Source organism: Solibacillus sp. FSL R7-0668, from assembly GCF_038006205.1.
In the GTDB taxonomy this organism is placed as follows: Bacteria; Bacillota; Bacilli; order Bacillales_A; family Planococcaceae; genus Solibacillus.
In genome coordinates, this window is record NZ_JBBOUU010000001.1 from 2,783,468 (window position 1) to 2,841,138 (window position 57,671).

Below are 57,671 nucleotides of genomic sequence, written 5' to 3' on the forward strand. Positions count from 1 at the left end.
TTTTCCAACCACTCAACCCAAATAGCATTCGTTCATTCCAATGCTTTTAATCTAGAATGTAGTCCTTTTTTCAAGCTGAAGGCAAAGTCATCTATTACTTTGCTTTTGGCTTTTGTTTGTTCAAAAGGAGAAATAATGCCCCAAGCAATAGTTATTGAGTTAAATACCGGTAAATGAAACAATTGTAATTAAACTGTAATGAATGCGTATCGCCCTAGTTATAGCAACAGGTTCGCGCCTTATCAAAATGCACTACCAACATTTCCCTCCAAGAATCATGTATTTCTCATGATAAAGTCGTTAGTGTACTAAACTTGGAGGTAATTATTATGAAAAAACGTTTCGTCACAACTGTTGCATTAGCGATTGGGATTAGTTCATTTTCTACGATGCCCGTAATCAGTGAACCAGCTCCTGTTCATGCTGCAAATATCCAAAATAATGATCAAGCTGTTGCGAATAAAGCCAATCAGTTAATCAATACAGCAAAAAGTTTAATAGGAAAAGCAACTTACAGCAATACCGTATATAAACCTACTGCACCCTATCAATTTTCATGTGCCACTTTCTTAATGTATGTTTTCGAGAAAAATGGCGTTGATTTAGCAACCTATAATGAAAACTATATGATGCAACAAGGAAGCTATGTACCACGTAGCCAGCTTCAAAAAGGGGATTTACTCTTCTTTAAAAGCAAAAAAACAGGAACAGACCCCGATCATGTTGGAATGTACATCGGGAATAATAAAATTATCCATATGGCCGACTCCAAACAAAACATTGTTATTTCGGATTTAAATAGTAAGCCATACTATAAAGATAATTATGTCACAGCTCGTCGTGTACTACCGACATTAATGAGTGCAAACCCTGCAACAACTGGCGATAAAATTGTTGCAAAAGCATACGCTACGAAAGACCAAGCGAAAATGGGTTCAGTCAACAGTGATGCTTCATTACGATTTACTTCAGGCGGTTTTATTGAATATACATACCGTAAAAATGGTGTGTTACTGAAAACAAAATCAATTAGCGAGCAAATGAAGCTAGGGACAGCAGTTTCTAAAGCAAACTTAAAAAAAGGGGATTTAGTATTCTTCAATAGTACGAAGGGATCTAAAAAGCCAACACAAGTTGCAATTTATGCGGGTGACCACCGCTTAATCATCCCTACGAGTAAGGGCGTCATTACACGTGTATTACTAGTAGATTATTATAAGGATCATTATATTACCGCTAGACGCGTAACGAAATAATCCAATTGAAAATAGCTCTATCAGCTGTATTATAGACAGCGATAGAGCTGTTTTTTTATGATTCCTTCCTTTTTAATTGCTCAGCGAATTGAATCATCGCGCGACTCGACATCGGGCCTTTAATGAGCAATAGGGATTTCCTATCTAACTGTTGCTTTAACAGCTCATAAACGCCTTGAGTATCCTTATACATATAGACGTTTGCTGTTGTCCCGTCTTCTATTGCTTGTTTGGCAATATACTCCGCTTTTGACCCAATGGTAATTAACGTGTGAATCGGATAAGTTGCGACTAAGCTACCTAAATCCATATGATATTTTTTTTCGAATTGACCCAATCTTTTAATATCCCCTAATACTAAATAACGCTTCTTCCCTTTTCCGATCGAATCTAACACTTTTAATGCGGCTTCTAGCGAGGTAGGGTTATTGGTCCACGTATCATCGATAATCGTGCTTCCGCCAACTCCCTCTGAAAATTGCAAATGCCTTTCCATTTGTTCAAAGGTTCTCAATCGTAAAATAGCCTTTTGTACAGACAAACCAAGCTCATGAATGACAGCAAGCACCGCTAGCACATTATATACTTGATGCTCCCCGTAGCCAGGTATATACGCCTGATACGTTTTATGATTAATGTGAACCTGAAATTTCATGCCTTTTGCTGCAAATTGAACGGCTGTGGCATAAATATCTGCTTTATTTTTGATGCCGAATGTAAATACTTTATTCGGATATGTTGATAAAGGAATTTTTTTTGTATTTTCATCATCACTATTAATGATTAATGTTCCACCCGCGCGTATTCCATCGAGTATTTCAGATTTTGCTTTAATGTAGCCCTCTAAATTTTTACAGCCATCTAAATGATGTACACCAATGTTTGTAATGACACCAATTGTTGGCTGGTAAACCTGACATTGATAGCTGATATTTCCCGTATTCCCTAAGCCCAATTCAAATACCGCTGCTTTTGTATTATCATCAATCCCTAATAGATACGGTAAGGATTGACGCGGTTCATTTTTACTGCTTACGGATGTTTGAACATTCATGTCAGTACTTAATATATGTTTAAGTATTTCTTTCGTAGTCGTCTTTCCACAAGTGCCTGTAATGGCCACAACAGGAAGATCAAACAAATTCCGATAATATGTGCAAAATGCAAAGTATGCTTGTAAAATATTCCGAACATATATAATCGTTATAGAAGTAGCTGCTCGATTTTGCAGTTTTTCCGTTGCATCACAAACAATTAATAGATGCTTTATTTTATTCAATTCTTTCCAATTCACTTCATCACTTTTGCGGACAAATAGCATTGTATTCGGTGCGATTAATTGCTGTGGATCATAGTTCATCACCTGTTTCACATACCAATCTTCCGCACCGTGTACTAATTGCCCTCCTAGCAATTGCCGAATCGTTTTTACATGTAAAGCTCGGATAAAATCGCCCCCCTTTAATTAGGTTATGAAAGTTTATCCCTCTTCATTGGGTAATCTATACATTCGTTTATAGTCCATGATTGTGTTGTACATCGCTGGATCTTCAAGTTTTATAAATAGTGACACATCTGGTGCATAATTCCCTTCAATAACCCATATCTGCCCATAATCGGTTACTGCTATATCAAAGCCAATGATCCTTCTTTCTGCTGATTGGTCAAGCAAATAGGATGCGGCTAAGCAAATAGCATCAATCCGACTTTCGAGTTGCCGATGAAACTTTGGATGTATAGTGGAATGTCGTAGTGCTTGTTGCCAAGTCAAAATCGCTTGAGCAGCATTTGTCACAAAAAAATGAGGACCAGCAACTTTTACTAATTTTCCTGTAATACGCCAATCCTTTGCTGTTTTTTGCGTCATAACTCTGATATCAGAAAATCGATTATCGATTGTTGCCAATGCAATACCACGTTGAATAATATAGAAATCTTCCATTGGAGCCATTTCACAAATATGTGCATATACTTGCTTGATACCCGCTATCACCCATTTTTGTCTTCCTTTATGAATTTCATAATGACACATTCTTCTTTTGTGAATTTTAATAATCCCTTTTCCTTGTTGCCCATTACATGGCTTTAAAAACACAAGTGGATAGTCATTCAAATAGGAATAAAACGTTGCCATCGTCAGTAAATCTGTTTTGGGCATGACATGTGCAAGGCTTTGATATTGATTCCATTTGCTAATAGAAAAATGGAGAAATGAATCGGTAATGGCGATATCCCCCACAATATTAAATAGCACCTCAATCACAATGGATTCACAATGAGGATAAAATAGTCCCAACTGCTCAGCCGCTATGAGCGCAATGTTTTGTATTTGAACCTGATGCTTATAATAAGCTACTATTTCAATATTACTACTCATTTGTCTGGATGAATGCGTAACATGCCAGCATCCATTGCGCCTTTGTACAGTAATAAAACGGCGATAGCTTCTTTTAGTGAGAAGTGTCGAATGAGAGTGCAATTGCATGATAAAATTTCGTTCACCAATAATTTGTTGAATAGATTCATAAAGATCTGCTTCTAAAACCTCAACAGTAGCAACATTCGTTTTTATCTGATACGTTTCTTGATTTTTTGTCACAGTTATAAAATCCAAGCCCAGAATTGGTTTTAAAAAGATTTGCTTTGCCTCTTTCAACATTGTATTCAAAGCGGTTTTTGAAAAACGTTCATTCGAAACTAAATACGGTTGCAAATGCTCATGTTGTTCAAGTATTTGATTTTGTACGATTCTCCCCCTAATCGCATGCATAATAGCTCCCCCGATACATTGTATAAAAGCCCCCTCAATTGATCATTGAAGGGACTGCATTCGCATTAATGCACCGCTAACTTTGACAGCCTAAAGCAACAATCGATCCTTGTGCAACGGGTACAGCCCCCCCTTGATTAAAGAATCCTTTAATGACAAAGCTTTGAACTAAGTCATGATTAGCAGATGCTACTTGATCTCTAAATACCGCTTCAAATGGGTATTCTGTCACTCCAATAAGCCCTGTACCGTGAACCGTTACAACACAGTTCTGCCCCTCTTTTTTACATGTTACATCTGTAATTTCATTTGCTGTAAATAAAAAATTAAAATGATTTGGTGTTTCAGTGTCTTCAAATCGTAATGATAGCGTAGAAGCACTTAGCGTTGTAATACATACATTGGCAAGGTACGTTAAATTTCCACGAATATTTCCATTAACACCATCAAACTTAACATTGACGCATTTTGCAAAAGCATCGACACGTACACCACACGGACAAACTCCTCCCATAGGTTCCCCCCCTTTCTCGTAAGATTAATACACTATATTCATATAACATTAACGATACTTGTGTATTTGCCATTGATAGCTTTATCGCCTAGATATATGTCCCGTATAAATTTTTTTCAATTAAGCCTCCGATCATGTGCTTATGTTTTTTTCTTCAATTTTGTCGCTAAGTCAAACATTGTTTTGCTATACATATCCCCTTTTATTAAAATTATCGTATTGGAATCAATGCGATTTTTTAATAGTTCATAGGCTAATACACTATTATTAAAACAATATACTTGCGCCTGTATCCCTAATGCTAGTGCATGATTAGCAATGATTTTGGCATGCTCCCCAACCGTTATGAGTACATCCACGCCCTTGTCTAGTACAATTTCTGCTGCCTTTTTATGAATAAATGTCCCCCATGGGCCGACATCCGTAATGGTTCCGATAATGGCAATCCTTTTTTTTGTACCGGCAAGTTCATTTAATACAATTAAGGCTGCTTCAAGTGATGTGGTTGTAATGCTCCACGTATCATCCAGTAGGAGCACACCGTTCATCCCTTCGAATAATTGAAGCTGTTTATTCAACGGACGAAACGTTTGTAGCTGTTCTGCTGCTTGAGGTATCGTTAAACCCATTTCAACTACTGCCACAATAGCAGCTAACGCATTCATTACTTGATGTTTTCCAAAGCCTGTGACGCCTATTTTATGGTACTCTCCCTTATGAACGATGACAAACTCCATACCCGTTGTACTGTAGCGAATATTAGTCGCTATATAATCAGCAGAATTTTTCGTACCAATTTTTATGAGTCGCCCTTTGAATTTTTCGAAATCTATTTTACTTGTATTTGGATCATCAGCATTAATGATCAACACACCATTCGCATCTACTATTTCTAACATTTCTGCCTTTGCGTCGATATAGCCCTCCAATGTTTTACAGTAATTTAAATGGTGTTCACCAATATTCGTAATAATGCCTATCGTTGGCTTGAAGTACTTTCCAGCCCTTCGTAAATCTCCCGGTGCCCCTACAGCCGTTTCAAAGACGGCTGCCTCCGTATCACTTTCAATGCTTAATAAATAATGAAAAAAGGCGGTCCTTGAGTTCGTGCTAAGTTGTGTTGCCGTCACTTTTTTATAACGCATTAAAATATGTTTAATCATTTCCTTCGTTGTTGTTTTACCTGCTGTTCCTGTAATAGCCACAACCGGTAACTGAAACTGCCCGCGATAAAAATTAATAAATTTCCATAATGCTTCCTCTGTATGCTGTACATGAATGATTGCCACTTCACTTGGTAGCTCTTGTGTGCGATAATGCGATTCTGTCACAAGTACAAGTGGATAATAAGGCGCTAATTTTGCCCAATTCATAATATGTTTTTCAATAAATAACACCGTATTGCGCTGTTTTACCTGTTTTAATCGATAAGCCCCAAAATGAATAGCAATGGATGGTCCATGTATGTGTGTGCCATTAATAATGGTACATAATGTTTCAACAGAAATTGGTTTCATCCTACGTTCCCCCCCTTCACTCTTAGCATATGTACGATGAATTTTTGGAGGTAGATATTTGAATTACATAGGATGGATAACCAGACAAAAAAGATCTACAACCATACATTTAAGAGTAGGTATATTCAACAATTCGAATGGAGGTGAATGACATGAAGACGATTATTTTTATTGGCACTAATAAATCTGGCTCAAGCAGGGAGGCAACAAAAGCAGCTGAAAAGCTAGGTTATTTTACAGTGCTATTGACTAATAATGAAAGACAATTTGAACAACGTGAACAATACGTAGATATCCATAAAATGATTTTTGTGGATACTTCAAATATGGAGGCAATGAAAGCTGAAATTATGAAACTTCAAAGCATCGGATTAGATATTAAAACGATTATTAGCTTTGTGGATCCCTATGTACATGTAGCTTCTATGCTTTGTGATATATTTTGTCAAAATCTCACCTCTTCAAAAGCAATTGAAATGATGGAGGATAAAGAGGCGACACGCAAGCTTTTACAAAACACATTATACTCCCCACAATTTACAGTGATTGCACCAAGCGAAAAACCATCTGGCAAATTAACCTTTCCTATTATTATAAAATCTCCTAAATCAACGGGCTCAAAGGACGTATTATTAGCAAAGGACATCAAGGAATTCAATAAGCATCTTGCAGCACTTCAATATAAATATCCGAGTGAATCCATTATTTCAGAAGAATACTTAAAAGGAGAACAATATTTAGTAGAAGTCATTGTACAAGAACATCACCCCCATATTATCGCCGTTATGAGACAAGACATTACAAAAGGAAAACGCTTCATCATTACTGGCTATCAGCTTTTCGCCAACATACCGTCCAATTTAGTAACAGGCCTTGAAACACTATGCCAATCCATTGTAGACATATTCGATATAAAAACAGGCGCTTTTCATTTAGAATTGCGACTTACGGGCAATGGCTGGAAGCTGATTGAAATCAATCCCCGTATATCAGGTGGGGCAATGAATCGAATGATTGAGGCTGCATTTGGATACAATTTAGTAGAGCAAACATTAAAACTCTTTCTCGGAGACAAAGCTGATTTCACACCTAAACACTACCATTTTGTCTACACGAAATATTTAATTGTTCACAAAAAAGGAAGATTAGAAAAAGTAACAGGCAAGCTACGTGCCTTAAAATCCCCTGGCATATTCGATGTCTATATCAAACCAAAAAAAGGCACAATCCTCATCCCGCCTTTATCTATGGGACATCGATATGCCTACATCATTGCACAAGGCAGTTCTATTAGTGAGGCGGTATCACGTGCTAATCGAGCAGCTCACGAAATAAAATTCCACATGAAAAGTATATAAGTAAAAGGCTTTACGAAAAGAGAACACTTCCGTAAAGCCTTTTATTGTGTAATCTATGCTTTAAATTGGTTATCTAAAAATTGGATTGTTTCAAACATATTGGTTTTACTTGCACCCTTCACTAAAATCGTATCGCCTCTTCTTACCAAGCCTTTTAGAAACAAATGCAATTGGTCCTTGTTAATAAAATGGTGAATGTTCTTTGCCGGTATCCCACTCTTTTGCGCGGCTATTCCGATTTCCTCTGTCCGGAATCCGTACGTAATTAATTGATCTATTTTTTTATCCCCAATATAGGCACCAAGCTTGCGGTATTCTTCTTCTCGTAAGTCCCCTAATTCACGCATTTGCCCGATAATCGCAACTGTTCGCCCTTTAGCAATCTCACCTAATACATCCAGTGCAGCACGAACGCCTTGGGGATGAGAATGTACCGTGTCATCAATTAATACAATATCATTGCGGCAATGGTAAAGCGTTAATCGTCGCGGTGGCTTTTTGAATACTAAGCCTGCCTGAATCTCCTCGGCTGAAAAGCCTAATTGATCTGCTACTGCAATCGCATTTAATGCATTATATACATGGTGCTCCCCTAAAATCGGAATAAACATCGCCATTTCCTTGTTTCCTAGCTGGATGTGGAAAGTCATGCCATCATCCTTATAGGACACATCATAGGCCATATAGTCTGCCTGTTTATGAATACCAACTGTTTTAATTTGTCCTTTAAACGCATCCGTTAAGAGCCATTTCGAATTATCATCGTCTTCATTTACTATGAGTAATCCTTGCTGGTCCATCCCTTGTATGAGCTCGGATTTGGCTTTTGCCACGCCTTTAATATCCCCATCAAAATTTCCTACATGCGCTAATCCGATATTTGTTACTACGCTAATATTCGGCTGAATAATTTCACAATGACTGGCGATAACACCCGGATAAGCCATGCCGTATTCTAGTACAACCGCCTTATGGGATTCGTTAATAAGCTCCTTATGCTTTTTCGTATGCTCCGTCGTATTCCAATAATCCTTTGATTCAAAAATAGACCATTTTTTAGATAAGATGGAGGCAATGAATGCCTTGGTCGTTGTTTTTCCTGCACTTCCTGTAATCGCAATGATTGGTTTTTCATTTGTTTCCCCTGTACTTTCAGTCATTGGTGCTATTGGCTTTTCAGTTGTTTTAATCTCTACACGCTCTGTAACGGGAGAAATGGGTTGTTTTGCTGGAGTACGGTTTATGGCAGCTTGAATTTGCGCTGTTATTTCCTGCTGATGATGGGCTAAATAATGCGCATATTGAATGGTATGTTTGACTACGTCTAGTTCCAAGTAAAAGGCAGGGGGACATCCCGGTCGCCAATTTACTTCATAAATCCAAAGCTTGCCGTTTTCATCTAAGCCGACATCAATGCCGATTTCATCAATGACCTCCTGAAATTTAACCATTTGAATATCATCTAAATGGCGTGCCAAAGACAAGCCAAAATGCTCTAGCATCCGCTTAATATTAAATGCTTCATCAGGAAATTGTAATTGTAAAAAGGGTTCTAAGTAATTTGTAAAACCACCATTATTAATATTTGGAATAATCGAACCTTGGGGCGCAACACGAGGATAGACGGTCGTAATGATCCATTCCCCTTGACCATTTTTTTGAACATGAATTCGAAAATCAAATACTTGCCCGCTTTTCAAGGTGGATTGAATATAGGGCTGTAAAATAAACGTTTCTACGGCTAAATGCTGTTGTAAAAATAGGTCGAGCTGTTCCTTAGTGAATCGTTCCTTCCCTGTATCCTTTTGTACTTCATAACCATTTGCTAGCTTTGAAATAAAGTAGATTCCCTTCCCCTTACGACCTTCCACTGGTTTAAAAACAACCTTTTTATAAATTTGAATATGCTGATAAAATTGTGCTTCATTTTTTACACTTATTGTAGGAATGAGGTAGCTCGCAAACTCCTTCCCTTCTTGCAAGCGTTTAGTAATATTCAATTTATTGCCGATTGAATTTGTCGTGAAGGGGATTTCTTTGCGTAATAGCCTTAAAATATTTTTGGAGATGGCTAATTTTTCTGGACTTCCTGCGTTATAAATCACATCAGGAAAGGGAACCGTTTTTTCCTGCCAAACCCCTTCTTCTAAAACTTTTGCTTGAATTGTTCGTGTCGTAAAATTAACCGCTCTCGGAGTAAAATAATAAAATTGCATTCCTTCAGCCTTAGCAACTGCTGCAAAGGCGTATGATTTCAACACGGTTTCGGGATCTTTCCGATGATGCAACATGCCAATTATTGTCACAAATTTACACTCCTTTTTATCCTTCTACCATTTCGATTCAATATAATACTTTTTACTTAACAGTGCTGGCTCTAAAAGTTGGATTGCCAGCATGGAACTAAAATCCAGAGTTATCTGTGTATCCGTTTTTTCTAGCCGAATAACATCCTTTATGGCATTTGTAGGCTGCTCCTCTAGATCAAATGCGTCTAAAAGCGTTAATATCACGCGGGATGCTTCTATTGCCTCTAAGCGAAAGAAGCTTGTTGCTGTATGCTTTTTTGGATTTATCGTTGTGTACAATCTACATTCCTTTGTCGTAAAGCAAAATGGTATAGTATCGCTCCCTACAAGCTTTTCAAAAAAATGACCGTAATACTTTGACCAAGAATTCGCGAGCAAGTCTTGCATTTGTTTTAAATCGTTTAGTGCTCCATATAATACAGGTTGCTTATGATTTTCATTATTCACAAAACCTCTCCCCCTTCTTTTGTCGCGTATCTAGTCACTTTTGCAAATAGCCCTTCTTACAAAGTGCTTCCTTATACGATATGACTGTGTGTGAATGATTGGTGATAGGTTATGCCTAATTATTGCAATTTCAATTTTGTTTTTCTCGCTTTCTACGTTTCGTGGCTGTGCCTGTAGATTTTAAATAAACCCCAACTGACCACTACTGTTTTATGTTTATTGGCACTTTTAGCCGTGTCAAATTTTTGATAAGGTATCAATAATCGCGAAACAACAATTAATCAGCTGAACGACAACATCTTGGAGGGCTTATTTTATGGCAAAAACATCAACGCTCACGAAATCATCTAGTAAAACTTTCGATATCATTTTATCGGCTATGCTTATTACGCTCGTATTTGTGGCGACCTTATTTTTAAATATTCGATTACCAATAGCAGCGAATGGCGGATTGGTTCATTTAGGGACGGCTATGCTTTTCATCATTTCCATTGTCTTTGGACCTAAAAAAGGGGCACTTGCGGGGGCATTCGGAATGGCTTTATTTGATTTATTTTCGGGCTGGACACTTTGGGCACCCTTTACATTCATTGCTCGTGGCTTACAGGGATATGTAGTCGGCAAAATTGCCTGGTCTTCCAATCGTCAAGGGAAGAATGTAGGCTTCAATATTTTAGCCATTATTGTTTCTGTACCTGTAATGTTGGCAGGGTATTATGTTTGCGAAGCCATTTTATTTAAAAGTTTAGTAATTCCATTTGCTTCAATTCCTGGTAATCTTGTTCAAAATGCAGTAGGGATTGTCATTGCAATACCTGTAGCGATTGCGCTAAAAAAATTACCTATTTTCAAATAATAAAAGAGGATCGCACGGATGAATTCCACGCGATCCTCTTTTTATTTCACGATTTTACTAATAGCTTTAAAGGTATCCCCTTGCGCAATTTGCTGCATTTCAAAAAGTGCCATTTCCACACTTGTGATGTTCGCACCAAGCTGCAGCATTTTTTGTATACCGACTTCTCGGTTACCTGCTGTTCGGGAAGACACACAGTCGGCTATCACTTCCACCTCATAGCCATTCGCTAGTAAGTGCGCGGCTGTTTGATAGACGCAAATATGTGTTTCAATCCCCGCTAATAGCACTTTTTTACGTCCCGTTTGCTCCAATGCTTGTACAAATTCTGGCGTATCGTACGCACTAAATGTAATCTTTTCGATTGGCTTTTGATCTGTTAAATGCATGGCAATACGCTCATCAGTTGGACCAAGCCCTTTTGGATATTGCTCTAGCCATAAAATCGGTAATTGTAATACCTTTGCCCCTTGTACAATATTGGAAATGTTCTCTAAGACAAAGTCACTTTCATCGACAATTTGTGCTAATTTCCCCTGAATATCAATCAATACTAAAACGGTTTCTTGTTTTTGTAGCATAAAATCTCTCCCCCTCTGTTTTATTCTTCTCTATTATACGAATTGTACCTAAAAAAGATAAAGTGTTTTCTATTATTGAAACACGTCGTTTGACCCTGTATAGTGAAAGGAGAAATGGAGGATTTAAGATGCTACGTCTTAGTTGGCTCATTAGTATGGGCATTAGTTTATTTGGGGTCATGATTATTCAGCATTTTTTCACAATGAAACCAGATAAAACGGCAAATGCAGGTAACTTAGGGGCATTAGGCATTGCGCTTGTAGCTCCGTTTATTTTGCTTAGCCTCTTTATTACATATCGCTTTTTTGTTGAAAACTCGCGACATGCGCGTGATCATATGATGCGCATGATTTATTTCGTATTTGGGATAGCGCTGCTTGTTGTACTCGTTTTTTATGCAAATGGGTATAAAGACGATGTATTGACTCAATTAGGCGGTGGCCCAAACACACCCGGCTCTCAAATTTACGGCTTTCCAGTACTAAATGAATATACAAATAATATTTTCATCAATTTTTATACATTCGGTATAATCCATACAATTAGCGCTCTTCTCGGTGCCATTATCGGAATTGTGCGCCCTGCCAAGCAAGCAGAAGTTGAGGAGCAATAATAAAACCCCGAACGTCGTTTTCATGCGACATTCGGGGTTTTAAAATACAATTAATTTATCGTACTTCCGCGCCAGCTGCTGCTAATGCTTTTAGTACTTTATTATGCGCTGCTACGACTTCTTCATCTGTTAACGTACGCTCTGGATCGAAATAAGTTAAGGAGAACGCTACTGATTTTTTACCTGAAGCCATTTTCTCACCTGCGTATACGTCAAATACTTTTACGTCTTTCAGTAAGCTTGTGCCTGCACCTTTAATGATTGCTACGATTTCACCCGCTGGCGTTGTAACATCTAGCTCTAACGCGATGTCACGGCTCATTGCTGGGAAACGAGGAATGATGCTGTACACTAACTCCTCTTTTGCTGATGCTAAAATGGCACGTAAATTTAATTCCGCTACATATGTTTCTTTTACGTCAAATGCCTTTTGTTCTTGTGGGTGAAGCTGCGCAATCACCCCAACTTTTTCGCCATCTAACAATATTTCTGCTGTACGACCTGGGTGTAAGCCGTCTAATTGCGCTTTTGCATAAGAAACACGAGCTGTTAAACCTAATTTTTCAAATACAGTCTCGATAATACCCTTTGCTACGAAGAAATCTACGTTTTTCTTTTCGCCTTGCCATGTGTTGTCAATCCATTTACCTGTTAATACAAGCGCTAAATGCTCTTCCTCAAATGGAAGCTCTTCAGCCGTTTGACCAAGGAATACAGAGCCAATTTCATACATCGCCACTGTTTCTGCTTGGCGCGCCACATTATACGCTGCTGCTTCTACTAAATGTGGAATTAAGCTTTGACGTAAAGTAGAGCGTTCTTCAGACATCGGCATTAATAATTTCGTCGTTTCTTCTGCTTGTAATGCAAATTTTTGAGAAAGTGCTGCCGATGTTAATGAATACGTTACCGCTTGATAAAGACCTGCGCCTTCCATCACACTACGTACAATACGACGACCTGCTTGATACGGTGTTAAGCTTCCGATTTGTTCACTTGCTGGTAAGCTGATTGGAATTTCATCGTAGCCATACATACGTGCGATTTCTTCCACAATATCTTCAGGAATTTTAATATCCTGGCGTCGTGTTGGCGCATCGATAATTAACTTACCATTCGCTGCCTCTACGTCGAATTTTAGGCGTTCTAAAATAGACAGCATATCTTCTAATGAAATCTTCATCCCTAAACGACCATTTACGAAGTCTGGAGATACAACAACACGAGCGGGTGCTTTGTCTAGCTCGTCAACTAATACAGTACCTTCTAGCACGTCACCGCCCGCAAGCTCAGCTAAAAGTTGTGCTGCACGCTCTGCTGCTGGTAAAACGCGGTTCGGGTCGACACCTTTTTCGAAACGAGCCGATGAATCTGAGCGTAAGCCGATATCTTTTGATGTACGACGCACGCTTGCTGGGTTGAAGTAAGCTGATTCAATTACTACTGTTGTTGTCGCATCTGATACCTCTGATTTCGCACCACCCATTACACCAGCAATTGCCTCAGCCTCTTTACCATTCGTAATCACTAAGTTATGTGACGCTAATGTACGCTCTTGATCATCTAAAGTGGTCATCACTTCGCCGTCTTTTGCCAAACGCGTTACGATTTCGCCTGTTGCAAGCTTGTCGTAGTCAAAGGCATGTAGTGGTTGACCGTATTCCATTAATACGTAGTTTGTAATATCAACCACGTTATTATGTGGACGTACACCTGCTGCCATTAGCGCATGTTGTAACCAAAGAGGCGATTCCTTCACCTCAATGTTTTTCACAACTTTTGCTGCGTACATTGGATTGGCTTCTTTATCTTCTACAGATAATGTTAAAACGTCTGCTGCTTTTTCTGAAGAAGATGTATATGAAATTTCAGGAAGCTTCACATCTTGTTCTAAAATCGCCGCTACTTCATAAGCAACTCCTAGCATGCTCATTGCGTCAGAACGATTTGGTGTTAAGCCAAGCTCTAACACGATGTCACGTAAGCCTAAAACTTCTAAAGCATCTGTACCTGGAACAGCATCTGCCGGTAATACGTAAATCCCTTCCGCATATGCTTTTGGCACAAGACGGCCCTCAATCCCTAACTCTTGTAACGAGCAAATCATACCGTTTGATTCTTGACCACGTAATTTCGCTTTTTTGATTTTGATGCCGCCTGGTAATTTTGCGCCTGGACGTGCTACGATTACTTTTTGGCCTGCATCGACATTCGGTGCACCACATACGATTTGTTGTAATTCTTCTTCGCCAACATCTACTTGGCACACATTTAATTTATCTGCTTCTGGGTGCTTTTCTTTCGATACAACATGACCAACAACTACATTGGTCATGCCAGATGCACGATCGATTACTGAATCTACCTCAATACCTGCGCGCGTAATTTTTTCTGCTAATTCGTTTGCCTCTAATGCTGAAATATCAACGTATTGGCTTAACCATTTTAAAGATACTAACATTTTTTTGTCCCCCTTACACTTCTGCCTGGTGGAATTGTGATAAGAAGCGTGTGTCATTTGTATAGAAATGACGAATATCATCCACACCGTATTTTAACATTGCGATACGTTCTGCTCCGATACCAAACGCAAATCCAGAAAGCTTAGTTGAATCATAACCAGCCATTTCAAGAACATTTGGGTGAACCATACCAGCACCTAAAATTTCAATCCAGCCCGTTTGCTTACATACGTTACAGCCTTTACCTGAGCATTTATGACAAGAAACGTCTACTTCTACAGATGGCTCTGTGAATGGGAAGAAGGATGGACGTAGGCGAATTTCACGCTCTGCACCGAACATTTTCTTTGCTAGTGCATCAAGTGTCCCTTTAAGGTCAGACATACGAATGTTTTCGCCAATAACAAGTCCTTCAATTTGCATGAATTGATGAGAGTGTGTTGCATCGTCTGTATCACGGCGGAATACTTTACCTGGGCAAATAACACGAATTGGCTCGCCTTTTTTGGCTTCCATTGTACGTGCTTGTACTGGTGAAGTATGTGTACGTAATAATGTTTCTTCAGAGATGTAGAATGAATCCTGCATATCACGTGCTGGGTGACCTTTAGGTAAGTTCATCGCTTCGAAGTTGTAGTAGTCTTTTTCTACTTCTGGCCCTTCTACGATTTCGTAGCCCATGCCTAAAAATAAGTCTTCAATTTCTTCGATTACGCGTGTTAAGGGATGACGGTTGCCGACACGTACTTTTGCGCCTGGTAATGTTACGTCAATTGATTCGCTTTCAAGCTGTGCTATAATGGCTGCTTCTTCTAAAATGGCTACCTTTTTCTCAAGCTCTGCTGTTACGTTTTCGCGCACTGTATTCACTAGTGCCCCCATTTTCGGACGCTCTTCAGCAGAAAGCTTCCCCATTCCTTTTAATAGGTCCGTGATTGGCCCTTTTTTACCTAAATACGCAACACGAACTTCATTTAATGCTTTTAAATTAGCGGCAGCTTCAATTTTTGCTAAAGCTTCTTGCTCTAATTGCTTTAATTGTTGTTCCATTGATTAATTCCTCCTTTATAACATTTTCCATAATGTGTAATGTCTAACATTTATGAAAACAAAAAAACCTCGCCCCCAAAAAAGGGACGAGGACGAGTTTCGCGGTACCACCCTAGTTATTGCAAAATGCAATCACTTCATTGGAGCTAACGACTGTTTCCAGCCGGCAATCCTTTCACCGAAATCGGCTCCCGGACGCTGCTCGCGGGGTGAACTTCATTATACGTTTTGCTAGCATGCTTTCAGTCAATGGCACACATTTCCTAAAACAAAACCTGTACAACTACTCTTCCCGGTCAAAGCATTTAGTAATTATTCTTCAACTAGTCTACTCGATATTGAAGCATTTTTCAACTAATTGAAGAAATTCGTTTGATTACATATCCCAAATAAGGATTAAAAGTGTACCTAGAACTGTAATAATTACTAAACCTAAGCCGTATGCAATGTTTGAATAAATTGACCAACGATCTTTTGTTTCACCTGCGTGCATGAAGATTGCAAACTGTAAAATCGCTTGAATAAACGCTGTGATTACTAGAACAATCATCCCTGTAGTGAATGACATTTCTGTAAAGTAAACAAGCAAGGCGATCACAGTTAACACTAGTGAAGACACAAAGCCCATTATTTGGCCAATTGGAAAGAATTTAGCCATAAATTACATCATTCCTTTCAGGTAAATGAAACTGAAGATGAAGATCCAAACAACGTCTAGGAAATGCCAGTAAAGTGAGAATATGAATGTTTTACCAGCTGTTACTGAGTTTAAACCACGTTTAGCAATTTGATAAACTAAAAGTGCACCCCAGAATAGACCCATTGTTACGTGAAGTCCGTGTGTTCCTAATGTTGTTAATAAAATAGATGTGAAGGCACTAACTGTTAAACCAGCACCAACATGTACATAGTGATAAAATTCGTAAATTTCAACACTTAAGAATACTGCACCTAATAGTAATGTAATCACCATGAAGTTAATCGTCGCTTTTTTACTACCAAGACGCATTGCGTGAATTGCTAAACCAATTGTGAAACTTGATGTTAATAATACAAATGTTTCAATTAAAACTGGCGTAATTTCGAAAATTTCTGCACCAGTAGGACCACTACCTGTACGATCTACAAGTGTAAAGTATGATGCGAATAATGTACCGAATAACATGATTTCCGCACCTAGGAACACCCAGAAACCAAAGATTTTCAGGTTATTTTCCTCTGTTGAGTACTCTAATGGAACGTTGTTATTAACTTTACTCATTATTTCGCACCTCCTTTTTTAGCATATTTTTTCTCTGTTTCTTCAACTTCATGTGCATGGATATGGTAACCATGGTCATCCTCAAGTGAACGGAATGCCATACAACCAAGAATAACAATTAAACCTACGATTGCTAAGTACCACATGCTGAATACAAATGCGAAGCCTAAAATGAAGAAAGCTACTGCCATAACAAATGGTTGACCCGAGTTGTTTGGCATATGAATATCTTCAATTTTGCCTTTAAATAACTTCGTACCGTTTTTCTTAGAATCCCAGAATGCTTCTGAAGTTGCATCAGTTACGTCTGGAGTAATAGCGAAGTTATAGTTCGGAATTGGCGTATGTGTTGCCCATTCCAGACCACGAGCGTTCCAAGGGTCACTTGAAATATTACGTGGAGAGTTTTTAAAGCTGTACCAAATGTTCCAAACAATCATTAAGAATGAAACGGTCATAATACCAGCACCAATGAATGATACCATGTTTAATAATGAGAAGCCTGTAGCGTCAGAGTATGTGTACATACGACGCGCTTGACCATCAAGACCTGTAATATACATTGGAATGAATGATAGTACGAAACCAGTAGACATTACCCAAACTGTTGCTTTACCGATTTTTTCGTTAAGCATGAAGCCAAACATTTTTGGCCAATAGAATGTTAAACCTGCTAACATCGCGTAAACAACACCTGGGATGATTACGTTATGGAAGTGGGCTACTAAGAACATTGTGTTGTGGTATTGGTAGTCAGCTGCTGACATCGCAAGCATAACCCCTGTTACACCACCAAGTGTGAATAATGGAATGAAATGCATCGCATAAAGCATTGGCGTTGTCATTTCAATCTTACCTTTGTAAAGCGTGAACAACCAGTTGAAGATTTTAACCCCTGTAGGAATTGCAATCGCCATTGTTGTAATTGAGAAGATCGAGTTCGTAAGTGCACCTTGACCCATTGTAAAGAAGTGGTGCGTCCATACTGCGAATGAGAATACAGAAATTACGACCATCGACCAAACCATTGATGTATAGCCATATAGGTTACGACGAGCAAATGTTGAGATAACTTCAGAGAAAATACCGAATGCTGGTAAGATTAGGATATATACCTCAGGATGTCCCCAAACCCAGAATAGGTTGGCCCAAAGCATGTCCATACCACCATTACCGATTGAGAAGAACTTCGTATCAAATAGGCGATCCATCGTACCCATTGCTAAAGCAACTGTTAATACTGGGAAGGCGAATACGATAATTAAGTTTGCAATCAGTGCAGACCAAGTGAACATTGGCATTTTGAACAATGTCATACCTGGAGCACGCATTTTCATAATTGTTGTAATGAAGTTAATACCTGTCATTAACGTACCAAGACCTGCAATTTGCAGTGACAGCATGTAATAGTTTGTACCTACACTTGTACTAAATTCATTGCCCGCTAACGGGAAGTACGAAGTCCAACCAGCATCAGGAGATCCACCGATAACGAATGAGATATTAAATAATCCCATACCCATGAAGAATAACCAGAATGCTAAGTTATTTAAACGTGGGAACGCTACGTCACGTGCCCCGATTTGTAATGGTACTAAGAAGTTAAAGAAGAATGTAATGAACGGCATAGCCATGAATAGAATCATTACAACCCCGTGTGTTGTAAATACCTCGTTATAGTGCTGTGCATCTAAAAATGTATTATCTGGAACAGCCAATTGCATACGAAGCATTACGGCATCGACACCACCACGGAATAGCATAACTAGAGCCGTGATTAAGTACATAATACCGATTTTTTTATGGTCAACAGTTGTAATCCATTCACGCCATAAATAGCCCCATAATTTAAAGTACGTAACGACTGCTACTAATGCGATTGTACCAAGAACAATCGAAGCCATTGCGATATAAATTAATAGACTTGGGTGTGGAATTGCAAACTGTGCAAAGAATTCCTTCATTGTAATTCTCCTTTCGAGTTTAATACTTACTTATTCGTGTGAAGAATGATCTTCTTCTGCTTCATCATCATGATGTTCGTGATGAGGAGCTGGTGAGAACTCTAAGTGAGTTCCAGTGTAAGTTGATCGACCAAGGTGACCTGGTTCTAATAATTCATTGAATTTTTCTTCGGTAATAGGTTCAGCATTTGCATGAACTTCTGTTACCCACTCGTCAAAGTCAGTTGCAGTCATTGCTTCTACATCAAACATATTTTCTGCTGTACCACGACCAGAGAAGTTTGCGTTACGTCCCCAGAATTCGCCTGGGTTATCAGCTGCTAAGTTTAAAGTTGTTACCATGTCAGCCATCGCATATTTTTGTCCACCAAGTTGTGGAATCCAGAAACTTGTAATCGGTCCGAAAGAATATAATTTGAATTCAACCGGGCGATCTGCTGGGAAGTTAACATAGTTTACTGTTTCAATCCCTTGTTCTGGATAGCTGAAGTGCCATTTCCAGTCAGATGAAGAAGCATAAATAACAAGTGGCTCCTTATCTTCGAAACCTTGTGGAGTACTTTCCACAATATAGTTACTCTTTACAGATACTACAGATAAAAATATTACAATAATAACTGGAATCCCAATCATAATTGTTTCTACAAGCCAGTGACCATGAATATGTGGTGGCTCGTAATCAGCACTTTGTTTTGAAGCACGGTATTTAAATAACATAAATATCAAAATTGCTACTACCGTGATTACAATACCACCCATCAGAGTAATCAATAACATTGTATCGTCTGCTTGGCGTTGTGCTTGAGGGCCTTTTGGATCAAGTACAGTTAGTTTATCATTACAACCTGCTAATAACATCGTACCTAGAGCCATGAAAGAGAGTAAAGTTCCTTTCAGATTTTTCATAGTTGGACTCCTTTCCAATAAATCGATCTCGTTAGAATTACGTGAAGCTTGCAAACATTACAAAACAAAATAAAAAGTTATACATGACATAGGAAAACGTTCCCTTCTTTTCCACTATGCCAATAGTAGAAAATAGAAAATATTCCTGAAGACATACACAATTGAAATTGGTATGTACATTTTTTTCAAATGAAAACGTTTTATTTCATTCTCACTAAAAAACTATTTTGTTTCGCATGTTGCGTTTATTTATTTTCTAACCTTCCTCGATTTTAGTGAAACATCAAATAAGTGTCAAAACATCAAATTGGAAAAAAGCCTTTTTTCTTACTATATTCACAAGGGCATTTAATACCATTTTAAAATAAAGTCGACAAACACAGTAAAACCGCGCAATTACGAGCATTAAAATCCTCCTTTTCAAAATTGACAGAACTATGAACTTCTTAAAGTAAATGTTTTTCGACTTATCAGAATCATCCACTATATACTCTAAATGTAGTTTTTTTACATATATTAAGCTTATTTAGCTAATATTTAGTGCATTTAATTAAGTTAAAAAAGGGGAATGTATTAAAAGTTATTCACTTTTAACGCATCCCCCTTCTATTCATATTATTATTTCACAAAAGCGTATAGTAATATGCCTGTTGCCACTGCCACGTTTAATGATTCTGCGCCACCTAAAATTGGAATGATAACATTTTGGTCGGTCTTCGCTAAGATTTGTGGATGAATACCGCTACCTTCATTTCCTACAATGAGTGCAAATGCATTCGTTTGTTCAATTTCTTTATAAGAAATCGACTCTTCTAAAGATGTTCCATATACTTTAACGTTATCTTGCTGTAATTGTTCAATCCATTCGATTAAATCGCCACGGACAACAGGGATATGAAAATGTGAGCCCTGTGCTGAGCGCAATGTTTTTGGATTAAAGGCATCGACACAGCCCTTCCCTAATACGACTGCATCAATACCGGCCGCGTCAGCAGTACGAATCATTGTCCCGATATTACCTGGGTCTTGTACCGCATCGACTAATAATACTTTGCGCCAATCGTACTTTTCATCTTCTGAAATATCACGTTGCTTACAGTGTGCGAATACCCCTTGAGAATTTTCAGTTTCTGCAATTTCCTTGGCTACTATATCATTAACATGTACAAGCACCACATCATCGATTGCCCATAATAAAGGCAAATCCACACCATCACGTACGATAATTTGGATAATTTGATCTTTATGCTTTAATGCTTCTTCTACTAAGTGGAAGCCTTCTGCGATATATTCGCCGGATTTTTCGCGTTCTTTACGCTGTGTTACGAGTTTTTTCCAATGTTTCACAAGCGCATTTTGTGTTGATTCAATTCGTTTCATCAATTTCCCGTCCTTTATTCATACTCGAACTGTTATTTTATCATAGATTTCCTTTATTCCATAATCAGATGTTATGTATAAAATCGAATGACGGCGAACACACTTCGATTAAAGGAGGCGTTTTAAATGGACTTTCAAATTCGACAAGCCATTACAGCCAATGTTTTAGGTTCGGATGCAGCTGAATTCAAAGACATTGTCAATGATGCAATTTCTCGCGGTGAAGAACATCTCTTACCAGGTTTAGGTGTTTTTTTAGAAACCTGGTGGCAAGCATCAACTGAAGATGACCGAACTCATTTTGCTGAAAAGCTAGCACAAAAATTCGCGAACTAAAAAACGCCCATCTCAAATTTCCAGCTGGATCTTGAGGTGGGTTATTTCATTTCAAACTGGCTATAATTTGCCCTTGTTGAATGTTTTTGATAAAAGGTGCTCTAAATGAGTAGTAATAAGGGCTGTGCTGCTTTTTGGGCATAGGTTGTCGCAGCTTCTCGCTTTTTTTTATCCCAATCTACATATGCTCCGTACAAGCCCCAACTAATGATAATGGATTGAAATTTTTGTTCACTTGGTAAGTACTTTTGAATCGTTTCGACTAAATAATCCTTTACCTTATCATCGATCATTTGTGTAAAGGCTGTATACCCTCTGCGACATTGCGAAAACATTTGATTGTGTACACGCACAATCGCCAAAAACAGTTGAATAATCAACGCTTCATTTAACGAATGATTTGAATTCCCTTGTAATTGTTCATTAAAAATTTGTTCAATTTGTTCTGTTAATACCTCTTCTAATAGCGCATACTTATCTACAAAATGCGCGTAAAATGTGGCGCGATTGATCGTTGCTTGCTCCGTAATATCTTTAACGGTAATCTGTTCAAAACCTTTTGTAATCATTAATTGATTAAAGGCTTCGACAATTAAATTCCTTGTACGTAGTACTCTTGGATCTATTGACTTCCCCATCAAATCACCTTCTTTCCCAACAATTTACGCAATCTGTTGTGTAAGCAACAGTAGCGGATAGCTGTTCATTGTACATATTGCGCATTTTTACTATGATACAAGTATACAACACGTGTTGCTTTCATCAAAACTAATTAACTAAGGTGGAGAAATTCATGTTAAAGATTAAAACGATTCAGCATATCGATTTACAGCAAAGCGAAGGACGCAATGTACGTCTTACATTACAGGCAAATGATTTAATGGACAATGACCCATTCATCATATTAGCGGATGACAAATTTGCCCATAATACATTTGCCGACCATCCGCATAAAGGTATTCAAACTGTTACCTATGTATTAGAAGGCAGTTTAGAGCACTATGATAGCCGTACTGGCAGTGGCGGACGTTTAAATGAAAATGACTTCCAAATAATGACAGCTGGTCGCGGAATTATTCATAACGAAAACCCTGATCGTGGCGAAGAAGCGCGCGTATTACAGCTATGGGTCAATTTATCACCTGAACATAAAAAAGTTGATGGCCAATATGAAGATTTAAAGCATGATAATGTACCGGTCATTCCATTTGATGGTGGGAAAATCGAAGTGTACGCTGGTGAAGTAAATGGGGTTACTTCGCCAATCAAGCTATTTACACCTTTCTTATTTACAGCTGTTACAATCGAAAATGGTTCGAGTGAAATCGTCATTCCAGCTGGCTATAATACGTATTTATATGTATTGGAAGGCACGGTTGAAATCCAAAATAAACAAGTGAACGCCTTTGATGTCATTCATTTTGAAATTGCGCCACAGTCAGAAACGATTTCATTTAACGCTTCAAGCAATGCCAAATTCGTTGTCTTTTCAGGTGAGCCGATTAAAGCACCTGTTGTCGCACGTGGTCCATTCGTCATGAATACGCAAGAAGAAATTGCAGAGGCCTATGCAAGCTACCGAAATGGTACGTTTTTAGATGGAAAACCTTATTAAAGCAAAACAAAAAGCAATCCAGCGTCTCCCGGATTGCTTTTTCTATGTAGTGATGGAGCATTCCATCTTGAATACAAACATCACTGTAGCTCGCTACCTATTGTCACAGCGTCTCCCATTTCAATAGGCTTTGCGCTACTACCTCACTTGCTCGCCCTTCCTGCTTGCAAGTGCTGTACGGTTTATTAGATGAGACTACAACCCGTAGCACGCTTCATCTATAGGATCTTTAAGCTAATAAAGATACAAGTACTGCTTTTTGGGCATGCAGACGATTTTCTGCTTGCTCAAATATATAAGAATTTGGTCCATCAATAACTGATGTCGCAACTTCTTCCTCTCGATGTGCTGGTAAGCAATGTAAGAACATATAATCTGGCTTTGCATAGGCAACGAGCTCATCGTTAATTTGGTAGCCTGCAAAGTCTTTTAAGCGTTTTTCTGTTTCCTCTTCTTGCCCCATTGATGTCCAAACGTCGGCATATACCGCGTCCGCATCTTTAACTGCTGCAACTGGATCATTTGTTACAACGACTGTGCTGCCATTTTGTGCGGCAATTTGCTGTGCTTTTTTGATAATGCCCGCATCGCATTCATAACCAACTGGTGTGGCAACCGCTACATGCATACCAACATGGGCTGCAGCTACGACTAATGCATGTGCCACGTTATTGCCATCGCCTACATAGGCAATTTTTAAGCCTTTTAATTCGCCTTTATTTTCAGCGATTGTTTCAAGGTCTGCTAATGCTTGGCATGGGTGATCGATGTCTGTTAAACCATTGATTACCGGAATCGATGAAAATTCCGCTAATTCTTCGACCATTGCATGTGAGTTGGCACGAATCATAATGCCATCTAAGTAGCCTGATAATACGCGACCTGTATCCGGAATTGGTTCCCCGCGTCCAATTTGCATATCACGTGCATTCATATACATGCCGTAGCCACCTAGCTGCTGCATACCTACCTCAAATGATACACGTGTACGAGTCGAGCTTTTCTCAAAAATCATGCCTAGCGTCTTACCTTCTAGTAAACGAGGACATTTGCCCGCTTTTGTAATCGTTTTTAATTGTGTTGCAAGTGCTAATAACTGTTGTACTTCTTCACTTGTATAATCAAGCAGCGTAAGTAAGTCTTTGCCCTTTAAGCTTTCGACCGGCTTTAACTGCACTTCTTCTAATAATTTCATATCTTACACACCTCTGTAACCTTTATGTTGCTTTCATTTTACATTTGCATAAATATAAAGTCAAGCGAATTAATATAAATTTTTATAATTAATTAAATTGTTCAATAATTATACATCTCCAATCCTCATAAAAAAATACCGTATCATTTCTTTAACGAGAAGATTTTGCGTTTTTATAGAAAATTTATTCTTTTCAATTGAATTACCATTCATTTTTTAGCATAATAGTGTCAAAGTAATGTATTTGAAATATTTTACTTATTCATTCCAAGGGGGAATCGATTATGCCACAAGCGACACATTACGTATCTGTTGATTTATCGAATGACATTGTATGGGATTTTTTAAAGGACTATGAAAACTGGGCAGCTTTAATTCCTGGTTATATTGCACATGAGGTACAAAGCGACAAGCAATTCACATGGATCTTTTTAGCGGACCTAGGTTTCACAAAGAAAACGATTAAATTACAAGTAACGATTACTGATTTAACAGAACCTACCGATGTGAAATTTGATTTAAAGGGGCTTTCTGATAATTTTAATGGCCATGGCTATTTTAAAATGACTGGTGGCGTTCCATCTGAAGTAACGGGCAGCTTAGAATTAGCCGCGAGCGGAATTATGGGCATGATGATTAACTCGGTACTAGAAAATTTCGTACCAAAAGCAACAAGGGATTTAACGGAATCAATCCAAGCAAAACTTACTGAATTACACAGTGTAAAATAATAGAAAATGCTGCATTCCCGTGTTTGAGTGAATGCAGCATTTAACTATTTCGTATTAGCAATTAGCTTTTCATAAAGTGCGCGTGTTTCCGCTTCTGTTTGTAAATTGAAAATAACGGTTTTCCCTTCATCAATAAATTGAATAAATGGTGGATTTTTTGTATCGACAAAGAGCTTTGCCTTATCCCCGTTTTCAAATTTGAAATGACCTTTTAATTTCGAGCCAACCGCTGAACCATTTGTACGCAACGCAATTTCAGGTAATGCTTCTAATAATGTCACTTGCTCCATGCTCGCAAATTCATACGTATCTCCATACATACCAGCAATTTCAACTTCATTTTCAGTAACCGCAACCCCTGTTGGCTGTAACGAAAAATAGAGAATAACAGCGACAATAATTAATGTAATGACGATAATCATACCCTGACGCTTTAAATTTTTACTTGCGCCCGGCTTCCATTTGCCATTATCATCAAACAAATTATGATCAAACTTTTGCGCCTTTACAACAACGATAATGGTAAATACAAGAATGAGCGAAAGTAGTGGCAAAATGAGATTGCTGTATTCTAAATAATCCACCAAACCTACAACAATGAAAAGTATGGCTAATGCATATAAATAATTGCCCATTAATTTGGCGAGCCCTTCAACATCGACATTTTCTTTTTGCTCTTTTGTCATTGTATTATAGCCCGATATTAAAAAATGCCATTTTAGCCTTTGAATAGCAAAGCCTAAGAAAATAAATAAGGCTGCGAGTAATAACCAGATCATCGTGGTGCTCCTTTCGATGTAAATGAATAAATATAAACGTTAAAAGGTAGATTCATTCTATTTAAGAACAAATCTACCCTTCATTATAATATAGATAGCGCCCAATTATGGCACTTTATACATATTAGTCGAATTTAATTTTATCTACTGTTTCACGATCTAAGCGTTTGATGACTTCTACGATTAATTTAACCGCATTGTCGTAGTCGTCACGATGCAAAATTCCTGCATGTGAGTGGATATAGCGTGTCGCAATACCAATTGCTAATGCTGGAACCCCATTTGCTGTGATGTGGATTGAGCCCGCATCTGTACCGCCACCAGCGATTGCTTCGAATTGATATGGAATGCCAGCTTCTTCTGCTACATCTAATACAAATTCACGTAAGCCTGTGTGCGATACCATGGATGCGTCATAAACAACGATTTGTGGCCCTGCACCCATTTTAGAAGTTGATTCTTTCGGTGTTACGCCTGGTGTGTCTCCCGCAATACCAACATCCACTGCGAAGCCGATATCTGGTTGTATTTTGAATGTCGAAGTTTTCGCACCGCGTAGGCCGACTTCTTCTTGAACATTCCCCACGCCATAGACGATGTTCGGGTGTTTTTCGTCTTTTAATGCCTTTAACACATCGATTGCAATGGCACAGCCGATACGGTTATCCCATGCTTTTGCTAATAAATGCTTTTCGTTTTTCATGACATTGAATTCGAAATATGGTGTGATCATGTCGCCAGGACGGATGCCCCACTCCATTGCCTCTTCCTTAGAAGTTGCACCGATATCCACGAACATTGCTTTAATATCGACTACTTTATTTCGTTGGTCTGCTGGTAAAATATGAGGTGGCTTTGAACCAATTACCCCAATAATTTCTTCGCCTTTACGAGTTGTAATCGTTACGCGCTGTGCAAGCATTACCTGGCTCCACCAGCCACCTACTGTTTGGAAGAACACGAAGCCTTTGTCGTCGATACGTGTTACCATGAAGCCTACTTCGTCTAAGTGACCGGCAACCATAATTTTTGGTCCGTTTTCATCGCCTACTTTTTTGGCAATGAGGCTTCCTAAGTTATCTGTTTCCACTTCGTCAGCAAATGGTGTAATGTATTTTTTCATTACTTCACGAGGAGCGCGTTCGTTCCCTGGAATACCGTTTGCATCCGTTAAATCTTTGAACATTTGTAATGTTGGATCAAGCTTTGTCATGAGAAATTGCCCCCTAAATAGATTCTATTTAATTATAACGATTTTATTTCGAAAAGTGAAATAGTTTCACCGCTTCGCTGACCATTTTAACAATTAATAGCCATTACGCTGGCGTTCGTAATTTTTTTCATTTTTTTGCTTATACGCTTCGATGATGTCATCTACGGTAAAGTTTAAGTTGTAAGCAATTAAACTATATTGCAACCAAATGGCTTTATAATTCTCTTCTGTTTGCTGTTGTAAAAATGTTAATACGGTTTGCGTTGTATCAATAAATGCCTGTGTTAAGTCCTTTTTCTGTTCAACAACCGGCCATTGCTCTAATGTAAAGTCACGCATATAGCCCAGTGATAGCATAAAGTGAATTGAATCTACAAATTCCTCTAAAATGACGCTTTTTTCAGATGGCCCTTTTGTTGACCAAAATTTAAAGCAGCGTGTTTCATTGGCTAGCTCCCCTAATTCCACAAGGAGTGCGAGCCCCTTTTCATTGAAGACATCCTTCTCAATATTTTGTGTTTCTTCAATAAAACGATCTAATTGCCGCTGCATTTCAAATAATTCGACAAATCTCATAAATAATTCCCTCTTTTTCTAAAATAAATGAAACTTTTCCTACTACCTAATCGTATAGCATGAAAACACTGTAATCAAGGAGGAACTTTTATGGCAGTTCTTTTGCGTATCGCCATTATTATCCTCATCATCTACATATTTTATAAAGGGGTTCGCTATTTAATCGACCCGAAACGCAAATTAGATGAGGCATATGAAAATGGAAACTATTACTTTTATGATGATGTAAAGAATGTCCGAAAAAATTTTTTCATTACTTATAAAGGAGCGCTTTTCGAGGGCGAAAAATATTTAGGTACTACCGAAAATGCTTTTGAAGTGATTAGTATTTTTGTTTATGTGCATGATGCAATGAAGCTACAAGGCTTTACAAAAGAGGATTTCCTATATTTGGAGAAGGAAATCTTAATGAATTATCCGAATGCCACAATTAATTGGAAAAACCCGATTGAGCAACTAATGAAGGATTGATTAAAAACGCTCTAAGAAAAGATGAATCTTTCTTAGAGCGTTTTGCTACATTTTAAAGATTTGTACTAGTAGAAATACATGGATTGCAGCCATTAATGGATAACCAAACGCAAAGGCATTGTGCTTTGTTTTATGTCGAAACAAATACATGCCGAGCACACCGCCACATGCACCCCCAAAAAAGCCAAGTGTTAATAATGTTTTTTCTGAAATGCGCCATTCCTTTTTCTTTGCGCGTTCTTTATCAATATACATATAGACGCATAAAATGAGCGAAACAATTACAACATATGAAAGTGCTGCTAGTGCCATAAAAAATTCCCCCTAATTCGAAAAAAGACTGATAAGGAATCGGTTCCCTACCAGTCTAGATTATAAAAGTAAATGCTAATTATTTAGCGATTGCTTTTTTCGCTGCATCAGCTAATTGAGTGAATGCTGCAGCATCAGTTACAGCTAAGTCAGCTAACATTTTACGGTTAACTTCGATACCAGCAACTTTTAAGCCGTGCATTAAACGAGAGTAAGATAAACCGTTCATGCGAGCAGCCGCGTTGATACGAGTGATCCATAATTTACGGAAATCACGTTTCTTTTGACGACGGTCACGGTATGCATATTGACCTGATTTCATTACTGCTTGGTTAGCTACTTTGTATAATGTATGTTTTGAACCGTAGTAACCTTTAGCTAATTTTAAAACTTTTTTGCGACGAGCGCGTGTTACTGTTCCGCCTTTTACGCGTGGCATAGTAATTACCTCCTGCTAATTCTTTCGAATGATTAGTTATTTTTGTGTTTTGAAATCATCTTTACCGAACAAAGATTATTTCATGTAAGTTAATAATGTACGGATACGTTTGAAATCGCCTGAAGTTACAACTTTAGCTTTACGTAAATGACGTTTTGCTTTAGTAGATTTGTTAGCGAATAAGTGAGAGCCATAAGCACGGTCAAATTTTAATTTACCAGTACCTGTTTTTTTGAAACGTTTCGCAGCTCCACGGTGAGTTTTCATTTTTGGCATGTCGATTTCCTCCTAAACTTGTTTCTACATACGTATTATTTCTCTGTCTTCGGTTGAAGAACTAAGAACATGCTTCGGCCTTCCATCTTTGGTTTTTGTTCAACCGTAGATACTTCAGCACAAGCTTCAGCAAAGCGATCTAACACACGCTGACCAATCTCTTTGTGTGTGATTGCACGACCTTTGAAGCGGATACTACATTTAACTTTATCGCCTTTTTCAAGGAACTTGATACCGTTACGTAGTTTCGTTTGGAAATCATGTTCATCGATTGTTGGGCTCAGACGAACCTCTTTCATCGTAATGACTTTTTGATTTTTACGAACTTCACGATCTTTCTTTTGCTGTTCGAACTTAAATTTACCATAGTCCATGATACGAGCGACTGGTGGTTTGGCTTGAGGGGCCACAAGGACAAGATCCAAGTTAACACGAGTAGCAATTTCTAGCGCTTCATTACGTGTTTTAACACCAAGCTGATCACCATTATGGTCGATTAGACGAAGTTCACGTGCACGAATGCCTTCGTTTACATACATGTCTTTGCTAATATTAATCCACCTCCAAGTGTTTGTCGCGAATACATGAGTTGGTGTAAAGTATAACCCGGTCGAACGGTACACCTCCGCGCTATGTCCATATAGTCTTTTTTATTTATACAAACAAAAAAGACGGACACTCGAGATGTCCGCCCGCTATATGTGCATACGCATTGTTGCGTAAAACAATTCAACGTGTCTATACCTGTAGATAACAATATGCATCATTCAGGTGAGAAGCGGGCAGCCTCTACTTGTTAACTTTGTATTCATAACTTAAATTATCTTATCACGCATCTTATTTGGCGTCAACTGTTTTTCATTTTTTTTAAGCATTCTAATTTCTTTTTTTGCAAAATGATAAATTAAAAGCACTATATAATATAAAATAAGTATTAGTACATTCGATTCTTATTAAGCCATTTCCAAAATTTCTCTTTATCAAAGATAGCTTTGTATACTACAATGAAAATGTAACGCTAATACATTAGATGGAGTGATACATATGTCTATAAAACTTAGGCTACTATTAGGATTTGCAATTATGATTGCCGGAACACTCATTGCCTGCTCAACCTTATATTTTCAAATGACCGGAATCGATAAGCAGTATAGCAATACTATGAATGAAGGTTTACCCCAATTACATGCAGTAAGCGACGTACGTAGTAGCTTAACGCTTGAAAGCACGCAGCTTCAAACCTATATTTTAGGGGATAGCGCCGCAAAGCAAAAGCTTAAAACAACCCAAACTGATTTGAGTGAGACATTAAATTTTTTGAAAGAAAGTTTTAAAACCGACGCAGCCGTAAAGCAAATGAATGATACATATACAAAAATTGAAACTTACGAAAAGCATGTAAATGAAGCATTACAAATTAATGATACGAAGGGTGGAGCCGCTGCCGTAGATTTCTATTTAAAAACGTTGCTCCCTGCTCGAGATGCAGCCATTGCTTCTGGAGATGAATTAAATAATCTATTAAAGCAATTATTTGATGATGCACAAGTACAAGCTGAGAAAAAGGTGACGATGGCGATAATAATCGCTAATATTGCATTCTTCGCCTCACTTGCTTTAGGCTTATTACTTGCATTTAGCTTAAATCGACATATTGCGAAACCATTGCACAGATTAAAAGCTTCTGTGCATACAATTGCTACAGGCGACTTAAGCGAGGACGATATTCCAGTAAAATCAAAAGATGAAATTGGTCAATTAACCGATTCACTGAATACGATGAAAAATACAATCAAGGGACTTATTGAGTCGTTAGGCAGTAATGCTGAACATTTAAGCGCCTCATCTGAAGAATTAAGTGCTTCAACACAAGAAATTACACTTCTATCTGAAAATATCGCAAAATCAGCGGCAAGCTCAGTTGAAAATACGAGCACAAGTGCGGCATCTGCAAAAGAATGCGCAACTGCTATGGAAGAAACTTCTACTGCGATCCAACGTATTGCAGAATCTGCGCAATTATTAAATGGTTCCGCTACTGATACAACTGAAATCGCAAATGAAGGCGAAATAAATGTCAATTCAGCAAAACAACAAATGCAAACGATATATAAAACAACGAAGCTAACGACCGAATTAATTCAAAAATTAGCGCAACAATCCATGGAAATCGAAAATATTTCACGTGTTATTACAAGTATTACCGACCAAACCGATTTACTTGCACTAAACGCTGCCATTGAAGCCGCGCGCGCAGGTGAACATGGTAAAGGCTTTGCCGTTGTTGCCGATGAAGTACGTAAACTAGCAGAGGCTTCCAACCAATCGGCCAATGAAATTGTGACATTAGCAAACGAAATTCAAAACGACACGAAAAATGTCGAACGTGCCATCCAAGAAAGCTTGGCATCAGTAGAGCAAGGCGTTGACATCATCGATCATGCTGGCACATCCTTCAATAATATACTCGCAGCTGTAGATAATATGCGCTCACAAATTGAAGATGTCTCTGCCGTAACAGAACAAATTTCAGCCGCTGCTGAAGAAGTAACCGCTTCTGTACAGGAGCTAGCTGCACAATCGCAAATCGTCACAGATGATACACAACAATCACAATCAGCCATTTTAGAGCAAATTTCAGCGATGCAAGAAATTAATAGTGTCGCAAATGATTTAAGCGTACGCGCAGAAGACTTGCAAAAGGCTGTTGGACAATTTAAAGTATAACGATAAAAATCCTACCAAATTTACGACTCAGTAAACTTGGTAGGATTTTTTTAGACTTCATAAAAAAACCCTTACCGAAATACCGACATTTCAGTAAGGGAAATTGAAATTATTTTGTAATTTCTGCTTTAATATTCGCTAGGAACTCATCAAATGCAATTGTTTCAGAATCTTTTGAGCCGTAACGACGAATATTTACTGCTCCCTCTTCCACTTCCTTGTCCCCTAACACTAACATGTACGGGATTTTCTTCATTTGTGATTCACGGATTTTATAGCCTAATTTTTCTTCGCGGTCATCCATTTCAACACGTACGCCAGCTGCTTGTAATTTTTCTTGTACTTCGCGTGCATAATCATAGTGTACAGAATTTGAAACCGGAATGATTGTTGCTTGAACTGGTGCTAACCAAGTTGGGAATGCACCTTTGTATTCTTCGATTAAGAAGGCTACAAAACGTTCCATTGTCGATACAACACCACGGTGAATAACGACTGGGCGTTGTGGTTGACCATCTTCACCGATATAAGAAAGGTCGAAACGCTGTGGTAATAAGAAGTCAAGCTGTGCAGTCGATAATGTTTCTTCTTTACCGATTGCTGTTTTTACTTGAACGTCTAATTTTGGACCATAAAATGCTGCTTCGTCTTCTGCGATGAAGTAGTCATAGCCTAATTCGTCCATTGCTTCTTTTAACATCGCTTGTGCTGTTTCCCACATTTGGTCGTCATCGAAATACTTCTCTTTGTTGTTCGGGTCGCGGTATGAAAGACGGAATGAGAAGTCTTTTAAATCGAAGTCTTTATAAACTTCTAAAATTAATTCCACTACTTTTTTAAATTCCGCTTTAATTTGATCTGGACGTACGAAAATATGTGCATCGTTTAACGTCATCCCGCGAACACGTTGTAAGCCAGATACCGCGCCACTCATTTCATAACGGTGCATTGTTCCAAGCTCTGCAATACGAATCGGTAAATGACGGTACGAATGTAAATTGTTTTTGAATACCATCATATGGTGAGGGCAGTTCATCGGACGTAAAACTAAAGTTTCATTGTCCATTTCCATTGGAGGGAACATGCCATCTTGATAGTGATCCCAGTGACCAGAAGTTTCGTATAATGTTTTTGAACCAAGTACTGGTGTATATACATGCTTATAGCCTAAAGATACTTCTTTATCTACGATGTAACGCTCAATTGTACGACGGATTGTTGCACCATTTGGTAACCATAGTGGTAAGCCTTGACCTACCGTTTGAGATGTCATGAATAAGTCTAATTCTTTACCAATTTTACGGTGGTCACGCTCTTTTGCTTCTTCCAACATTTGAATATGCTGTTTTAATTCATCTTTTGTGAAGAAGGCTGTACCGTAAATACGTTGTAGCATTTTATTGTCTGAGTTACCGCGCCAGTATGCACCTGCAAGGGATAATAATTTAAACTCTTTTAATTTACCTGTTGATGGTACGTGTACACCACGGCAAAGGTCAAAGAAATCGCCTTGGTAGTAAATCGACACTTGCTCATCTGCTGGAATTGCTTCTAGTAACTCTAATTTATACTCGTCGCCTACTTCTTCGTAGATTTTTTGTGCATCATCACGTGAAACGTTTTTGCGCTCGATTTCGATGTTCTCAGAAATGATTTTTTTCATTTCTTTTTCGATTGCTGGTAAATCCTCTGCTGTAATTGGTGTTGGTGAATCGATGTCGTAATAGAAACCTGAATCAATTGTTGGCCCGATACCTAATTTTACGTCTGGGAATAGACGCTTTACCGCTTGTGCTGTTAAGTGCGCTGTTGAGTGACGTAAGATTTCTAGTGCTTCTGGTGATTTGTTTGTAATGATTTCAATTGCACCGTCTTGTTCGATACCTGTTTTTGCATCGATAAGAGTGCCGTTGATTTTACCTGCTAATGTTGATTTTTTTAGACCCGGGCTTATTGAACCCGCAACATCTAAAGTAGATGTGCCCTTAGCGAATTCCTTCACTGCGCCATCTGGGAAAGTTAGTTGAATCATTTCTGACATAGTATTGTCCTCCTTATTTTTGGCAAAATAAAAAGCACCATCCCTCGTAAAGGGACGATGCTGTATGCTCGTGGTGCCACCCTTCTTCCTTCTTCACAAAATGCGAATAAGAAGCTCTCGGTCAGTTAACGTACTGAGAAACGTTGACGGATTTGCCCCGCCACTGCTCCAAGGTAGTAAAGTAAAACGCTTGTGCTAGGAAGCTCGCAGCCAATGACTTCCCTCTCTAAAAGCTAGTTCGTTAAACCTGTTGTCCTGTTCAATGCATTTAATGTTTAATTACGATAAAAGTATACGCTCGTTTTTATGGAATTGCAACTATGAATCCAAATAATCTTTTAATTTCTTCGATTCGCGCCATCCATCTGCACAGGAATTGTCACCGCTTTAATACGTTCCATTAAACGCGCCGCTTTGACAACTTCGATATCACCGCGCTGTGATTGTGCGAGGTGATGTTCGAGTCCATTGTAATCAAAATTGGATGTGATGAATGTCGGAAGCTCTTCACTCATGCGGTAATGCAGTATCGTCCCTAAAATTTCATCACGCGTCCATGCAGACATTGTTTCAGCGCCAATATCATCGAGCATCAGTACAGGTGCCTTTTTGACGTAATCAATTTTTTCGTTTAATGAATTATCACCAATGGCATTTTTCATTTCACGCAAAAATTCTGGCACGAATACAACAACCGTTTTTACTTTTAATGTCGCAAGCTCATTGGCAATGGCACCGAGAACAAAGGATTTACCGACACCGAATTTGCCGTATAAGTAAAAGCCTTTTTTCGGCAGCTCGCCTGTACGTTTATAGGTGGCCACAAATTCTGCTGCTTGATCCGCAATTGTAAGACGTGAATGATTGTCGATAGCTAAATCTTTTAATGTCGCCTTTAAAACGTCTTTTGGCATATGCATACTCGAAATCATATTCGCTACGTCACGGCGCTCATCTTCCCGTAGCTTTTGCTCGCATGGCACATACGTCAAATCAATCACATTTCTAGTAATAAATAACTTCGGTACAAAGCCCTTTAATAAATTTGTACATTTTTTTGTATCGCCACAGCCACAGCATGTTGTCGTTTGTTGAATATACTCTAAAAGTTTCGGTAAGCTAAGTTCAACCATTTCTTTCGTCACTTGCTGCTCATGTTCGCGTAAAAATTCCTGAACTTTTGGGTGTTCGATTGTTTCTCGACGTATGGATTCATAACGTTCTTCAAATGAGGGCACACGTTTTTTGATTTCGTTTAATTGATTGTTAATTGGTTTGATTATTATTCACCTGCCCCATCAAGCTTTTGTAATATTTTTAAGCGCTCTTTTTCAAAGTCAACGGCGCTATCTTGTTGTTCTTGAGGAACTTCCTCATTACGCTTATAAAACCAATCCGGTACTTGCTCATCACGGCCTACTTTTCGATTATTATAGGATGGCTTTTTCAATTGTGTTTGCTTTGGCTGCGTGCTTTCTCGCTTCCATTGTGCATATTTATCACGTTCTTGGCGCGCTAAATCCATCGCTTCTTTTGCGGTCTTCAGCTGCTTTCGGTTCCAGTGATCGGCAATTTTTTCTACATAGGCTTTCGGTAGCTTCATGTCTGTGGATAGCATCACATATTCTAATAACACATTCACGACTCCAACAGGCATACCATACTTTACAACTAAATCTTCAGCAAGTTGGATCGAAGACGGAATCGGTTCTTTGCCATTATTTATATCACGTAAAACTTGAACAGGAGCCGTTGTTTCTAAATATTGCAGTAGCTCCTGCTCTTTTGATAAATTTTCATCCAAAGCTACATCTGGCTGTTTTTCAAATGTTTTTGTTAATATTGGTGCGTCTGTTGAAACGGTCAGCTTATAAAAATCCGCTGCTGCTCGTTTTAACCGTTCTGTCGTGAGTTTATTGTGCTCATCGAGTGCCGTGATTACTACTTTTTGCATTTGTAGTGGTGATAAATGATATAAAAATGCGAGTTTCGCAATCGTATCTCGTGCCGTTAAGGTTAAAGCGGCACTTGGAATTAATTGCTCGGATAAGCCCGCCTGTAATAATTTAAAATCAAATTGCTCATAGTAAAATGGATAATCTTCACTTTTCGCCTGATGGATCTCTAAATCGTCCATAGGTAAGCTTTGATTGATGGGGCGATACACATCTGTAAATGTGCGCGTCACCTCTTCAAACTGAGCTTTATTTGGCTGTGTTAAAAAGCGTTGACGCAGTTTACGATAGGCGCCTTCTCCAATTTTGCTAAATAAGAACATCGATAATAGTGGATCTTTAAAAAAGTTCGCTGCATCGAGCGGTCGCACTAATTCATAAAGAAAATGGCGGCCATCTGTTACGTCTTTTCGCCATGTACGTAAAAGCCCAATTGCTTCTAGTGCAATACGCGCTTCAAATACTTGCTTTAGTGGCAGAGATAGCACTTGCATTAAATAATAATGATTCATTACTTGCGCATGATGATCTTCTGCCTCTGCCCATAGTGTTAAATACAAACTAATGGGTGTCGGACCCGTTAGTGGCTGGTAAAATAAAGTGATTAATTGACGTTCATTTGTTGAAAGTGCATGAGGGAGCATAATTTCAAAATGATCCGTAGGCTGTAATTCTGTGAAGTGAACCATTTTTGTCCCCCCCTTTTTTATTTACCATTCGTTTGACGAGTCATAATTTCTTTTAGCTCATCGATAAATACGGTAATATCTTTGAATTGACGGTAAACGGATGCAAAGCGTACATAAGCCACTTCATCGACTTTCGCTAGGCTATCCATGACCATTTCCCCTACATCTTCAGAACGCACCTCTGCATTCCCTAAACGACGTAGCTCCTTTTCAATGGCTAGTACAATTTCTTCAAGCTGCTCCAGTGGCACTGGGCGTTTTTCACATGCACGAATTAACCCCCGTAATACTTTTTCACGACTAAACTCTTCTCGTGACCCCTCTTTTTTTACAACGATTAATGGTGTTTCTTCTATTTTCTCAAATGTCGTAAATCGAAAGCTACATGATTCACATTCACGACGTCTACGTATTTCTTTGTTATCATCAACAGGTCTTGAATCCACAACGCGCGTTCCGTTGTATTGACAAGCTGGACATCTCATAGTTTTTTCTCCTAAGTCTTTTAGTTAATCTTTATTATATCAAAAAGCGCGCAATGGAAATAGTATTCCTACGCGTTTGCATTGAAAATGAATGCTTTCAAATTATATAGCGTAAGTAAAATATAAACAATGAAAAAAAGCCCTTGTAGAAACAATTCGTTCTACAAAAGGCTTAGAGTTTTCAGATTAAGCGTTTACCGTTGCTAATTCGTTCGAAATTTTTGTTGCTAAGTCTACTACGCGAGCTGAGTAACCCCACTCGTTGTCGTACCAAGCGATTACCTTTACTTTACGGTCACCTAATACGATTGTCGATAAACCATCAACAGTAGACGAGAATGTTGTTGTGTTGTAATCAGAAGATACTAATGGTTCTAAATTGAAGTTTAAAATACCGTTCATTTTACCATCAGCATATGCTTTGAATACTGCATTTACTTCTTCTACTGTTACGTCTTTCTCTAAATCAACAACTAAGTCTACTAACGAAACGTTTGGAGTTGGTACACGTAATGCCATGCCGTGAATTTTGCCATCTAATTCTGGTAATACTAAGCGTAAGGCTTTCGCTGCACCAGTTGAAGTTGGAATAATTGACGATGCACAGTTACGCGCACGACGTAAGTCTTTATGTGGGTTATCGATATTATTTTGGTCATTTGTATAAGCGTGAACAGTTGTCATTAAACCGTTTACGATACCGAACTCATCGTTTAATACTTTTGCTACTGGAGCTAAACAGTTTGTTGTACAAGATGCATTTGAAATTACGTCATGCTTCGATAAATCTAATTTATCGTCATTAACACCTAATACGACTGTAATATCTTCATTTTTACCTGGAGCAGTTAAAATAACTTTTTTCGCGCCAGCTTCTAAGTGCATAGCCGCTTTTTCACGGTCATTAAATTTACCTGTAGCTTCAATAACAATATCTACGCCCATTTGAGCCCATGGTAATTTTAATGGATCACGTTCACTAACTAATTCAACGCGTTTGCCGTTTACGATTAAAGCGCCTTCTACAGCTTCGACAGTACCAGGGAATACGCCGTGATTTGTGTCATACTTAATTAAATGTGCTAACGTTTCAGATGGGTAGCTCGCATTTACCGCTACGATATTTACGTCACCGCGCATCATTGCTTGGCGGAACACCATACGACCAATACGGCCGAAACCATTAATTGCAATAGAAACTGTCATATTATATAAATCCTCCTAAAAGTACATATCATTCGTTTTCTTTATTCGTTGATTAGTATAACACATATTTCAAAAAGGTGAACACATTTTACGCACATTCATAAAGTTGTTATTTTCTGATAATAACGCTCAAATAGCTACACCAGGGATGACTATCTTTTACAATGTAAAGACTTCCACATCAATTACCGTAATTATTTCCCTATATTTTTCTCCATTTGCAACATGATAATTCCCTTGTTTTTTAAGGTTAAGTTGCTCTTGAGTCAACTGTGTTATACCCAAAAATTATTAGTGTGACTATTCCTATCTTTTGATTGATGAATTCTAATCAAAGAAGCTTCACTGTAGTTATTTTAAACCTCAATTTAATCATTTCAAAAAATCCACCATTATTTGTACGATCAGTAGTACGGTCACTACTCTTAGAAGTGGTTTAATATGTTTTGATTTTAACTTCCTCGCTAAACGTAATCCTAACTGGGCACCTACAATTGCCCCAATCATCAAGGCGATGGTCAGTGGCCAAATGATTTTACCTGTTGAAATATACGTAATGGATGCCCCAAAGCAACTTGAGAAAACACCAATTCTAGCTAAACCCACCGCTCGGATATACGCTATTTTTTGGCTAGCATACAAATACATTGCAAGTGTGCTGCTCCCAGGTCCAAACATCCCGTCATACATACCAATTCCAAGTAAGGCTGTACCTATTTTCTTATTCACATGTAACGGCTCTGTCCCATCAAAGTTCCCACTACCCATGAAAGATGTAACAAATGCAAAGCTAAGCAATACAATTGCAATGACCGTCAGCACCTCCCCACTTAAAAAGGAGGCAATGAGTCCACCTAAAACCCCACCCCCTAAGCAAAATGCGATGACAGCTAGCGCCTCTTTACCCGAAACTTCTTTCTGTTTAAAAATAACAAGAAAACTAGTTAACGAACTAACTGTATTAGACACTTTATTTGCGCCAATTGCTGAATGCACGGGCAAACCCATGAGGAGCATTGTCGGTAAGCTGATAAGTCCTCCGCCTCCCACTAACGTACCAACTACATTGCCAACGACCCCGACAATAAAAAAAGGAGAAATTCCATAAAAGAGCCTTCTTTCCATTCGTACTAAAATGTAAATTAAGCATACCTTTCCATAACTAATTAGTAAATTCAATAATTTTTATCGTGGCTCATTAGAAATAATCATCCTTCTTTTATCACGATCAGCTTTACCTTTTTAGCAATCACTCCGACTGACTATATCCATAGAAAATATGCGTTTTAAATTATTCGTCTCCAAGAAAAGTAAAATGCCATGAACACTAGGTCCATGGCACACTAAATTTATATTTTTTTCTTTGTTGAAGAATTCCTTTAATAAGGGCACTCCATTATTTCAACACATTCCACTCATATAAAATGGATTGCAACTGAATAGCTGTATCTTCTAATGTGCCATTATTATGAATCACGGCATCTGCTAGCTGCTCTTTTTCTTTAACAGGAATTTGAGTCGCGATACGCGTGCGTGCTTCGTCTTCTGTAAAGCCATTACGCGCCATTAAACGCTGTAACTGTACTTCTTCCTCGACTGAAACAACAATAATCTTCTCTACAAAATGCTCAAGCTTGCTTTCAAACAATAATGGAATATCCATAAAAATATTTTTTTCACCATACGACATAAATTCGTCACGCTGGCGCAGCATTTCCTCACGAATAGCGGGATGGATGATGCTATTAAGTGTTTTACGCATCTCTTCATTATGAAAAATAATGCTGCCCACTTTTGCACGGTCCATTGAACCATCCTCGGCAATTACCTCGGGACCAAACGCATCGGCAATTTTTTTTAATGTTGGTGTGCCAGGCTCAACAACTTGACGTGCCACAACATCGGCATCCACGATTGGCAAATTATACGATTGAATCATTTTTGCGACCGTACTTTTTCCGCTCGCAATACTCCCTGTTAATCCAATAATCACAGTAAATTTCCCCTTTTACTTTTGGCATTGCGGGCAATAGGTCGATGTTCTGCCCGCAATGACCATTGATTCTGTAGTTGTTCCGCATGTTAAACATTGCTTTTTACCGTACATCTTTAAACGATGCTGCATCGTACCCGCGTCGCCATTAATGCTTCGGTAATCGGATATGGTCGAGCCGCCGGAATCAATGCTCTCTTGTAAAACCGCACAAATTACTTGAAATAACTCGAGTTTTTGCTCCTGGACCACTTCACTTGTCGGTTTAGCTGGATGAATCTTCATTTTAAATAAGGATTCCGTCGCATAAATATTCCCACAGCCTGAAATCACTTGCCCGTCCATAATCACTTCTTTAATGGCCTTTTTCGCAAAGCGCGGCTTATTGCTTTGCGTTAAGAAAAAATCACTAGCCTCCGCATCAAACGGCTCTGGTGCCATTTTTAAGAGCGGTGCATGCTCGGCAATCTCTTTTATAAAGCGCAATTCTCCAAAGCGACGAATATCCGAATAAACAAGTAACTCACCACTCGTTAATGTAAAGATGGCATGAATATGCTTGCGGAACTTGTCCTCTTTGATATCAAGCACATCGTTGACGACAAACCATGCACCCGTCATGCCTAAATGATTCACCAAAACATAGCTTTCTCCGTCTTTCTTTAAATGAAAGAAAATATATTTCGAACGGCGCTGTAATTGTTCAATCGTCATTCCTTGCAGCATTTGCTCAAAATGCTGGGGCGCGGCGTTTTTAACAATTGCTTGCTTTCCAGCTTCATGCGCCGCATAAACCGTTTGAGAAAGGGTCACACTGGCAATCGTTTTTCCTTCTATAATTGGCCGTAAATCACGTACTACGCCTTCTACTTCTGGTAATTCTGGCATTGCCTTAACTCCTTATTTCGCGTCATACCATGTCGCACCATGTGAATAATCTACCTTTAGTGGCACAAGTAATTCAATGGCATGCTCCATCACTTCTGGTACAATACGTTGTAAAATTTCTACTTCTTCCTCTGGTGCCTCAAAGATCAATTCATCATGCACCTGTAATAATAATTTTGCCTGTAAGCCTTCTTGTTGTAAACGTGCATCCATATCAATCATTGCTTTTTTAATAATATCCGCCGCGCTGCCTTGAATTGGCGTATTCATCGCCGTGCGCTCTGCAAAGCTTCGTAAATTGAAGTTCGAGCTTGTAATATCCGGTAAATAACGGCGGCGGTTTAGAATCGTTGTGACATAGCCCTTTTTCTTCGCCTCATCGACAATGGAATCCATATACTTTTTGACACCTGGGAAGCTTTGTAAATAGTTTTCGATAAACGTTGCGGCTTCCTTTCTCGTGATGTCTAAGCTTTGTGATAAGCCGTAATCGCTTATGCCATAGACAATTCCAAAGTTAACCGCCTTCGCTGTACGGCGCATATTGCTCGTTACGTCGTCAGCTTCTACACCAAACACATCCATTGCCGTACGGGTATGAATATCCATACCTTGCTTGAACGCCTCCACAAGCACCTCATCTTCACACATATGAGCTAAAACGCGTAGCTCGATTTGAGAATAGTCCGCCGCAAATAATACCCAGTCCTTTTTCGATGGCACGAATGCTTGGCGGATTTTACGCCCTTCCTCTAAACGAATCGGGATATTTTGTAAGTTTGGATCGGTTGAACTTAAACGCCCAGTAGCAGTTAATGCTTGCTGGAAGCGTGTGTGTACTTTTGAGTCATCATCGCGCACTTCCTTTGTTAATCCCTCAATATACGTAGATTGTAGTTTTGCTAGTGTACGGTACTGTAAAATATGCTTCACAATATCATGCTCTGCTTGCAATTTCTCCAGCACATCGGCTGCTGTTGAATAGCCTGTTTTCGTTTTTTTAATGACAGGTAATCCAAGCTTATCAAATAAAATCACGCCTAATTGCTTCGGTGAATTGATGTTGAAGGTTTCGCCGGCATGTTCATAGATGGTTTGTTCAATAACATCTAGCTTTGCTTTCAATTCATCGCCCATTTGTTCGAGTGTATCTACGTTTACCGTAATCCCTTCACTTTCCATTCGCCCTAAAATATGCGCAAGTGGCAGCTCAAGCTCTTTATATAGCTCAAATTGTTCATTTTCCTGTAGCTTACCTTCTAGTGATGGCTGCAGTTTCCAAACGGCAACGGCTTTACGGCTCACATGCTCTGCTAAAGCATCTGCTGCTGGTAACGTCCATTTTGCCCCTTTTCCATAAACCACTTCGTTTGCCTGAACATCTGTATAACCAAATTCCTTAGCTAATGTCGCGACATCATCTCCTGAAATCGATGGTTTTAAAATGTAGGTAGCTAATAGTAAATCAAACTCGACACCTTTTAACTGAATATCAAAACGTTGTAGCATGGCCTGTGTCGCCTTACTATCAGCCATGTATTTTTTCTTCGTTTCATCTTCTAGCCATGCCTTAAGCGCCTCATTGTTAGGCACGGTGTCAATGGATGTATAATACGTTTTCTCACCATCTGATAGGGCAAGTCCAAATGCTTTGCAGCTATGATAATGCTCATTTTCAAGCTCTAAATGCAGTGCCATCGTGTCTTTTAACAGATCTGCTGTAATGGTCTCTACAACCGTAAAATGCACTTGTGCCTGTTCGGTTTCTTCTACTGTAAAATCACTTTTTTCGATTAATGATTTAAAGCCTAGCTCTTGCCAAACATCCAGTAATGCTTCTTCATTCGGACCTGTGTACGCTAAATCCTCTAAACCGATTGTAATCGGTGCCTCTGTATGAATCGTTGCTAGTTTTTTAGATAAATGGGCAAGTTCTTCATTTTCAACGAGCTTTTCCTTCATTTTAGAAGCCTTCATTGCATCAATTGCCTCGTATAGCTTTTCGATTGTGCCATGCTCTTTTAATAGCTTAATTGCTGTTTTTTCACCAACGCCCGGTACACCTGGAATATTATCGGATTGATCGCCCATAAGCCCTTTCATATCGATAATTTGAATCGGTGTTAAGCCGTATTTTTCCTCGATATGTGCAGGTGTGTATTTTTCGATATCGGTAATCCCTTTTTTCGTAATATATACCGTTACATTCTCTGTTGCGAGTTGTGTTAAGTCTTTGTCGCCTGATACAACGATAACTTCTGTGCCCTGTGCTGCCGCTTGTTTTGCCAATGTACCGATAATGTCATCTGCCTCGTATAGCTCTAGCTCATAGCGTTTAATATTATACGCATCGATTAATTTACGAATGTATGGGAATTGCTCGGATAATTCAGGTGGCGTTTTTTGACGACCGCCCTTATATTCACCAAATGACTCGTGACGGAAGGTCGTTTTGCCGGCATCAAATGCGACTAACATTTGCGTTGGGTTTTCTTCACCGATAATTTTTTGTAGCATCGTCGTAAAGCCATATGTTGCGTTAGTATGAATGCCATTATCGTTCGTTAATAAGGGCAAAGCAAAAAAGGCGCGATACGCTAAGCTGTTACCATCTAATAAAAGTAATTTTTCTTTTGTCATGCAAGTTCCTCCAATACATTCCATTTATATCAACATAAATTCACTTATCTGTTCTCCTTCTACTTTAGCGATTGTTTTACTGAAATGCCAATATAAATGTAGGAAAAAGAAGAAAAAGCCTAGAAGCACGAATCCCTCATGCTCTAGGCTTGTCCCTTAAAACTATATTGTGAACTTATCAATTTGAGATTTTAATTTAATAATCATTGTATTTAGCTCTGTTGCAATACTTAACATTTCTTCAGAAGAAGCGGTTTGCTCTTCCACCGATGCAGCAATGCTTTGTGAATGATCATTTGTTGCTTCTAATGATTGTACTGTAGCATTTGTCGTTTCAAGTATTTGCTGTGACCCACTTGAAATTTCTTGAATCGTCATTGTCACTGTTTGAATTTCTTTATTCATCTGATCCACTAGGCTCGAAATCGTATTAAATGTTTCACCAGCCGAATAAATCGTTTTACTTTCTTGTTCAATTTTTGACACAACATTATTCATTGCAATAACAGACTCATTTGAATCTTTTTGCATTTCGTCAATTAACGAGGTAATATTGCTTGCTGAGTTCGCGGATTGCTCTGCTAAAGAGCGTATTTCATCTGCTACAACAGCAAAGCCTTTTCCATATTCACCAGCACGTGCAGCTTCAATAGCTGCGTTTAATGCTAATAAATTAATTTGGTCTGAAATATTTGAGATAATCTTCGTAATTTGACTTACTTCCGTAGAACGGTTGTTCATTTGCTGCGTTTTTTCTAATGACAGCTTAGCCGTCTCATTGATGCCTTCAATCCCTAAAACAGATTTTTGAATTACTTCATTCCCTTGAGTGGCTACACTCGTTGCATTGCTCGCTTCATTTGAAACCGAATGCGTTAAATTAGAGATATCTGAAATTTGACCAACAATTTGCTGTACTGCTACGAGATTTTGTGTCGCCCCTGAAGTAATAAGCTCTGTACTAGATGCAATTTCTTGAATAGCACCGGAAACTTGATTAGACGCAACCGTTAATTGCTCCACACTTAATTTTAAAGTAGTTGAGCCCTCTTCTACATGGTTAGAAGTATCTGTAACATGCACAATCGTTTCTCTTAATTGAGATTGCATATGTGCGAAACTCTGTGCTAAACGGCCAATCTCATCCTGCCCTTTTACTTCTAATTCTTTAGACAAGTCTCCACCAGCAACAACTTCTGTATGATCAGCTAATATAATTAAAGGTGTTACAATCTTTTTGGAAATGATCACTGCTATAATCGAACCTAAAATAACCGCCACAACTAAAAGCCCAATAACAACTTTTATTAAAAGACTATTTAATTCATCAATAAAGTCTGCATCAGCATCTAAACCTAACACGGAATCTGTTCCCGGAATTTGTAAGAACGTTGATTTATGCTTCCCATAATCGTCCTCATATATTTCACTGACAATCATATCCTGTGTGTTTAATGCCTTTGCTTGATCAGGTGTAAATGCTAATGGCGTTAAATAATCATCCGTATTTCCTAATACTAATATGACTTCTTCGCCATCTACCTTACTCATAATATAGGCACTTTCTAGCTTAAATTCTTCTTGAAATGCTGTAATTTCTTGCTGTAATTCCTTGTATGTTGCCTCATCTGTTTTAGCTTTATTTATTGTATCTTCATCAAATAATACACTGAACTTTTCCATATTTAAAACTAAATTTTGATTGTACTGCGGGATAATATGGCTCGTAATTAAATTACTTGAAACGAAGAATAATACCGAACCAAAAACAACACTTACGACAAGAATAGGAATTAAAATTCCTAATAAAACTTTCATTTTTACTGAATTTATTATTTTTAACATTTGTAGCTACCGAATTAACAAGTAGCTTTTCACTCCCTACTATTTTGTATTTTAAATTGTTAGCATCGGTTTTTTCTCGACAAACGACATAAAGTCCAAGGATAGAATAGGTTTGTTTTGTTCAAGTGAATCACAGCTGTAGAAAATAACAGCAAAGGTTGTACCACTTTCAAAAGGAATATGGCGATATTCTAAAATATGGTCAAACTGCTTTTTTAACTGTTCATGCAAAATAACGAAAGTCGAATCGATTTTTACATCATGATCAAATTCTGCACATGTAAAATTATAAATTTTATCGTCCATTGCCTGTATTAACTGTGGCCAATCCGGCTTTGTTTGCTCAAAAAAATGACGATATGGATTGACACCGTAAGCAAAGTATCCTAGCTCGGTTGTGCCGATTCCAGCAAATCGAAGAGGATTAATTTCAATCGGAACAAATTCTCCATTATTTTGCATTCGTAATTCAATATGTAAGGGCATTTTTCTTAAATCAAATAACTTATTCAGCCTAGCTATAAACTCGGTAATAGGAGCTAAATAATTAGATAAAATTTGCCTACTTGTATAATAAATGCGATCACTCATATCTTTTTCGTCTTTAAACATCCTCGAGAAAACATTTAGTATAACCGGCTCATTTTGATCATCAAAATATAAATCTACAGCGAATTCTTGACCTTCGATATAGCTTTCGATAATAAATGAATTCGTATCTAATACATTTGTTGAGTAATTTTCATTACCCGACTGCATCGTATTCACTAAATTATCAAGTACTCGTTGAAATTCATCTTTATTTTCTATTCGGTAAACACCCACGCTTGAATAGCCAATCGAAGGCTTCAAAATAACCGGATATGGTAACTTTTCAGTATCAATGAGAGGTAATTCGTTCATCGAAGCTTCTAAAAAGAAAAACTGTGGATAAATTTTTGACAATTGCTTTCTAAAGTCAACTTTGTTCTTAAATACATTGGCAATTTTCGTTATATTTGCCTCACTATGAAATTCATTTAACAGGTAAAAAGCCTCCTCAGAATTCATAATAATTAATTCCTCTGATTGAAACATCTTCTCTAAAGCTTGTTGCTCTACAAATTGTTGTCCAAGTATTACTTGTTGCTGGATATCGCACATGACAATGTCTTTCTCATATAGTGTTTCTGACAAAAGTGGCGATATGTATGTACTATCAAGTAAAATCAAAAATATCCCTCCATCACTACCAGCTATCATGGAAATGCCCTATAGACACCCCAATATACCTAACACAAAATAAAATATAGGTATTTAATAACTTCATATTTTTTAAAAATAACCCCTTAATACTACACTTATCCATTATACACCAACATTACTTTCGGTCTACATTTTAGAATTTTCAGATAAACGGTGAGATATAACCCATTAATGCCATTATCTTATATTCCCATCATAAAAGTACTGCTAAAGGAATCAAAAAAGCTGTACCGAAAGTATAAGTAAACCTTTCAGGAACAGCTCTCTCAAATAAAAAGGCCTCCATCGTCCATTCAAATCGAATAAACAATAAAGGCTCCGTTTTATCATTACATAATATACGCTTATTTTAACTTCTTAAACTTAAATTGCTCCACTAGTTCACGTTTTTGGTCATAAAAAACCTCTTCAAAAATGACCGTTAATAAAAAGGCATTTAAAAATGGAATGATTACATACATTGGCATGCCTGCTAAATCGTATGGCATTAAGCCACGCGCGAATACTTCTACAAAACCAATTTGTGCGAAATAAAAAATCATCCCAATCCCTACTTGCCAAATCGGACGCTTATCTTTGCGTTTTTCAAACCAAAGCACCTTTTTGAATGAATTTCTAACGTCTTCTGCAACAAATAAACTTACCATAAAAATGATGATAAATAATACGGGTATATGGAAAATTTCAGCCTTCATAAACTGAAAATTCGATTGGAAATATAATGCAGTAACAGAGGTCGCCATAATAAAAGCAATTAATGTGTTTTGGATTGTTCTGCTCATGTCGAATTCTCCTTTTCTATTAAGTAAATCCTATTATAACAGCAAAATAATATGAATCAGTAATATTATTTGAAGATTTCATGAAGGTAAATAAAGTTAAAAAAGGAAGTGTCCGAGAAGTATTTCTGGGACACTCCCTTTGCGCCGAGGATGGTGAGAATTTATTCTGACCACCGCAGAAGCACCGCCTCAAGCGGATAATTAATATATGAGGAGGCAACTGTCTAAAAAGTTTCGACTTTTTAGACAGCCCGCCCTTTCATATTATTGTAACTGCCCAGAAAGTAATTTTGCATACGGTGAATCCGCTGGAATAATAATAACGGTTTCATCACCAATTGTTTTCTTATAGGATTCTAGTGTTCTAAATAGGCTATAGAATTCTGGATCTTTCGAATAAGCATTATTATAAATTTCAGCAGCCTGTGCTTCACCCTCTGCACGAATCACTGCTGCATTTTTATTAGCTGTCGCTATAATGACCTGCACCTTTTGATCTGTTTCTGCCTCTTTACTACGCTTTTCCGCGTCCCCTTCAGATAAATACTTTTGAGCAATTGATTGACGCTCTGACACCATTCGTGTAAAGACAGCCTGCTCATTTTCCTCTGGTAAATCGGTACGACGAATTCGCACATCGACAACTTCAATCCCCAAATTCGCTTCGGTAATCAGTTCATTGACACGTTTTGTTACACGATCATTAATATTACCACGCTTTGAGTTCTCTTCGTCAATGATATCATCATAAACTGTTTGACCAAATTCCGTACGTAACGCCGAGTAAATATACTCTTCCATACGGCTTTCCGCATTTAGCAATTGCCCTGCATTTGAAATTAACGCTTTCGGGTCTGTTACACGCCAAATTGTATAGTTATCAATAATGATTCGCTTTTTGTCACCCGTACTAATTTCCTCTTCTGTCATATCATGCGTCATTAAATTACGTGGTAATGTTGTAATACTTTGAATAAATGGGAGTTTCATGTGAAGACCAGGTTCTGTCTCATATTTGACTACTTCCCCAAATTGACGAATGACTTTATACTCATTTTCCTTCACGACATATAGGTTAGCAAAGACAATGATGAGCATGGCAAATACAGCAGTAATAATTGCAGCAGATGCCCCCCATTGTTTCAGGTTTACAGGCTTTTTATCTTTTTTTATCGGCTTCGCCGCTTTTTTAGGCTTTTCCTCCGACACGGGTGCTTCTTCATTCGTTTCTGCCTTAGGAACTTCGTGTACGGTTTTTGCTTGTTTCTTATTGCCAAATAACTTTTTTACAAATTCATCTAAATCGCCATCGAAATTATTTTTATCGTTGCTCATTAGTTCGAACCTCCTTCTTTTTTCGTTTCAGTAGAAGTATTCGTTTGTGTTGGTTGTAATGGTAAATACTTTAATGTACTACTACCATCATCGTTCATAATATATATTTGTGCATTTGGTAACACGGCCTCTAATGTTTCAATCATTAAACGTTCACGTGTAATTTCCTTATTTAAGCGATATTCTTCATACAACTGATTGAATAAGGCGACTTCCCCTTTTGCCTGCTCGATACGGGCTGTTTTTTCCCCAGCTGCTTTCGATAAAATCGCCTTCTCTTCCCCAGCAGCTTCACTTGTACGTTGATTATTATATTTTTCCGCTTCATTGATTTTTGTACTCTTCATTTCACGCGCATCTGTTACAGCTGTAAAAGCAGCACGTACTTCTTCATTCGGTACATCAACATCCTGTAGCTTGACACCAACGACGCTAATCCCAATATCATATTTTTCGAGTAACGACACTAATAAATCACGCGTTTTCGCCTCGATTTCTGCTTTCCCGTCTGTTAAGGCATCATCAATCGTTGAGCTACCAATAACTGAACGAATCGCACTCGATGTAGCGCTATGTAAAATTGTACGTGGCTCAGCAGAATTAAATAAATATTTCTTAGGGTCCACAATACGCCATTGTACGACTAGGTCTGTTAATACAATGTATTCGTCACCTGTAATCATTTTTGTTTCTTTATCAAATGCTTCTAATTCACCAGCTGAATTTTGCTTATACCCAAATTGTAAACTGTACGTTTCCTTTGATAAAACTTCTACCGTTTGAATCGGCCATGGTAATTTAAAATGTAGCCCTGAATCTTGAATGGTTTCATCGGCTTGTCCGAACGTAATGACTACCGCTTGTTCGGATTCATCTACCGTATACCACGATGTCGTTACAGCTACGATTGCGATAATCGCAAATAAAATTAGGCCAATCCATAATAATGTTCGCTTCACACTCATCGTTAAAACCTCCTACTCTTTTTTATTCAAATTAATTTACGAGTGAAACAAGCATAAAGTTTCAAAAATTTTCATATAACACAAATTTCAGTTAATCAGTAAACATCATCCGTATAAAAGGATGGCACTATTTATCCATGGAAAAAAGCCGTCCTCTCCAATAGAGAACAGCTTTTTATCATACGTATTCATCAACTAATGCATTACTTTTGAAACGGGGGTTTCTACTACAAAGAATAGCACCCGAATATAAAGTATTTATATCAGTATTGTAAAAGAATTGTTAAGCTTATTTTTGTAGTGGCAAGTATACCTTCATACTCGTACCTTTTCCAACTTCACTCGTTACTTGAATTTTCCCCTGATGTGCTTCGATTAAATGCTTCACAATCGACAAGCCTAACCCTGTACCGCCAGAATTACGACTGCGGGCACGATCTACACGATAAAAGCGTTCAAAAATCCGTGAAATTTCAGCCTTTTCAATACCAAGCCCCTCGTCCCTTACTTCAAAAATCCCGTACTCACTATTCGCACTAATTCGTAATGTGACGGTCGTTTCTTCTTTTGAATACGCGATGGCATTGTTAATAAGATTTGTAAAGATTTGCATTAAGCGATTGAAGTCACCTAAAATGATGGCATCCTGCTCAATTTCCACATCAAATTGCATATGCTTACTTTCAAGCTGTGCACTTGTTAAATCAACCACGCGCACTAATATATCCTGTAGTTTGGTTGGCGTGATGTCTAATTCAAAGCCATGACGTTCAATTTTTGATAGCTCTAGTAAATCATGGACAAGCACTTCAATGCGGTTGCTTTCATCATGAATTATATTCAAAAAGGATAGCAGCATTTGCTCATCTTTAAATGCCCCATCTAGAAGTGTCTCAGAAAATCCTTTGATCGACGTAATTGGTGTTCGTAACTCATGCGAAACATTGGCAACAAAGTCTTTTCGTATTTGTTCTAGCCGTACAAGCTCGCTAATATCATGCATAACAATAACAACGCCAAGCCAGCGCCCATGCTCTCCGACTACCGGTGCACCGTACACTTGCTCATTATATTCTTCTTCCCCGATTTCCATAACAAGCTGCTGACGATAGGGCATTTCCGTTAAAAATACGTGATCGATAAACTTTTCTAATTGCTTCGGTAATCCTAGCGACATAAAACTTTTACCGATTAATTGTGCTGTCGGCAATTCAAAATGCTTTTGAAATTTTTTATTGACGATGGAAATATTGCCTTCACGGTCAATCATCATGAGCGCACTTCCCATATTTTCTATCAATGTTTTTAAGCGCTCTTCTTCAATCATTCGTGTTTTTGTAATGTCCTGTAAATTGCGTGCTAAAATATTGATTGAATTACGCAATTCAACTACTGTTCGAGGACCATTCGCAAAAGCGCGAGCACGATAGTTTCCCTTCGATAGCTCAATAGCTGTCTTCGTAATATTAATAATAGGCGTAATAAAATTTGCTGCTACACGATGTGCCATCAATGCCATAATGATTAACCCTAATAAAAGCAATGTCGCCACCGTAATGTACAGCTTCATCTTTAGTTCGCTAAAATCAGATGAATCTATTTCCGATGTGTATGTCTTTAATAATGCTTGTTTTTGATCGTCTGTTAATACAATTTGTTCATCCTTAATAATTTGTTCCAGTTGTGCAACATTGGCATCTTTTGCAATCGTATAATATTCATCCGCAAAAAAAGGAAAAAGCTGCCCTATGAACAACCCTAGAACAGCTAATCCTAACCCGATGACAAAAATAAATGAATAAAATAAACGGTTCTTCATAATATTCATTATTTTTTTGGCTCCTCAAATTTATAGCCCAATCCTCGAATCGTTTTAATATATAACGGCTTACGGCTATTTTCTTCAATTTTATCACGTAAATGGCTAATATGGACGTCCACAATTCGTGTATCGCCAGCAAAATCATAATTCCATACCGCGCTAAGTAATTGGTCGCGCGTTAATACACGATTTTTATTTTCTAATAAATACACTAAAAGCTCAAATTCTTTCGGTGTAAATTCTAATGATTCTTCATGAATAAACGCTTCAAAACGTTCTGGGTATACTTTTAAATTGCCAAACGAATAAACAATTTCACTCGGTTCGGCTACTTCTTCTACAATCGGGCCAGAAAAACGACGTAATACAGCCTTTACACGTGCAATCACTTCACGCGGGCTAAACGGTTTGGTCATATAATCATCCGCACCTAGCTCTAAGCCTAACACTTTATCAAACTCATCATCACGTGCTGTTAACATAATAATCGGAACATTAATACGAAGACGACGTAACTCTTTACAAACCTCAACACCATCAAGCTTAGGTAACATTAAGTCCAACAGCATGATATCCGGTGTATTTTCAACAGCTGTATCAAGCCCCGTCTGACCATCATGTGCAAGCAAAACTTCAAAACCAGCTTGCTCTAAATTATATTTCAATAATGTTGCAATTGGCAATTCATCTTCTACTACTAAAACCGTTTTCGTCATGTCTAAATCCTCCAAGATTGATTTGAAACCCCCATCTCAAATCAATGCCTTCCTTTGTCTGGCAGTGACACGTATCTTTGAAATACAGTATATCAAAGCGTCTCCTTCATAGTATCAACTTTTTTAGAAAAGTACAATTGTTGAAACATATTAAAAAAGGCGTAACTATTAGATGCTCACCTAATAGCCTCGCCGCTTTTCATTTACACTAACGCCTTCATAACATCCTTCACTGCATCTGCGGAGTTATCTAACGCTTGTTTTTCTTCTGTTGTTAGCTCTAGCTCGTATATTTTTTCAATGCCGTTCGCACCGAGCAAGGTCGGTACGCCTAGATAGATTCCTTCATAGCCATATTCGCCCTCTAAGTATGCGATAGATGGTAAAATGCGTTTTTGATCTTTTAAAATCGCCTCGGCCATTTCGACCATAGCTGCTGCCGGCGCATAATAGGCCGAACCATTACCAAGTAAGTTAACAATTTCACCGCCACCTACACGTGTACGTTGCACGATTTCTGCTAAGCGTTCGGCAGGGATTAAGCTTTCTAATGGTACACCACCAATTGTTGCAAGTCGTGTTAAAGGCACCATTGTATCCCCATGCCCCCCTAAAACGAGCGCTGAAATATCCTTTACGGATACATTTAATTCTTCTGCAATGAATGCTCGGAAGCGCGCAGTATCTAATACCCCTGATTGACCGATAACGCGGTTTTTCGGGAAGCCTGATTCTTTAAATACTGTGTACGTCATGGCATCAACTGGATTTGTTAATACGATAATGATTGCATTTGGTGAAGTACGTGCCACCTCTTTTGCAACAGCTTTCATAACGCCTTGATTGATTTGAACTAAATCATCTCGGCTCATTCCAGGCTTACGTGCAACACCTGCCGTAATTAAGACGATATCTGAATTCGCGATATCATCATAATTAGAAGTCCCGTTTACGTAGGAATCAAAGCCTTGAATCGGTGCTGTTTCCCACATATCAAGTGCTTTCCCTTTTGTCGGATTTTCTACTGCCGGTAGATCTAAAATTACGACATCGCCTAATTCTTTTTGTGCGGCGATGAAGGCTGCTGTTGCGCCTGTATACCCACTACCAATAACGGCAATCTTTTTACGTTTTAATACCATTCGAATCGCTCCTTTTATCATTATTCATTTTCTCCACTTTTTGGTACAAAAAAGGGAGAAAACACGAAGTCTCTCCCTTTTGTTGTTACTATTTATTTTGGTATGAATAATTAGTAAAGTCAATCATTACCAGAAAATGATTTATTATGTTCACAATATTATTCTAAATCAAATAATTTGTTCATAATTTCACATAAATAGGCAAAAAATAAGCTTTAATTAGAAGTTTTCGATTAATTTAGTAGCGAATTCAGAACATTTAACTTCTGTAGCGCCATCCATTAAACGTGCGAAGTCATAAGTTACATATTTAGAAGAGATTGTTTTCTCAACTGAAGCAGTAATTAAGTCCGCAGCTTCTTGCCATCCTAAGTGCTCAAGCATTAATACGCCTGATAATAATACTGAAGATGGGTTTACTTTATCTTGACCAGCATACTTAGGTGCAGTACCGTGAGTAGCTTCGAAAATAGCATGTCCAGTTAAGTAGTTGATGTTAGCACCTGGTGCGATACCGATACCACCAACTTGAGCAGCTAATGCGTCAGAGATGTAGTCACCGTTTAAGTTCATTGTTGCAACAACGTCGAACTCGTTTGGACGAGTTAAAATTTGTTGTAAGAAGATATCAGCGATTGAATCTTTAACTAAGATTTTACCAGCAGCTAATGCAGCAGATTGTGCTTCGTTAGCAGCAGCTTCACCTTTTTCAGCTTTGATTGCATCATATTGGTTCCAAGTGAATACTTTGTCGCCGAATTCAGCTTCAGCTACATCATAACCCCATTGTTTGAATCCACCTTCAGTGAATTTCATGATGTTACCTTTGTGTACTAAAGTAACAGATGGTTTGTTGTGAGAGATAGCGTATTCGATCGCAGAACGCACTAAACGCTCAGTACCTTCTTTAGATACTGGTTTGATCCCTAAGCCAGAAGTTTCTGGGAAGCGGATTTTGTTAACGCCTAGCTCGTTTTGTAAGAATGCTAATAATTTCTTTTGCTCGTCAGAACCAGCTTTGTACTCGATACCAGCATAGATATCTTCAGTGTTTTCACGGAAGATTACCATATCAACATCTTCTGGACGTTTAACTGGTGAAGGTACACCGTCAAAGTGACGTACTGGACGTAAACATACATATAGGTCTAACTCTTGACGTAAAGCTACGTTAAGTGAACGGATACCGCCACCGATTGGAGTTGTTAAAGGACCTTTGATTGCGATTAAGTATTCGTTGATTTTTTCTAAAGTTTCTGCAGGTAACCATTCACCAGTTTTGTTGAATGCTTTTTCACCAGCTAAAACTTCTAACCATTCGATTTTCTTTTCACCGTTATAAGCTTTTTCTACTGCTGCGTCAATTACGCGAGAAGCTGCTGCCCAGATATCTGGACCGATGCCGTCACCCTCGATGAAAGGGATTACTGGATTGTTTGGAACGATAAGTTTACCGTTTTCAACTACGATTTTGTTAGTCATTGGAAATTGCCTCCTAATAATCATAAATCTAGGACTGTGTCAATTCACAGTCCTAGATATTTTAACATACTTTTTTAATTAGCGCTCGTTAATTGGAACGTATTTTTGCATATCTGGACCAACATATTCCGCACGTGGACGGATTAAGCGGTTGTTTGCATACTGTTCTAAGATGTGCGCTACCCAACCAGAAGTACGAGATACTGCGAAGATTGGTGTGAATAAGTCATGCTCGATACCTAAAGAATCATATACTGATGCTGAGAAGAAGTCTACGTTTGCAGGTAATTTCTTTTGCTCAACAATCATATCGTGGATTTTCACTGACATTTCGTATAATTCTGGTTTACCAGTTAACTTAGTTAACTTTTCAGACATTACGCGTAAGTGAGGTGCACGAGGGTCTCCACCACGGTAAACGCGGTGACCGAAGCCCATGATTTTTTCTTTGTTGTCTAGTTTGTTTTGTACCCAAGTTTCAACGTTATCTAAAGAACCAATTTCAGTTAACATTTTCATAACTTGTTCGTTTGCTCCACCGTGTAATGGGCCTTTTAAAGCGCCGATAGCTGAAGTTACACCAGAATATACATCTGATAATGTAGCTACACATACACGAGCTGTGAATGTAGAAGCATTTAATTCGTGGTCAGCGTGTAAAATTAACGCTTTGTCGAATGCTTCAATTTCGATTGCTGCTGGTTCTTCACCTTTTAGCATATATAAGAAGTTCGCTGCATAACCTAATTCAGGTTTTGGAGCTACTGGTTCTTTACCTTGACGTACACGTGCAAAAGTAGTCACTACTGTACCAATTTTCGCTTGTAAACGAATTGCTTTACGGTAGTTTGCTTCTGTTTCCATAACGTCTGCTTCTTCGTCAAATGCACCTAACATAGATACAGCTGTACGTAATGCAGCCATTGGGTGTACTGTGTTTAATGGCATAGATTTAAATAAATCAGTAATTGCCGCTGGGATTTCCATATTTGCTGCTAATTCAGCTTTTAAGTTCGCTAATTCTTCAGCGTTTGGTAAACGTGTATTCCATAATAAGAATACTACTTCTTCAAATGTTGCATTGTTAGTTAAATCATCGATACCATACCCCACGTATGTTAGTGTATCATCGATAATTGAAGAAATTTTTGATTCCGCTGCTACGATACCTTCTAAACCTTTAGTTGCTGACATAAAAAAATCGCTCCTTCACTTAATATAATAGTTTTGTAAGTGCTTTCTTTTTCTAGCATTAAAAAGAACTACACTCATACTGTTCTGCTCAATGAACCTATAAGTAAATCGCTTACATAACTCATTATAATCAATTTTGACGGCTTTGTGAATGGAATAGTTCGATTTTAAGAAAAAAACGAATATCTAATAGAATTTACGTTTTATAGAGAATTTAATGTTTTCAACGAGATATATACGGCATATTTTAGGAGTGATTAGCATAGAAAACAAAAAAAATCAAACACAATGGCTTTTAAAAATTAGGCATATAGGTGTTTTTTTACTCTATATTATCCTGTTTTATTTCATTCCACCTATAATTTTCGGCCTATTTTTTGCCTATCTATTTTTCCCTATTTTCCAATACTTCAAGCGAATTCTCCATCTCCCATTTTTCATTGTTGTCATTGTGCTATCTATTTTTCTATTTACTGTCATAAGTGCCGTCATTTTTCTAATTTTACATAGTTTATTTACACTACTACCGAACCTACAATCAACCATCCACCTCTTAGAAAAAAACTATGATGCGCATCCATTATTCCCACTGATTCTTGATAAATTTTCAGGGCTACTCAATGAATTGATGTTCTTTATGGTGGATTTCATCAAAAATAGTTTGCATTCCATTTTTGAATTGCTTATATTCATTGTCACTTTTTACTTTGCTTTATTTGAAAGCAATCGAAATCGGCTTTGGTTTTTCGCTTATATTCCAGCCATGTATCGCACAAACTGGTCTCGTTACTTTCAAAAAGCGATGCAATTAATCAGCTATTTTTTACTCGTCGAAATACAGCTATTTACGTTAACCTTCATCTTACTTAGCATCGGATTTTATTTTTTACAATTTGAAGCCTTTTTAATGAAAGCCTTTTTGATTGCTTTTGCTGATTCATTGCCGTTTTTAGGAATTGGAATCTTTTTAATACCCATTTCCATTTATTTTTTCATTGTCGGACAGCCTATGATCGCTACACTTATTATTGCGCTCTATATTTTCGTGCAAATTATAAGGCAGCTAACCGAATCGATGCTGTGGAGTCATACATTCCATTTACGTATGATTCATACATTCATCATCAGCGCTGCCTCTGTTTTACTATTTGGTATTTATGGCATCATATTAAGCCCACTGTTTTTAATGGTAGCCATTAAATTCAAGCAACATCCTATCTTTGTACGATGATAACATTGCTAGTTTTCATCTTTTTACGCAAGAAATAGAAGATTAATGGTTTGAATATATTTCTCGTGATGCCTAACACAAATAACAAACCGATAACATC

At 38.1% G+C, this 57,671-nt stretch carries 54 protein-coding genes and 1 other annotated feature (2 of these 55 running past the window's edge); of the genes, 11 read left to right on the forward strand and 43 right to left on the reverse strand.

Annotated features, from left to right (window positions below; translation table 11 throughout):
- Both MKX47_RS13900 and MKX47_RS13905 read left to right on the forward strand, forming a co-directional pair.
- Window positions 1-50: the 3' end of a collagen-like protein gene (locus MKX47_RS13900; protein WP_340775249.1), read on the forward strand. Its footprint begins 358 nt before the window's first position; the window shows 50 of its 408 coding nt (coding positions 359-408); the start codon falls outside the window, past its left edge; the stop codon is at window positions 48-50.
- A 279-nt stretch (window positions 51-329) separates the two neighbouring features.
- Window positions 330-1,256, forward strand: coding sequence for a C40 family peptidase (locus tag MKX47_RS13905; RefSeq protein ID WP_340775251.1), 927 nt, complete (start codon window positions 330-332; stop codon window positions 1,254-1,256).
- Between the two features lie 55 nt (window positions 1,257-1,311).
- Here MKX47_RS13905 and MKX47_RS13910 read toward each other — a convergent pair whose 3' ends face one another.
- The 4 genes from MKX47_RS13910 to MKX47_RS13925 form a co-directional block, all read right to left on the reverse strand.
- Window positions 1,312-2,628 (reverse strand): UDP-N-acetylmuramoyl-tripeptide--D-alanyl-D-alanine ligase, encoded by a 1,317-nt coding sequence (locus MKX47_RS13910; protein WP_340775253.1) that lies wholly within the window; start codon window positions 2,626-2,628, stop codon window positions 1,312-1,314.
- Window positions 2,629-2,736: 108 nt separating this feature from the next.
- Complete coding sequence (locus MKX47_RS13915) at window positions 2,737-4,026, reverse strand: YheC/YheD family protein (RefSeq protein ID WP_340775256.1); 1,290 nt, start codon at window positions 4,024-4,026, stop codon at window positions 2,737-2,739.
- A 76-nt stretch (window positions 4,027-4,102) separates the two neighbouring features.
- The gene (locus MKX47_RS13920; protein ID WP_340775257.1) at window positions 4,103-4,540 is read right to left on the reverse strand and encodes a hypothetical protein; all 438 of its coding nucleotides are present in this window, start codon (window positions 4,538-4,540) and stop codon (window positions 4,103-4,105) included.
- 140 nt (window positions 4,541-4,680) lie between these two features.
- A complete protein-coding gene (locus MKX47_RS13925; protein ID WP_340775260.1) occupies window positions 4,681-6,057 on the reverse strand; it encodes a Mur ligase family protein in 1,377 nt (458 codons plus the stop codon).
- Window positions 6,058-6,209: 152 nt separating this feature from the next.
- Here MKX47_RS13925 and MKX47_RS13930 point away from each other — a divergent pair, with 152 nt between their 5' ends.
- Window positions 6,210-7,415: an ATP-grasp domain-containing protein gene (locus MKX47_RS13930; RefSeq protein ID WP_340775262.1), complete on the forward strand. Its 1,206-nt coding sequence runs from the start codon at window positions 6,210-6,212 to the stop codon at window positions 7,413-7,415.
- Window positions 7,416-7,468: 53 nt separating this feature from the next.
- Here the strand turns inward: MKX47_RS13930 and MKX47_RS13935 are convergent, their stop codons facing one another.
- The gene (locus MKX47_RS13935; RefSeq protein ID WP_340775264.1) at window positions 7,469-9,721 is read right to left on the reverse strand and encodes a YheC/YheD family protein; all 2,253 of its coding nucleotides are present in this window, start codon (window positions 9,719-9,721) and stop codon (window positions 7,469-7,471) included.
- Between the two features lie 24 nt (window positions 9,722-9,745).
- The gene (locus MKX47_RS13940) at window positions 9,746-10,171 is read right to left on the reverse strand and encodes a CotY/CotZ family spore coat protein (protein ID WP_340775267.1); all 426 of its coding nucleotides are present in this window, start codon (window positions 10,169-10,171) and stop codon (window positions 9,746-9,748) included.
- Window positions 10,172-10,487: 316 nt separating this feature from the next.
- On the opposite strand from MKX47_RS13940, the gene MKX47_RS13945 reads away from it, so the two are divergent.
- Entirely contained in the window at window positions 10,488-11,027 is a 540-nt protein-coding gene (locus tag MKX47_RS13945) for an ECF transporter S component (protein ID WP_340775270.1), read from the forward strand.
- A gap of 41 nt (window positions 11,028-11,068) precedes the next feature.
- Here MKX47_RS13945 and MKX47_RS13950 read toward each other — a convergent pair whose 3' ends face one another.
- Window positions 11,069-11,608 carry a hydrolase gene (locus MKX47_RS13950; RefSeq protein ID WP_340775271.1) on the reverse strand — a complete coding sequence of 180 codons (540 nt, stop codon included), beginning with the start codon at window positions 11,606-11,608 and terminating at the stop codon, window positions 11,069-11,071.
- 128 nt (window positions 11,609-11,736) lie between these two features.
- On the opposite strand from MKX47_RS13950, the gene MKX47_RS13955 reads away from it, so the two are divergent.
- Entirely contained in the window at window positions 11,737-12,222 is a 486-nt protein-coding gene (locus tag MKX47_RS13955; protein WP_340775273.1) for a nucleoside-diphosphate sugar epimerase, read from the forward strand.
- 55 nt (window positions 12,223-12,277) lie between these two features.
- On the opposite strand, the gene pheT is transcribed toward MKX47_RS13955, so the two are convergent.
- The 7 genes from pheT to MKX47_RS13990 all read right to left on the reverse strand — a co-directional run bounded on the left by pheT (window position 12,278) and on the right by MKX47_RS13990 (window position 21,245).
- Window positions 12,278-14,683, reverse strand: a complete 2,406-nt coding sequence (gene pheT / locus MKX47_RS13960; protein ID WP_340775275.1) for a phenylalanine--tRNA ligase subunit beta — start codon at window positions 14,681-14,683, stop codon at window positions 12,278-12,280.
- A 13-nt stretch (window positions 14,684-14,696) separates the two neighbouring features.
- Window positions 14,697-15,734, reverse strand: coding sequence for a phenylalanine--tRNA ligase subunit alpha (gene pheS / locus MKX47_RS13965; protein ID WP_340775277.1), 1,038 nt, complete (start codon window positions 15,732-15,734; stop codon window positions 14,697-14,699).
- Between the two features lie 79 nt (window positions 15,735-15,813).
- Window positions 15,814-16,043, reverse strand: a binding site (T-box leader).
- A gap of 67 nt (window positions 16,044-16,110) precedes the next feature.
- Window positions 16,111-16,392 (reverse strand): cytochrome aa3 quinol oxidase subunit IV, encoded by a 282-nt coding sequence (gene qoxD, locus MKX47_RS13970; RefSeq protein WP_340775279.1) that lies wholly within the window; start codon window positions 16,390-16,392, stop codon window positions 16,111-16,113.
- A gap of 3 nt (window positions 16,393-16,395) precedes the next feature.
- On the reverse strand, window positions 16,396-16,995 hold the full coding sequence (qoxC, locus tag MKX47_RS13975) for a cytochrome aa3 quinol oxidase subunit III (protein WP_340775281.1): 600 nt from the start codon (window positions 16,993-16,995) through the stop codon (window positions 16,396-16,398).
- Window positions 16,995-18,959 carry a cytochrome aa3 quinol oxidase subunit I gene (gene qoxB / locus MKX47_RS13980; protein ID WP_340775283.1) on the reverse strand — a complete coding sequence of 655 codons (1,965 nt, stop codon included), beginning with the start codon at window positions 18,957-18,959 and terminating at the stop codon, window positions 16,995-16,997. The genes qoxC and qoxB overlap by 1 nt, the downstream gene beginning before the upstream one ends.
- 30 nt (window positions 18,960-18,989) lie before the next feature.
- Window positions 18,990-19,865, reverse strand: a complete 876-nt coding sequence (gene qoxA / locus MKX47_RS13985) for a cytochrome aa3 quinol oxidase subunit II (protein WP_340775288.1) — start codon at window positions 19,863-19,865, stop codon at window positions 18,990-18,992.
- A gap of 618 nt (window positions 19,866-20,483) precedes the next feature.
- Window positions 20,484-21,245: a TrmH family RNA methyltransferase gene (locus MKX47_RS13990; protein WP_340775291.1), complete on the reverse strand. Its 762-nt coding sequence runs from the start codon at window positions 21,243-21,245 to the stop codon at window positions 20,484-20,486.
- Window positions 21,246-21,371: 126 nt separating this feature from the next.
- Here MKX47_RS13990 and sspI point away from each other — a divergent pair, with 126 nt between their 5' ends.
- Window positions 21,372-21,581 carry a small acid-soluble spore protein SspI gene (gene sspI, locus MKX47_RS13995; protein ID WP_340775295.1) on the forward strand — a complete coding sequence of 70 codons (210 nt, stop codon included), beginning with the start codon at window positions 21,372-21,374 and terminating at the stop codon, window positions 21,579-21,581.
- Window positions 21,582-21,682: 101 nt separating this feature from the next.
- Here the strand turns inward: sspI and MKX47_RS14000 are convergent, their stop codons facing one another.
- Window positions 21,683-22,219, reverse strand: coding sequence for a TetR/AcrR family transcriptional regulator (locus MKX47_RS14000; protein WP_340775297.1), 537 nt, complete (start codon window positions 22,217-22,219; stop codon window positions 21,683-21,685).
- Between the two features lie 155 nt (window positions 22,220-22,374).
- Between MKX47_RS14000 and MKX47_RS14005 the strand changes: the two genes are divergently transcribed.
- Window positions 22,375-23,196 (forward strand): pirin family protein, encoded by an 822-nt coding sequence (locus tag MKX47_RS14005; protein WP_340775299.1) that lies wholly within the window; start codon window positions 22,375-22,377, stop codon window positions 23,194-23,196.
- Window positions 23,197-23,425: 229 nt separating this feature from the next.
- On the opposite strand, the gene argF is transcribed toward MKX47_RS14005, so the two are convergent.
- The gene (gene argF / locus MKX47_RS14010; RefSeq protein ID WP_340775303.1) at window positions 23,426-24,391 is read right to left on the reverse strand and encodes an ornithine carbamoyltransferase; all 966 of its coding nucleotides are present in this window, start codon (window positions 24,389-24,391) and stop codon (window positions 23,426-23,428) included.
- 284 nt (window positions 24,392-24,675) lie between these two features.
- Between argF and MKX47_RS14015 the strand changes: the two genes are divergently transcribed.
- Complete coding sequence (locus MKX47_RS14015; RefSeq protein ID WP_340775305.1) at window positions 24,676-25,122, forward strand: CoxG family protein; 447 nt, start codon at window positions 24,676-24,678, stop codon at window positions 25,120-25,122.
- Between the two features lie 44 nt (window positions 25,123-25,166).
- On the opposite strand, the gene MKX47_RS14020 is transcribed toward MKX47_RS14015, so the two are convergent.
- From MKX47_RS14020 to MKX47_RS14030, 3 genes are all read right to left on the reverse strand, one after another.
- Window positions 25,167-25,901, reverse strand: a complete 735-nt coding sequence (locus MKX47_RS14020; protein ID WP_340775307.1) for a DUF3784 domain-containing protein — start codon at window positions 25,899-25,901, stop codon at window positions 25,167-25,169.
- 124 nt (window positions 25,902-26,025) lie between these two features.
- Window positions 26,026-27,114, reverse strand: a complete 1,089-nt coding sequence (locus tag MKX47_RS14025; protein ID WP_340775310.1) for a M42 family metallopeptidase — start codon at window positions 27,112-27,114, stop codon at window positions 26,026-26,028.
- 93 nt (window positions 27,115-27,207) lie between these two features.
- On the reverse strand, window positions 27,208-27,690 hold the full coding sequence (locus tag MKX47_RS14030) for a dUTP diphosphatase (RefSeq protein ID WP_340775312.1): 483 nt from the start codon (window positions 27,688-27,690) through the stop codon (window positions 27,208-27,210).
- A gap of 90 nt (window positions 27,691-27,780) precedes the next feature.
- On the opposite strand from MKX47_RS14030, the gene MKX47_RS14035 reads away from it, so the two are divergent.
- Window positions 27,781-28,161 carry a sigma-w pathway protein ysdB gene (locus MKX47_RS14035; RefSeq protein WP_340775314.1) on the forward strand — a complete coding sequence of 127 codons (381 nt, stop codon included), beginning with the start codon at window positions 27,781-27,783 and terminating at the stop codon, window positions 28,159-28,161.
- A gap of 45 nt (window positions 28,162-28,206) precedes the next feature.
- On the opposite strand, the gene MKX47_RS14040 is transcribed toward MKX47_RS14035, so the two are convergent.
- From MKX47_RS14040 to infC, 4 genes are all read right to left on the reverse strand, one after another.
- Window positions 28,207-28,473 (reverse strand): DUF1294 domain-containing protein, encoded by a 267-nt coding sequence (locus MKX47_RS14040; protein WP_340775318.1) that lies wholly within the window; start codon window positions 28,471-28,473, stop codon window positions 28,207-28,209.
- Between the two features lie 79 nt (window positions 28,474-28,552).
- On the reverse strand, window positions 28,553-28,912 hold the full coding sequence (gene rplT / locus MKX47_RS14045; RefSeq protein WP_340775320.1) for a 50S ribosomal protein L20: 360 nt from the start codon (window positions 28,910-28,912) through the stop codon (window positions 28,553-28,555).
- A gap of 75 nt (window positions 28,913-28,987) precedes the next feature.
- On the reverse strand, window positions 28,988-29,188 hold the full coding sequence (gene rpmI, locus MKX47_RS14050) for a 50S ribosomal protein L35 (RefSeq protein WP_066542165.1): 201 nt from the start codon (window positions 29,186-29,188) through the stop codon (window positions 28,988-28,990).
- A gap of 35 nt (window positions 29,189-29,223) precedes the next feature.
- Window positions 29,224-29,727, reverse strand: a complete 504-nt coding sequence (gene infC, locus MKX47_RS14055; RefSeq protein WP_340775327.1) for a translation initiation factor IF-3 — start codon at window positions 29,725-29,727, stop codon at window positions 29,224-29,226.
- A gap of 505 nt (window positions 29,728-30,232) precedes the next feature.
- Here infC and MKX47_RS14060 point away from each other — a divergent pair.
- Window positions 30,233-31,915 carry a methyl-accepting chemotaxis protein gene (locus MKX47_RS14060; protein WP_340775328.1) on the forward strand — a complete coding sequence of 561 codons (1,683 nt, stop codon included), beginning with the start codon at window positions 30,233-30,235 and terminating at the stop codon, window positions 31,913-31,915.
- A 109-nt stretch (window positions 31,916-32,024) separates the two neighbouring features.
- On the opposite strand, the gene thrS is transcribed toward MKX47_RS14060, so the two are convergent.
- The 19 genes from thrS to citZ all read right to left on the reverse strand — a co-directional run bounded on the left by thrS (window position 32,025) and on the right by citZ (window position 56,340).
- A complete protein-coding gene (gene thrS, locus MKX47_RS14065; RefSeq protein ID WP_340775331.1) occupies window positions 32,025-33,956 on the reverse strand; it encodes a threonine--tRNA ligase in 1,932 nt (643 codons plus the stop codon).
- A 338-nt stretch (window positions 33,957-34,294) separates the two neighbouring features.
- Window positions 34,295-35,236 carry a primosomal protein DnaI gene (gene dnaI / locus MKX47_RS14070; protein WP_340777836.1) on the reverse strand — a complete coding sequence of 314 codons (942 nt, stop codon included), beginning with the start codon at window positions 35,234-35,236 and terminating at the stop codon, window positions 34,295-34,297.
- Window positions 35,237-35,238: 2 nt separating this feature from the next.
- Window positions 35,239-36,600, reverse strand: a complete 1,362-nt coding sequence (locus MKX47_RS14075; RefSeq protein WP_340775334.1) for a replication initiation and membrane attachment family protein — start codon at window positions 36,598-36,600, stop codon at window positions 35,239-35,241.
- Between the two features lie 17 nt (window positions 36,601-36,617).
- The gene (gene nrdR, locus MKX47_RS14080; protein ID WP_340775336.1) at window positions 36,618-37,085 is read right to left on the reverse strand and encodes a transcriptional regulator NrdR; all 468 of its coding nucleotides are present in this window, start codon (window positions 37,083-37,085) and stop codon (window positions 36,618-36,620) included.
- Window positions 37,086-37,271: 186 nt separating this feature from the next.
- The gene (locus MKX47_RS14085; RefSeq protein WP_340775338.1) at window positions 37,272-38,291 is read right to left on the reverse strand and encodes a glyceraldehyde-3-phosphate dehydrogenase; all 1,020 of its coding nucleotides are present in this window, start codon (window positions 38,289-38,291) and stop codon (window positions 37,272-37,274) included.
- Between the two features lie 372 nt (window positions 38,292-38,663).
- The gene (locus MKX47_RS14090) at window positions 38,664-39,416 is read right to left on the reverse strand and encodes a sulfite exporter TauE/SafE family protein (RefSeq protein WP_340777838.1); all 753 of its coding nucleotides are present in this window, start codon (window positions 39,414-39,416) and stop codon (window positions 38,664-38,666) included.
- A gap of 271 nt (window positions 39,417-39,687) precedes the next feature.
- Window positions 39,688-40,284 (reverse strand): dephospho-CoA kinase, encoded by a 597-nt coding sequence (coaE, locus tag MKX47_RS14095; RefSeq protein ID WP_340775340.1) that lies wholly within the window; start codon window positions 40,282-40,284, stop codon window positions 39,688-39,690.
- A 15-nt stretch (window positions 40,285-40,299) separates the two neighbouring features.
- Window positions 40,300-41,172, reverse strand: a complete 873-nt coding sequence (mutM, locus tag MKX47_RS14100; RefSeq protein WP_340775342.1) for a bifunctional DNA-formamidopyrimidine glycosylase/DNA-(apurinic or apyrimidinic site) lyase — start codon at window positions 41,170-41,172, stop codon at window positions 40,300-40,302.
- Window positions 41,173-41,184: 12 nt separating this feature from the next.
- On the reverse strand, window positions 41,185-43,812 hold the full coding sequence (gene polA, locus MKX47_RS14105; RefSeq protein WP_340775344.1) for a DNA polymerase I: 2,628 nt from the start codon (window positions 43,810-43,812) through the stop codon (window positions 41,185-41,187).
- A gap of 162 nt (window positions 43,813-43,974) precedes the next feature.
- On the reverse strand, window positions 43,975-45,657 hold the full coding sequence (locus MKX47_RS14110) for a methyl-accepting chemotaxis protein (protein ID WP_340775346.1): 1,683 nt from the start codon (window positions 45,655-45,657) through the stop codon (window positions 43,975-43,977).
- A 51-nt stretch (window positions 45,658-45,708) separates the two neighbouring features.
- The gene (locus tag MKX47_RS14115; RefSeq protein WP_340775348.1) at window positions 45,709-46,869 is read right to left on the reverse strand and encodes an ATP-grasp domain-containing protein; all 1,161 of its coding nucleotides are present in this window, start codon (window positions 46,867-46,869) and stop codon (window positions 45,709-45,711) included.
- Between the two features lie 377 nt (window positions 46,870-47,246).
- Window positions 47,247-47,684 carry a DNA polymerase I gene (locus MKX47_RS14120; RefSeq protein ID WP_340775351.1) on the reverse strand — a complete coding sequence of 146 codons (438 nt, stop codon included), beginning with the start codon at window positions 47,682-47,684 and terminating at the stop codon, window positions 47,247-47,249.
- Between the two features lie 264 nt (window positions 47,685-47,948).
- Window positions 47,949-49,019, reverse strand: a complete 1,071-nt coding sequence (gene hflC / locus MKX47_RS14125; protein ID WP_340775354.1) for a protease modulator HflC — start codon at window positions 49,017-49,019, stop codon at window positions 47,949-47,951.
- Entirely contained in the window at window positions 49,019-49,984 is a 966-nt protein-coding gene (hflK, locus tag MKX47_RS14130) for an FtsH protease activity modulator HflK (protein WP_340775357.1), read from the reverse strand. The genes hflC and hflK overlap by 1 nt, the downstream gene beginning before the upstream one ends.
- A gap of 289 nt (window positions 49,985-50,273) precedes the next feature.
- On the reverse strand, window positions 50,274-51,812 hold the full coding sequence (pnpS, locus tag MKX47_RS14135) for a two-component system histidine kinase PnpS (RefSeq protein ID WP_340775359.1): 1,539 nt from the start codon (window positions 51,810-51,812) through the stop codon (window positions 50,274-50,276).
- A complete protein-coding gene (locus MKX47_RS14140; protein ID WP_340775361.1) occupies window positions 51,812-52,522 on the reverse strand; it encodes a response regulator transcription factor in 711 nt (236 codons plus the stop codon). The genes pnpS and MKX47_RS14140 overlap by 1 nt, the downstream gene beginning before the upstream one ends.
- A 203-nt stretch (window positions 52,523-52,725) precedes the next feature.
- Window positions 52,726-53,664 carry a malate dehydrogenase gene (gene mdh / locus MKX47_RS14145; RefSeq protein WP_340775363.1) on the reverse strand — a complete coding sequence of 313 codons (939 nt, stop codon included), beginning with the start codon at window positions 53,662-53,664 and terminating at the stop codon, window positions 52,726-52,728.
- Window positions 53,665-53,883: 219 nt separating this feature from the next.
- A complete protein-coding gene (gene icd, locus MKX47_RS14150; RefSeq protein WP_340775366.1) occupies window positions 53,884-55,146 on the reverse strand; it encodes an NADP-dependent isocitrate dehydrogenase in 1,263 nt (420 codons plus the stop codon).
- 78 nt (window positions 55,147-55,224) lie between these two features.
- Window positions 55,225-56,340, reverse strand: a complete 1,116-nt coding sequence (gene citZ, locus MKX47_RS14155) for a citrate synthase (protein ID WP_340775368.1) — start codon at window positions 56,338-56,340, stop codon at window positions 55,225-55,227.
- Between the two features lie 217 nt (window positions 56,341-56,557).
- On the opposite strand from citZ, the gene MKX47_RS14160 reads away from it, so the two are divergent.
- Window positions 56,558-57,571, forward strand: coding sequence for an AI-2E family transporter (locus tag MKX47_RS14160; protein ID WP_340775370.1), 1,014 nt, complete (start codon window positions 56,558-56,560; stop codon window positions 57,569-57,571).
- Here MKX47_RS14160 and MKX47_RS14165 read toward each other — a convergent pair.
- Window positions 57,555-57,671 carry the 3' portion of an FxsA family protein gene (locus MKX47_RS14165; protein WP_340775372.1) on the reverse strand. 273 nt of this gene lie beyond the right edge of the window, so only the last 117 of its 390 coding nucleotides appear in the window; the start codon falls outside the window, past its right edge; its stop codon occupies window positions 57,555-57,557. The two genes, MKX47_RS14160 and MKX47_RS14165, sit on opposite strands and share 17 nt — an antisense overlap.

Excerpts from the sequence above, each read along its gene's own strand:
- MKX47_RS14090 (WP_340777838.1), bottom strand. The coding sequence starts at position 39,416 with ATGGAAAGAAGGCTCTTTTATGGAATTTCTCCTTTTTTTATTGTCGGG.
- MKX47_RS14120 (WP_340775351.1), bottom strand. The coding sequence starts at position 47,684 with ATGAGCAGAACAATCCAAAACACATTAATTGCTTTTATTATGGCGACC.
- pheT (WP_340775275.1), bottom strand. The coding sequence starts at position 14,683 with ATGTTAGTATCTTTAAAATGGTTAAGCCAATACGTTGATATTTCAGCA.
- MKX47_RS14060 (WP_340775328.1), top strand. The coding sequence starts at position 30,233 with ATGTCTATAAAACTTAGGCTACTATTAGGATTTGCAATTATGATTGCC.
- citZ (WP_340775368.1), bottom strand. The coding sequence starts at position 56,340 with ATGTCAGCAACTAAAGGTTTAGAAGGTATCGTAGCAGCGGAATCAAAA.
- MKX47_RS14030 (WP_340775312.1), bottom strand. The coding sequence starts at position 27,690 with ATGAGATTTGTCGAATTATTTGAAATGCAGCGGCAATTAGATCGTTTT.
- MKX47_RS13945 (WP_340775270.1), top strand. The coding sequence starts at position 10,488 with ATGGCAAAAACATCAACGCTCACGAAATCATCTAGTAAAACTTTCGAT.
- MKX47_RS14005 (WP_340775299.1), top strand. The coding sequence starts at position 22,375 with ATGTTAAAGATTAAAACGATTCAGCATATCGATTTACAGCAAAGCGAA.
- MKX47_RS13990 (WP_340775291.1), bottom strand. The coding sequence starts at position 21,245 with ATGAAACGAATTGAATCAACACAAAATGCGCTTGTGAAACATTGGAAA.
- MKX47_RS13925 (WP_340775260.1), bottom strand. The coding sequence starts at position 6,057 with ATGAAACCAATTTCTGTTGAAACATTATGTACCATTATTAATGGCACA.
- infC (WP_340775327.1), bottom strand. The coding sequence starts at position 29,727 with ATGTATGTAAACGAAGGCATTCGTGCACGTGAACTTCGTCTAATCGAC.
- hflK (WP_340775357.1), bottom strand. The coding sequence starts at position 49,984 with ATGAGTGTGAAGCGAACATTATTATGGATTGGCCTAATTTTATTTGCG.
- MKX47_RS13955 (WP_340775273.1), top strand. The coding sequence starts at position 11,737 with ATGCTACGTCTTAGTTGGCTCATTAGTATGGGCATTAGTTTATTTGGG.
- nrdR (WP_340775336.1), bottom strand. The coding sequence starts at position 37,085 with ATGAGATGTCCAGCTTGTCAATACAACGGAACGCGCGTTGTGGATTCA.
- MKX47_RS14040 (WP_340775318.1), bottom strand. The coding sequence starts at position 28,473 with ATGGCACTAGCAGCACTTTCATATGTTGTAATTGTTTCGCTCATTTTA.
- MKX47_RS14025 (WP_340775310.1), bottom strand. The coding sequence starts at position 27,114 with ATGACAAAGCTTGATCCAACATTACAAATGTTCAAAGATTTAACGGAT.
- MKX47_RS14075 (WP_340775334.1), bottom strand. The coding sequence starts at position 36,600 with ATGGTTCACTTCACAGAATTACAGCCTACGGATCATTTTGAAATTATG.
- hflC (WP_340775354.1), bottom strand. The coding sequence starts at position 49,019 with ATGAGCAACGATAAAAATAATTTCGATGGCGATTTAGATGAATTTGTA.
- qoxB (WP_340775283.1), bottom strand. The coding sequence starts at position 18,959 with ATGAAGGAATTCTTTGCACAGTTTGCAATTCCACACCCAAGTCTATTA.
- MKX47_RS13920 (WP_340775257.1), bottom strand. The coding sequence starts at position 4,540 with ATGGGAGGAGTTTGTCCGTGTGGTGTACGTGTCGATGCTTTTGCAAAA.
- MKX47_RS13915 (WP_340775256.1), bottom strand. The coding sequence starts at position 4,026 with ATGCATGCGATTAGGGGGAGAATCGTACAAAATCAAATACTTGAACAA.
- thrS (WP_340775331.1), bottom strand. The coding sequence starts at position 33,956 with ATGTCAGAAATGATTCAACTAACTTTCCCAGATGGCGCAGTGAAGGAA.
- MKX47_RS14035 (WP_340775314.1), top strand. The coding sequence starts at position 27,781 with ATGGCAGTTCTTTTGCGTATCGCCATTATTATCCTCATCATCTACATA.
- MKX47_RS14020 (WP_340775307.1), bottom strand. The coding sequence starts at position 25,901 with ATGATCTGGTTATTACTCGCAGCCTTATTTATTTTCTTAGGCTTTGCT.
- argF (WP_340775303.1), bottom strand. The coding sequence starts at position 24,391 with ATGAAATTATTAGAAGAAGTGCAGTTAAAGCCGGTCGAAAGCTTAAAG.
- MKX47_RS14085 (WP_340775338.1), bottom strand. The coding sequence starts at position 38,291 with ATGACAGTTTCTATTGCAATTAATGGTTTCGGCCGTATTGGTCGTATG.
- icd (WP_340775366.1), bottom strand. The coding sequence starts at position 55,146 with ATGACTAACAAAATCGTAGTTGAAAACGGTAAACTTATCGTTCCAAAC.
- MKX47_RS13905 (WP_340775251.1), top strand. The coding sequence starts at position 330 with ATGAAAAAACGTTTCGTCACAACTGTTGCATTAGCGATTGGGATTAGT.
- MKX47_RS14000 (WP_340775297.1), bottom strand. The coding sequence starts at position 22,219 with ATGGGGAAGTCAATAGATCCAAGAGTACTACGTACAAGGAATTTAATT.
- sspI (WP_340775295.1), top strand. The coding sequence starts at position 21,372 with ATGGACTTTCAAATTCGACAAGCCATTACAGCCAATGTTTTAGGTTCG.
- mdh (WP_340775363.1), bottom strand. The coding sequence starts at position 53,664 with ATGGTATTAAAACGTAAAAAGATTGCCGTTATTGGTAGTGGGTATACA.
- polA (WP_340775344.1), bottom strand. The coding sequence starts at position 43,812 with ATGACAAAAGAAAAATTACTTTTATTAGATGGTAACAGCTTAGCGTAT.
- rpmI (WP_066542165.1), bottom strand. The coding sequence starts at position 29,188 with ATGCCAAAAATGAAAACTCACCGTGGAGCTGCGAAACGTTTCAAAAAA.
- qoxC (WP_340775281.1), bottom strand. The coding sequence starts at position 16,995 with ATGAGTAAAGTTAATAACAACGTTCCATTAGAGTACTCAACAGAGGAA.
- pnpS (WP_340775359.1), bottom strand. The coding sequence starts at position 51,812 with ATGAATATTATGAAGAACCGTTTATTTTATTCATTTATTTTTGTCATC.
- rplT (WP_340775320.1), bottom strand. The coding sequence starts at position 28,912 with ATGCCACGCGTAAAAGGCGGAACAGTAACACGCGCTCGTCGCAAAAAA.
- MKX47_RS14015 (WP_340775305.1), top strand. The coding sequence starts at position 24,676 with ATGCCACAAGCGACACATTACGTATCTGTTGATTTATCGAATGACATT.
- MKX47_RS14110 (WP_340775346.1), bottom strand. The coding sequence starts at position 45,657 with ATGTTAAAAATAATAAATTCAGTAAAAATGAAAGTTTTATTAGGAATT.
- pheS (WP_340775277.1), bottom strand. The coding sequence starts at position 15,734 with ATGGAACAACAATTAAAGCAATTAGAGCAAGAAGCTTTAGCAAAAATT.
- MKX47_RS13950 (WP_340775271.1), bottom strand. The coding sequence starts at position 11,608 with ATGCTACAAAAACAAGAAACCGTTTTAGTATTGATTGATATTCAGGGG.
- MKX47_RS14140 (WP_340775361.1), bottom strand. The coding sequence starts at position 52,522 with ATGACGAAAACGGTTTTAGTAGTAGAAGATGAATTGCCAATTGCAACA.
- mutM (WP_340775342.1), bottom strand. The coding sequence starts at position 41,172 with ATGCCAGAATTACCAGAAGTAGAAGGCGTAGTACGTGATTTACGGCCA.
- MKX47_RS14160 (WP_340775370.1), top strand. The coding sequence starts at position 56,558 with ATGTTTTCAACGAGATATATACGGCATATTTTAGGAGTGATTAGCATA.
- qoxD (WP_340775279.1), bottom strand. The coding sequence starts at position 16,392 with ATGGCTAAATTCTTTCCAATTGGCCAAATAATGGGCTTTGTGTCTTCA.
- qoxA (WP_340775288.1), bottom strand. The coding sequence starts at position 19,865 with ATGAAAAATCTGAAAGGAACTTTACTCTCTTTCATGGCTCTAGGTACG.
- MKX47_RS13930 (WP_340775262.1), top strand. The coding sequence starts at position 6,210 with ATGAAGACGATTATTTTTATTGGCACTAATAAATCTGGCTCAAGCAGG.